This is a genomic window from Nocardioides pini (assembly GCF_026712185.1).
GTDB lineage: Bacteria > Actinomycetota > Actinomycetes > Propionibacteriales > Nocardioidaceae > Nocardioides > Nocardioides pini.
Map to the genome: position 1 here is coordinate 676081 of NZ_JAPPUX010000003.1, position 57671 is coordinate 733751.

Annotated in this window: 54 protein-coding genes and 1 other RNA gene (2 of these 55 only partly in view); 46 read left to right on the forward strand and 9 right to left on the reverse strand. The window is 70.8% G+C overall.

The annotated features are described in order from the left end of the window. Together NYO98_RS12990 and NYO98_RS12995 are read left to right on the forward strand one after the other, a co-directional pair. On the forward strand, window positions 1-1063 hold the 3' portion of the coding sequence (locus NYO98_RS12990; RefSeq protein WP_268112152.1) for a CaiB/BaiF CoA transferase family protein. It extends 125 nt beyond the left edge of the window; the window shows 1063 of its 1188 coding nt (coding positions 126-1188); its start codon lies beyond the left edge, outside the window; it ends in the stop codon at window positions 1061-1063. Beyond that, the gene (locus NYO98_RS12995; protein ID WP_268112153.1) at window positions 1060-2529 is read left to right on the forward strand and encodes a carboxyl transferase domain-containing protein; all 1470 of its coding nucleotides are present in this window, start codon (window positions 1060-1062) and stop codon (window positions 2527-2529) included. Before NYO98_RS12990 ends, NYO98_RS12995 begins: the two co-directional genes overlap by 4 nt. A 21-nt stretch (window positions 2530-2550) precedes the next feature. Here the strand turns inward: NYO98_RS12995 and ku are convergent, their stop codons facing one another. Further along, window positions 2551-3516, reverse strand: coding sequence for a non-homologous end joining protein Ku (gene ku / locus NYO98_RS13000; protein ID WP_268112154.1), 966 nt, complete (start codon window positions 3514-3516; stop codon window positions 2551-2553). An 83-nt stretch (window positions 3517-3599) separates the two neighbouring features. Between ku and ligD (NYO98_RS13005) the strand changes: the two genes are divergently transcribed. The 4 genes from ligD (NYO98_RS13005) (at window position 3600) to NYO98_RS13020 (ending at window position 6917) form a co-directional block, all read left to right on the forward strand. After that, window positions 3600-4532, forward strand: coding sequence for a non-homologous end-joining DNA ligase (gene ligD, locus NYO98_RS13005; RefSeq protein WP_268112224.1), 933 nt, complete (start codon window positions 3600-3602; stop codon window positions 4530-4532). After that, window positions 4529-5230 carry a L,D-transpeptidase family protein gene (locus NYO98_RS13010; RefSeq protein WP_268112155.1) on the forward strand — a complete coding sequence of 234 codons (702 nt, stop codon included), beginning with the start codon at window positions 4529-4531 and terminating at the stop codon, window positions 5228-5230. Before ligD (NYO98_RS13005) ends, NYO98_RS13010 begins: the two co-directional genes overlap by 4 nt. After that, complete coding sequence (gene ligD, locus NYO98_RS13015) at window positions 5227-6144, forward strand: non-homologous end-joining DNA ligase (protein WP_268112156.1); 918 nt, start codon at window positions 5227-5229, stop codon at window positions 6142-6144. The genes NYO98_RS13010 and ligD (NYO98_RS13015) overlap by 4 nt, the downstream gene beginning before the upstream one ends. Window positions 6145-6224: 80 nt before the next feature. After that, window positions 6225-6917, forward strand: coding sequence for a response regulator transcription factor (locus NYO98_RS13020; protein WP_268112157.1), 693 nt, complete (start codon window positions 6225-6227; stop codon window positions 6915-6917). On the opposite strand, the gene NYO98_RS13025 is transcribed toward NYO98_RS13020, so the two are convergent. After that, window positions 6914-8449 carry an MFS transporter gene (locus tag NYO98_RS13025; protein ID WP_268112158.1) on the reverse strand — a complete coding sequence of 512 codons (1536 nt, stop codon included), beginning with the start codon at window positions 8447-8449 and terminating at the stop codon, window positions 6914-6916. The genes NYO98_RS13020 and NYO98_RS13025 overlap by 4 nt on opposite strands. 85 nt (window positions 8450-8534) lie before the next feature. On the opposite strand from NYO98_RS13025, the gene NYO98_RS13030 reads away from it, so the two are divergent. Then, window positions 8535-9170 carry a TetR/AcrR family transcriptional regulator gene (locus tag NYO98_RS13030; protein ID WP_268112159.1) on the forward strand — a complete coding sequence of 212 codons (636 nt, stop codon included), beginning with the start codon at window positions 8535-8537 and terminating at the stop codon, window positions 9168-9170. 79 nt (window positions 9171-9249) lie between these two features. Next, entirely contained in the window at window positions 9250-10440 is a 1191-nt protein-coding gene (locus NYO98_RS13035; RefSeq protein WP_268112160.1) for an NAD(P)/FAD-dependent oxidoreductase, read from the forward strand. 4 nt (window positions 10441-10444) lie between these two features. Here the strand turns inward: NYO98_RS13035 and NYO98_RS13040 are convergent, their stop codons facing one another. Both NYO98_RS13040 and NYO98_RS13045 read right to left on the reverse strand, forming a co-directional pair. Further along, window positions 10445-10810 (reverse strand): zinc-binding dehydrogenase, encoded by a 366-nt coding sequence (locus NYO98_RS13040; RefSeq protein ID WP_268112161.1) that lies wholly within the window; start codon window positions 10808-10810, stop codon window positions 10445-10447. A 38-nt stretch (window positions 10811-10848) separates the two neighbouring features. After that, entirely contained in the window at window positions 10849-11454 is a 606-nt protein-coding gene (locus tag NYO98_RS13045) for an AraC family transcriptional regulator (protein ID WP_268112162.1), read from the reverse strand. 326 nt (window positions 11455-11780) lie between these two features. Here NYO98_RS13045 and NYO98_RS13050 point away from each other — a divergent pair, with 326 nt between their 5' ends. The 27 genes from NYO98_RS13050 (at window position 11781) to ssrA (ending at window position 40480) form a co-directional block, all read left to right on the forward strand. Continuing rightward, window positions 11781-12374, forward strand: coding sequence for a dihydrofolate reductase family protein (locus NYO98_RS13050; RefSeq protein ID WP_268112163.1), 594 nt, complete (start codon window positions 11781-11783; stop codon window positions 12372-12374). Window positions 12375-12483: 109 nt separating this feature from the next. After that, on the forward strand, window positions 12484-13752 hold the full coding sequence (locus tag NYO98_RS13055; protein WP_268112164.1) for a CpaF family protein: 1269 nt from the start codon (window positions 12484-12486) through the stop codon (window positions 13750-13752). Then, window positions 13752-14606 carry a type II secretion system F family protein gene (locus tag NYO98_RS13060; RefSeq protein WP_268112165.1) on the forward strand — a complete coding sequence of 285 codons (855 nt, stop codon included), beginning with the start codon at window positions 13752-13754 and terminating at the stop codon, window positions 14604-14606. Before NYO98_RS13055 ends, NYO98_RS13060 begins: the two co-directional genes overlap by 1 nt. After that, window positions 14603-15544 carry a type II secretion system F family protein gene (locus tag NYO98_RS13065; protein ID WP_268112166.1) on the forward strand — a complete coding sequence of 314 codons (942 nt, stop codon included), beginning with the start codon at window positions 14603-14605 and terminating at the stop codon, window positions 15542-15544. The genes NYO98_RS13060 and NYO98_RS13065 overlap by 4 nt, the downstream gene beginning before the upstream one ends. A gap of 34 nt (window positions 15545-15578) precedes the next feature. After that, a complete protein-coding gene (locus tag NYO98_RS13070) occupies window positions 15579-15767 on the forward strand; it encodes a hypothetical protein (RefSeq protein ID WP_268112167.1) in 189 nt (62 codons plus the stop codon). Between the two features lie 6 nt (window positions 15768-15773). Then, the gene (locus tag NYO98_RS13075; protein WP_268112168.1) at window positions 15774-16169 is read left to right on the forward strand and encodes a TadE/TadG family type IV pilus assembly protein; all 396 of its coding nucleotides are present in this window, start codon (window positions 15774-15776) and stop codon (window positions 16167-16169) included. Beyond that, window positions 16166-16645, forward strand: a complete 480-nt coding sequence (locus NYO98_RS13080) for a hypothetical protein (protein ID WP_268112169.1) — start codon at window positions 16166-16168, stop codon at window positions 16643-16645. The genes NYO98_RS13075 and NYO98_RS13080 overlap by 4 nt, the downstream gene beginning before the upstream one ends. Further along, complete coding sequence (locus NYO98_RS13085) at window positions 16642-17085, forward strand: Tad domain-containing protein (protein WP_268112170.1); 444 nt, start codon at window positions 16642-16644, stop codon at window positions 17083-17085. The genes NYO98_RS13080 and NYO98_RS13085 overlap by 4 nt, the downstream gene beginning before the upstream one ends. 338 nt (window positions 17086-17423) lie before the next feature. Then, window positions 17424-19604 (forward strand): glycogen debranching protein GlgX, encoded by a 2181-nt coding sequence (gene glgX, locus NYO98_RS13090; protein ID WP_268112171.1) that lies wholly within the window; start codon window positions 17424-17426, stop codon window positions 19602-19604. Then, window positions 19601-21922 carry a malto-oligosyltrehalose synthase gene (treY, locus tag NYO98_RS13095; protein ID WP_268112172.1) on the forward strand — a complete coding sequence of 774 codons (2322 nt, stop codon included), beginning with the start codon at window positions 19601-19603 and terminating at the stop codon, window positions 21920-21922. The genes glgX and treY overlap by 4 nt, the downstream gene beginning before the upstream one ends. 1 nt (window position 21923) lies before the next feature. Further along, window positions 21924-23684: a malto-oligosyltrehalose trehalohydrolase gene (treZ, locus tag NYO98_RS13100; RefSeq protein WP_268112173.1), complete on the forward strand. Its 1761-nt coding sequence runs from the start codon at window positions 21924-21926 to the stop codon at window positions 23682-23684. A gap of 130 nt (window positions 23685-23814) precedes the next feature. Next, the gene (locus tag NYO98_RS13105) at window positions 23815-24630 is read left to right on the forward strand and encodes a hypothetical protein (RefSeq protein WP_268112174.1); all 816 of its coding nucleotides are present in this window, start codon (window positions 23815-23817) and stop codon (window positions 24628-24630) included. Between the two features lie 114 nt (window positions 24631-24744). Beyond that, complete coding sequence (locus NYO98_RS13110; RefSeq protein ID WP_268112175.1) at window positions 24745-25527, forward strand: hypothetical protein; 783 nt, start codon at window positions 24745-24747, stop codon at window positions 25525-25527. A 123-nt stretch (window positions 25528-25650) separates the two neighbouring features. Beyond that, window positions 25651-26766 (forward strand): peptide chain release factor 2, encoded by a 1116-nt coding sequence (gene prfB / locus NYO98_RS13115; RefSeq protein WP_268112176.1) that lies wholly within the window; start codon window positions 25651-25653, stop codon window positions 26764-26766. Window positions 26767-26813: 47 nt separating this feature from the next. Then, complete coding sequence (ftsE, locus tag NYO98_RS13120) at window positions 26814-27503, forward strand: cell division ATP-binding protein FtsE (protein WP_268112177.1); 690 nt, start codon at window positions 26814-26816, stop codon at window positions 27501-27503. A 69-nt stretch (window positions 27504-27572) separates the two neighbouring features. After that, complete coding sequence (gene ftsX, locus NYO98_RS13125) at window positions 27573-28481, forward strand: permease-like cell division protein FtsX (RefSeq protein WP_268112178.1); 909 nt, start codon at window positions 27573-27575, stop codon at window positions 28479-28481. Window positions 28482-28625: 144 nt separating this feature from the next. After that, the gene (locus NYO98_RS13130; RefSeq protein WP_268112179.1) at window positions 28626-29843 is read left to right on the forward strand and encodes a M23 family metallopeptidase; all 1218 of its coding nucleotides are present in this window, start codon (window positions 28626-28628) and stop codon (window positions 29841-29843) included. Window positions 29844-29894: 51 nt separating this feature from the next. After that, the gene (gene smpB / locus NYO98_RS13135) at window positions 29895-30374 is read left to right on the forward strand and encodes an SsrA-binding protein SmpB (RefSeq protein ID WP_268112180.1); all 480 of its coding nucleotides are present in this window, start codon (window positions 29895-29897) and stop codon (window positions 30372-30374) included. Window positions 30375-30393: 19 nt separating this feature from the next. Beyond that, complete coding sequence (locus NYO98_RS13140; protein WP_268112181.1) at window positions 30394-31266, forward strand: amidohydrolase family protein; 873 nt, start codon at window positions 30394-30396, stop codon at window positions 31264-31266. Window positions 31267-31482: 216 nt separating this feature from the next. Then, on the forward strand, window positions 31483-32616 hold the full coding sequence (locus NYO98_RS13145; protein WP_268112182.1) for an ROK family transcriptional regulator: 1134 nt from the start codon (window positions 31483-31485) through the stop codon (window positions 32614-32616). 50 nt (window positions 32617-32666) lie between these two features. After that, the gene (locus tag NYO98_RS13150; RefSeq protein WP_268112183.1) at window positions 32667-33959 is read left to right on the forward strand and encodes an extracellular solute-binding protein; all 1293 of its coding nucleotides are present in this window, start codon (window positions 32667-32669) and stop codon (window positions 33957-33959) included. 93 nt (window positions 33960-34052) lie between these two features. Further along, entirely contained in the window at window positions 34053-35012 is a 960-nt protein-coding gene (locus NYO98_RS13155; RefSeq protein ID WP_268112184.1) for a carbohydrate ABC transporter permease, read from the forward strand. Further along, complete coding sequence (locus NYO98_RS13160; RefSeq protein ID WP_268112185.1) at window positions 35009-35848, forward strand: carbohydrate ABC transporter permease; 840 nt, start codon at window positions 35009-35011, stop codon at window positions 35846-35848. Before NYO98_RS13155 ends, NYO98_RS13160 begins: the two co-directional genes overlap by 4 nt. A 68-nt stretch (window positions 35849-35916) precedes the next feature. Continuing rightward, entirely contained in the window at window positions 35917-37347 is a 1431-nt protein-coding gene (locus NYO98_RS13165; protein ID WP_268112186.1) for a glycoside hydrolase family 3 N-terminal domain-containing protein, read from the forward strand. Next, complete coding sequence (locus NYO98_RS13170) at window positions 37344-38261, forward strand: ROK family protein (RefSeq protein WP_268112187.1); 918 nt, start codon at window positions 37344-37346, stop codon at window positions 38259-38261. Before NYO98_RS13165 ends, NYO98_RS13170 begins: the two co-directional genes overlap by 4 nt. A gap of 9 nt (window positions 38262-38270) precedes the next feature. Then, entirely contained in the window at window positions 38271-40040 is a 1770-nt protein-coding gene (locus tag NYO98_RS13175; protein ID WP_268112188.1) for a hemolysin family protein, read from the forward strand. A gap of 69 nt (window positions 40041-40109) precedes the next feature. Further along, window positions 40110-40480, forward strand: a transfer-messenger RNA (tmRNA) gene (gene ssrA, locus NYO98_RS13180). Between the two features lie 140 nt (window positions 40481-40620). On the opposite strand, the gene NYO98_RS13185 is transcribed toward ssrA, so the two are convergent. Continuing rightward, window positions 40621-41049, reverse strand: a complete 429-nt coding sequence (locus NYO98_RS13185; protein ID WP_268112189.1) for a hypothetical protein — start codon at window positions 41047-41049, stop codon at window positions 40621-40623. Window positions 41050-41148: 99 nt separating this feature from the next. Between NYO98_RS13185 and NYO98_RS13190 the strand changes: the two genes are divergently transcribed. The 9 genes from NYO98_RS13190 to NYO98_RS13230 all read left to right on the forward strand — a co-directional run bounded on the left by NYO98_RS13190 (window position 41149) and on the right by NYO98_RS13230 (window position 53467). Beyond that, on the forward strand, window positions 41149-42894 hold the full coding sequence (locus NYO98_RS13190) for an HsdM family class I SAM-dependent methyltransferase (RefSeq protein WP_268112190.1): 1746 nt from the start codon (window positions 41149-41151) through the stop codon (window positions 42892-42894). Then, a complete protein-coding gene (locus NYO98_RS13195) occupies window positions 42891-44072 on the forward strand; it encodes a restriction endonuclease subunit S (RefSeq protein WP_268112191.1) in 1182 nt (393 codons plus the stop codon). The genes NYO98_RS13190 and NYO98_RS13195 overlap by 4 nt, the downstream gene beginning before the upstream one ends. Further along, complete coding sequence (locus NYO98_RS13200; protein ID WP_268112192.1) at window positions 44072-47200, forward strand: type I restriction endonuclease subunit R; 3129 nt, start codon at window positions 44072-44074, stop codon at window positions 47198-47200. The genes NYO98_RS13195 and NYO98_RS13200 overlap by 1 nt, the downstream gene beginning before the upstream one ends. Window positions 47201-47471: 271 nt before the next feature. Next, the gene (locus NYO98_RS13205) at window positions 47472-48635 is read left to right on the forward strand and encodes a DUF262 domain-containing protein (protein ID WP_268112193.1); all 1164 of its coding nucleotides are present in this window, start codon (window positions 47472-47474) and stop codon (window positions 48633-48635) included. A 5-nt stretch (window positions 48636-48640) separates the two neighbouring features. Further along, window positions 48641-49711: a DUF3696 domain-containing protein gene (locus tag NYO98_RS13210; protein WP_268112225.1), complete on the forward strand. Its 1071-nt coding sequence runs from the start codon at window positions 48641-48643 to the stop codon at window positions 49709-49711. Further along, window positions 49708-50640 (forward strand): hypothetical protein, encoded by a 933-nt coding sequence (locus NYO98_RS13215; RefSeq protein ID WP_268112194.1) that lies wholly within the window; start codon window positions 49708-49710, stop codon window positions 50638-50640. Before NYO98_RS13210 ends, NYO98_RS13215 begins: the two co-directional genes overlap by 4 nt. 643 nt (window positions 50641-51283) lie before the next feature. Next, entirely contained in the window at window positions 51284-51982 is a 699-nt protein-coding gene (locus NYO98_RS13220; RefSeq protein ID WP_268112195.1) for a type 1 glutamine amidotransferase domain-containing protein, read from the forward strand. Between the two features lie 229 nt (window positions 51983-52211). Then, window positions 52212-52943, forward strand: coding sequence for a hypothetical protein (locus NYO98_RS13225; RefSeq protein ID WP_268112196.1), 732 nt, complete (start codon window positions 52212-52214; stop codon window positions 52941-52943). Between the two features lie 11 nt (window positions 52944-52954). Beyond that, window positions 52955-53467: an RDD family protein gene (locus NYO98_RS13230; protein WP_268112197.1), complete on the forward strand. Its 513-nt coding sequence runs from the start codon at window positions 52955-52957 to the stop codon at window positions 53465-53467. Here NYO98_RS13230 and NYO98_RS13235 read toward each other — a convergent pair. After that, window positions 53418-53987 (reverse strand): TerD family protein, encoded by a 570-nt coding sequence (locus NYO98_RS13235; protein WP_268112198.1) that lies wholly within the window; start codon window positions 53985-53987, stop codon window positions 53418-53420. The two genes, NYO98_RS13230 and NYO98_RS13235, sit on opposite strands and share 50 nt — an antisense overlap. A 104-nt stretch (window positions 53988-54091) precedes the next feature. Between NYO98_RS13235 and NYO98_RS13240 the strand changes: the two genes are divergently transcribed. Beyond that, the gene (locus tag NYO98_RS13240) at window positions 54092-54565 is read left to right on the forward strand and encodes a GNAT family N-acetyltransferase (RefSeq protein ID WP_268112199.1); all 474 of its coding nucleotides are present in this window, start codon (window positions 54092-54094) and stop codon (window positions 54563-54565) included. Window positions 54566-54575: 10 nt separating this feature from the next. On the opposite strand, the gene NYO98_RS13245 is transcribed toward NYO98_RS13240, so the two are convergent. Next, the gene (locus tag NYO98_RS13245) at window positions 54576-55448 is read right to left on the reverse strand and encodes a cobalamin-binding protein (RefSeq protein WP_268112200.1); all 873 of its coding nucleotides are present in this window, start codon (window positions 55446-55448) and stop codon (window positions 54576-54578) included. Between the two features lie 145 nt (window positions 55449-55593). Here NYO98_RS13245 and NYO98_RS13250 point away from each other — a divergent pair, with 145 nt between their 5' ends. Further along, window positions 55594-56238 carry a fasciclin domain-containing protein gene (locus tag NYO98_RS13250; protein ID WP_268112201.1) on the forward strand — a complete coding sequence of 215 codons (645 nt, stop codon included), beginning with the start codon at window positions 55594-55596 and terminating at the stop codon, window positions 56236-56238. 66 nt (window positions 56239-56304) lie between these two features. On the opposite strand, the gene NYO98_RS13255 is transcribed toward NYO98_RS13250, so the two are convergent. Both NYO98_RS13255 and NYO98_RS13260 read right to left on the reverse strand, forming a co-directional pair. Beyond that, entirely contained in the window at window positions 56305-57012 is a 708-nt protein-coding gene (locus NYO98_RS13255; RefSeq protein WP_268112202.1) for an excalibur calcium-binding domain-containing protein, read from the reverse strand. A gap of 227 nt (window positions 57013-57239) precedes the next feature. Then, window positions 57240-57671, reverse strand: the 3' portion of a protein-coding gene (locus NYO98_RS13260; protein ID WP_268112203.1) for an MSMEG_6728 family protein. 192 nt of this gene lie beyond the right edge of the window; only the last 432 of its 624 coding nucleotides appear in the window; the start codon falls outside the window, past its right edge; its stop codon occupies window positions 57240-57242.

Genomic DNA, 57671 nt, shown 5'->3' on the forward strand with positions numbered 1-57671 from the left:
GCCGGGCAGCGGCGACGACACCCGGGGCTGGGGGCCGCCGTTCGTCGGCGAGCCCGACGCCCGCCAGTCGACGTACTTCCTCTGCACCAACCGCAACAAGGAGTCGATCGCCCTCGACCTCAAGGACGAGGCCGACAAGGACGTCCTGCTGGGGCTCCTCGAGCGTGCCGACGTGCTCGTCGAGAACTTCCGCACCGGCGTCCTGGAGCGGCTCGGGCTCGGCATCGAGGAGCTGATGCGTCGCAACCCGCGGCTCGTCGTCCTCTCGATCACCGGGTTCGGCCACGACGGCCCCGAGGGCGGTCGCGCCGGCTACGACCAGATCGCCCAGGGCGAGGCCGGCCTGATGTCCCTCACGGGCTCGGGACCCGACGACCCGCAGCGTGTCGGCGTACCCATCGCGGACCTGCTGTCCGGCATGTACGGCGCGTACGGCGTGCTCGCCGCGCTCCACGAGCGCGCGCGCACCGGGAAGGGCACCGTCGTGCGGACCTCGCTGCTCGCCTCCGTCGTCGGCGTGCACGCCTTCCAGGGCACGCGGTGGACCGTGGCCGGCGAGGTCGGGCGTGCGCAGGGCAACCACCATCCCTCGATCGCGCCCTACGGCCTGTTCCACTGCCGCGACGGCGCCGTGCAGATCGCGCTCGGCAGCGAGGGCCTGTGGAGGAAGTTCTGCGCCGGCTTCGGGCTCGACCCCGACGCCGAGGGCATGGCCACCAACGGCGAGCGCGTCGCCAGCCGCGAGCGGGTCATCGAGGTCGTCGAGCAGGCCTTCGCCGACTGGGACGCCGAGCCGCTCCTGGCCCGCCTCGCCGAGGTCGGCGTGCCGGCCGGCAAGGTGCGCACCCTCGACGAGGTCTACGAGTGGGACCAGGTCGCCAGCCAGGGACTGCTGGTCGACGTGGAGCATCCGACGCTGGGCGGGCTGACCCTCCCCGGCCCGCCGCTGCGGTTCTTCGACGCCGACGGCGCCGAGGTCACCCGCCGCGACCACGTCGCACCGCCGCTGCTCGACCAGCACGCCGACGAGATCCGCGCCTGGGTCGGCGGTGGCGGGGCGTGAGCACACCGCGCGACGGCGGAGCCAGGCGCTGGACCGCCCACGAGCTGCTCGACCTGGTGCTCGACGAGGGCACGTTCACCTCGTGGGACGTGCCGATCGACCTGTCCTACGCCGACGACGGCTACCGCGCCGAGCTCGAGGCGGCCGCGGCGAAGGCCGGCACCGACGAGTCGGTGCTGACCGGTCGTGGTGAGGTCCGCGGCCGGCCGGTCGCGGTCGTGGTCAACGAGTTCCGCTTCCTCGCCGGCTCCATCGGCCGCGCCGCGGCGGACCGCATCACCGCCGCCGTCCGCCGCGCCACCGCGGAAGGGCTGCCCCTGCTGGCCAGCACGGCGTCGGGCGGCACCCGCATGCAGGAGGGCACGCCCGCCTTCGTGCGCATGGTGGAGATCTCCCGCGCGCTGATGGACCACCGCGCCGCCGGCCTGCCCTACCTCGTGCACCTGCGCCACCCCACGACCGGCGGCGTGTACGCCTCGTGGGGGTCGCTGGGCCACGTGACCGTCGCTGAGCCCGGCGCCCTCGTCGGCTTCCTCGGCCCCAAGGTCTACGAAGGCCTCAACGGACGGCCGTTCCGCCCCGGTGTGCAGGTCGCGGAGAACCTCGCGGCCGCCGGGGTCATCGACGGCGTCGTCGCCGCCGAGCAGCTGCCCGCCATGGTCGACAGCGCCTTGGCGGTGCTGGTCGACGGGCCCGGGTCGGGCCGGCTGCCGCTGCGCGCCGCGCGCCCGGTCGGCGACCACACCGCGTGGGACAGCGTCGAGCGGACCCGTCGTACGGACCGGGTGGGCGTGCGCGACCTCCTCGCCCACGGCGCCGTCGGGACGCTGCAGCTGCGCGGCACCGACGAGGGCGAGCGCGACTCGACCGTCCTCGTCGCGCTGACGCGGCTCGACGACCAGCCCTGCGTCGTCATCGGGCAGGACCGCTCGCGGCAGGTGCCCGGGCACGCGATGGGACCCGGCGCGCTCCGCGAGGCCCGCCGCGGGATGCGGCTCGCCGAGGAGCTCGGCCTCCCACTGGTCAGCGTGATCGACACCCCGGGCGCCGAGCTGTCGCCCGAGGCCGAGGAGCGCGCCATCGCGGGCGAGATCGCCCGCTGCATCGCGACCCTGACGACGATGTCGGTGCCGACGGTCTCGGTGATCCTCGGCCAGGGCTGCGGGGGAGGGGCACTCGCCTTCCTGCCCGCGCGGTCCGTCATCGCCACCGAGCACGCCTGGCTCTCGCCGCTGCCTCCGGAGGGCGCGAGTCTGATCGTGCACGGCGACACCGCCCACGCCGCCGAGATGGCCGCACGCCAGCGGGTGCGCGCCGCCGACCTCCTCGCCGACGGCGTGGTCCAGCACGTGGTGCCCGAGGTCGACGGCGAGTCTCCGCGCGACCTGGCCGTCGCCGTGGCCGCCGAGGTCGGGGCGCGGCTGCGCGAGCTCGCCGGTCGTACACCCGTCGCCCACGCGTCCTGAGGCGCTGGGCGACGGGGAGCGCTAGCTCGCCTTCTTGGCCTGCTTCTTCGCAGCGGTCTTCTTGGTCGCGGTCTTCTTGGCCGTCGACTTCTTCGCGGTCGCCTTCTTCGCGGGGGCCTTCTTGGCCGATGACTTCTTGGCGGCGGTCTTCCTCGCCGGCTTCTCCGCGTCGGACGCGTCGTCGGAGTCGTCGTCGGCCTCGCCGCGCGCGGACTTGGCGGCCGCCACCGACTTCTGCAGGGCGGCGAGCAGGTCGACGACCTCGCCGGAGGTCTTGGTCGAGGTCTCGGTGCGCTTGATCTCGCCGCCCTCGATCTTGGACTTCACGAGTGCGTCGACCGCGCCGGCGTAGTCGTCCTCGAACTCGCTCGCGTCGAAGTCGCCCGCCAGCGTCTCGACGAGCATGTGGGCCATCTTGACCTCTTGCGGCTTGGCGTCGTCGACCTCGACCTTGAAGTCGGGCACACGGACCTCGTCGGGCCACATCATCGTCTGGAGCACGATGACCTCGCCGGCCTCGGTCTCGCGCACGCGCAGCACCGCGATCGTGGTCCGCTGTCGCAGCGCGACGGTGACGACGGCCATCCGGTCGGCGTCCTTCAGCGCCTGGCGCAGCAGGGCGTAGGGCTTGGCGCCGGCGCCCTCGGGCTCGAGGTAGTAGGACTTCTCGAACAGCAGCGGGTCGATCTGCTCGCGGGGCACGAACTTCTCCACCGCGATCTCGCGCGACGACGTCGACGGCAGCTGGGCCATGTCGTCGTCGGTGAGGATGACCATCTCGCCGTCCTCGGTCTCGTAGCCCTTCGCGATGTCGGCGTAGGCCACCTCCTCGCCGTCGAGCGAGCAGACGCGCTGGTACTTGATGCGGCCGCCGTCCTTGGCGTGCACCTGGCGGAACGACACGTCGTGGCTCTCCGTCGCGGCATAGAGCTTGACCGGGACACTGACCAGGCCGAAGGAGACGGCACCCTTCCAGATCGCGCGCATGCGACGACGATAGCCGTCACATCAGACACACGTCTCCCTCCAGATGGGGGACGCAGGGATGCCAGACTGCACGCGTGCGCCCGATGCTCGCCAGCAAGACCGACCGCGTCCCGACCGGCGCGCAGTGGCTGCACGAGGTGAAGTGGGACGGCGTGCGCGTGCTCGTCGACGTCCACGACGGCGTCGTACGCATGACCAGCCGCAACGACAACGACGTCACCCCCGCCTGGCCCGAGCTCGCCGCGCCGCCGCTGGGCGATCGCGACCTGATGGTCGACGGCGAGGTGATCGCCCTCAACGAGCGCGGCGTCCCCGACTTCAGGGTGCTCCAGCACCGCATGCACGTCCGCAACGCCCGAGAGGTCGCGCGCCTGGTGACGACGGTCCCCGCCACCTTGATGGTCTTCGACCTGCTCCGCCTCGACGGGGAGGACCTGACCGCCCGGCCGCTGGAGGAGCGACGCGCGCTGCTCGAGGGCCTGCCGCTCGGCGACTCGAAGTGGCAGGTCCCGGCGGCGTACGACGACGGCGACATGTTGTTCGAGGCCACCCGGCAGCAGGGGCTGGAGGGCGTGGTGAGCAAGCGTCGCGGCTCGCGCTACCGCTTCGACGCCCGCAGCGAGGACTGGCGCAAGCTCGCCCACCGCCACCGCGGGTCGTTCGTGGTCGGCGGCTGGCGCCCGCAGACCGGTACGACGGACCGGCTGGCGTCGCTGCTCGTCGGCGAGCAGACCCCCGACGGCCTTCTCTACCGCGGGCGGGTGGGCAGCGGCATCGCCGGAGCGACCAGCTCCCGGCTGGCCGCGCTCATGGCGCCGTTGGCGGCCACGGCGTCGCCGTTCGCGGACGAGGTGCCCCGCATCGACGCCGCCGGCACGTTCTGGGTCGAGCCGCGGGTCGTGGTCGACATCGACACCCACGGCCTGGGCTACCAGCGCCTGCGCCAGCCGTCGTTCCAGGGCGTGCGTGACGACCTTTCGCCCGAGGACCTTCTCTCCACAGGGGACCTCGCGTGAGGCGGCTGCTGCTGGCGACGCTCGTGGCGGCGGGGCTGCTCGCGCCGACGGGCGCAGGAGCCGAGGCCCAGCGGGCCGACGTCGTCCGCCTCGACGGCGTACGCGTCGAGCTCCGCCCCGGCACCACGCAGGTCGTCACCGTCGACCACGCCCGCGGCGTGCGCGCCCGCGTCTCGTTGTGGCGGCTCACCGCCGAGGGGTGGACGCGGCAGCTGACCACGGCCGACGGCCGCACCGGCTACGGCGGGCTCGTCGACGGCGACCGGCGGCGCCAGGGATCGGGGACGACGCCGCTGGGCACCTACGGACTGATCTCCACCTTCGGCACCCACGCCGCCGACCGGCGCGCCCGGTTGCCGCACCACCGGATCCGCAAGGGGGACCACTGGGTGCAGGACAACGCCTCCGACTTCTACAACCAGCTGCGCAACCAGCGCGACGGTGGCTTCCGCTGGTGGCTGCCGTCGTCCGACCCCGACTCGTCGGAGCGGCTGACCGACTACCCGCGGCAGTACGAGTGGTCGATCGTCACCGACTTCAACGTCGAGCAGGTGCGACACCGCGGCGCCGGCATCTTCCTCCACGTCAACGGGCGCGGCGCGACGGCCGGGTGCGTGAGCGCCCCGCGGCGGTTCATCCGCTCGCTCGTGCGTCTCCTCGACCCCGCCCGCGTGCCCGTGATCGGCATCGGCAGATGAGCCCCCGGGACGGCACGGAGGTCCAGGTCGACGTCGACGGCCGCACCCTCACCATCAGCAACCTCGACAAGGTGCTCTACCCGCGCACCGGCACGACCAAGGGCGAGGTGCTCAACTACTACGCCCAGGTCTCGCCGGTCCTGCTCCCGCACCTGAAGGACCGCGCGGTCACCAGGATCCGCTGGCCGCACGGGGTGGAGAAGGGGAGCTTCTTCGAGAAGAACGCACCGGCGGGCACCCCGTCGTGGGTGCGTACGCACGAGGTGTCCACCACCGGCTCGCGGTCGGGCAAGGGGGACGGCACGATCCGCTTCCCGATCTGCGACGACCTCGCCACCCTCACGTGGCTGGCCAACCTCGCCGCGCTCGAGCTGCACGTGCACCAGTGGACGGTCGACGCGAAGGGACGGCCCCGCAACCCCAACCGCCTCGTCATCGACCTCGACCCCGGCGAGCCGGCCGGGCTCCATGAGTGCGCCCGGGTCGCGTTGATGGTGCGCGAGGCGCTGGCGGAGCGCGACCTGGGGTGCACGCCCGTGCTGAGCGGCAGCAAGGGCCTGCACCTCTACGCCCCTCTCTCCGACGGGCGCGGCAGCCTGGACAGCGACGGTACGACGGCGCTGGCGAAGGAGGTCGCCGAGGAGCTCATGAAGGAGCATCCCGACCTGGTCACGAGCGTGATGACCAAGGCCAAGCGGCCCGGCAAGGTGTTCCTGGACTGGTCGCAGAACTCCGGCTCCAAGACCACCATCTCGCCCTACTCGCTGCGCGGGCGCGAGCGACCCACCGTCGCCGCGCCGCTGACGTGGGACGAGGTCGAGGAGGGCGCGGAGGACGACCTCGCGCTCGAGCAGCTCACGATGGACCAGGTGCTGGAGCGGGTGGCCCGCCTGAGTGACGTCTTCGAGGCCTGACACCCTCCGTGCGGGTGGACCGCACAGATGTCCCCCGGATTCGGGCCATGCGCGTCGGGACCTGCATCTATGCTCTCGCCATGGCTCACGACGTGCTGGTGGTTGAGGACGAAGAGGACATCGCCGTCCCCCTCATGCGCACCCTCGAGCGCGAGGGCTACGAGGTCAACCGCGTGTCCGTGGGAGCCGAGGCCGTCGCCTTCGCCGTGGGCGAGGGCCCGGCGGTCGTGATCCTCGACCTCGGCCTGCCCGACATGGACGGCATCGACGTGTGCCGCCAGATGCGCTCGGGCGGCTACCTCGGCGGCATCATCATGGTGACCGCCCGCGCCGGCGAGCTCGACCGCGTGGTCGGCCTCGACGTCGGCGCCGACGACTACCTCGCCAAGCCGTTCGGCCTCGCCGAGCTCCTCGCCCGCGTGCGCGCGCTCCTGCGCCGCAGCGGCAGCACCCCCGCCCCCGACGACACGACCGTCACCACCTCGTCCGGCCTCAAGATCGACGCCGCGTCGCGCCGGGTCCACCTCGGCGACCGCGAGATCGCGCTGACCGCCAAGGAGTTCGACGTCCTGGCCGTCCTCGCCACCAACCACGACAAGGTCGTGCCGCGCGAGACGCTGATGAACGAGGTCTGGGACCAGAACTGGTACGGCTCGACGAAGACCCTCGACGTGACCATCGGCCGTCTCCGCAGCAAGCTCGAGGCCGCCGCGGCGGGGGAGAAGGTCGTCGCGATCCGCGGCGTCGGCTTCCGGCTCGAGACCGGCGTCTAGGCCGAGCCGCGTTCCTCCGGTCCGGTCAGCGCGAGCTCGCCCTCCGCCAGGGGGTCGTAGCGGTTGGCCGGCAGCGCCACCCACGCGGCCGCCGAGCCCGCCAGGCACAGCAGGCCGACCACGAGGCTCCCGCGCGAGAGACCGTCGACGAAGGCCGTCTCCATCGCCCGGGTCACGCCGGGCACCTGGGCAGCGAGGGCGTCGGTGAAGCCCACGGAGTCGCGCGCCGCGTCGAGCGTCGCCGGGTCCAGTCGACCCTCGAGCAGCTCGACCAGCCGTGCGCCGTACAGCGAGGAGAAGAGCGAGCCCACCACGGCGACGCCCAGGGTGCCGCCCAGCTCGCGGGTGGCGTCGTTGACCGCTGACCCCACGCCGGCGCGGGCGGGAGGGAGCACCTGCATGATCGACTCGGTCGCGGGCGTGGTGATCAGGCCGAGGCCGAGTCCCATGAGGACCATCTGGGGCACCACGGTCGTGGCGTAGTCGACGTCCACGTCGATCGTCGACACCCACAGGAACGACGACCCGAGCAGGAGCATCCCGGTGCCCACGACCGCCTTGGTGCCCAGTCGCGGGGCCAGCTGGCCACCCGCGACGGAGGCGACCGCGATGGCGATCGCGACCGGCAGGATGCGGACGCCGGTGCCGAGTGCGGAGTAGTCGCGCAGGAACTGGAAGAACTGCGTGATGAGGAAGATGAACCCGAAGAGCGCGAAGAACGCGATGGTCACCGACGCGCACGCCGCGCTGAACCGGCGGTCGGCGAACAGCGTGACGTCGAGCATCGGGTGCTCGGCGGCGCGCTCGATCGCCACGAAGGCGAGCGAGAGGGCGCCGGCGACGGCGAAGCCCGACAGCGTCACCGTCGAGGTCCAGCCGTGCTCGGGCGCCTCGATGATGGTCCAGGTCAGGGTGCCGAGGGCGGCGACGGAGACCGCCAGGCCGGGCAGGTCGAGGGGTGGCACGCCCGGGTCGCGCGACTCCGGGACGAAGGCCAACGTCATCACGATCGCGACGAGGCCCACCGGGACGAGGGCCCAGAAGACGCTGTGCCACGAGAAGTGCTCGAGCAGCAGGCCGCCCGACACCGGGCCCAGCGCGACGCCCATGCCCACGGCGGCACCCCAGGTGCCGAGCGCGGTGGCACGCTCGCGGCGCTCGGTGAAGGCGTTGGCGATGATCGACAGCGTGGTGGGGAAGATCAGGGCGGCACTCGCTCCCATGACGACCCGCAGCGCGACCAGCGCCTCGACGCTGTGCACGAGGGCAGCCGCGCCGCTGGCGGTCGAGAAGGCGGCGAGGCCGAAGACCAGCGAGGGCCGCCTGCCGAAGCGGTCGCTCAGGCTGCCCATCGCGAGGACCAGCGAGGCGAAGGCGAGGTTGTAGCCGTCGACGACCCACAGCAGCTCGCGCGTGTCGGCGTCGAGCTCGCGGGCGAGGCTGGGGAGCGCCACGTTGACGATCGTGGTGTCGAGGTTGATGGTCAGCGCGGCCAGGCACGTGGTCGCGAGGAGGGCTGCTCGGCGGTTCATGGCGACTCCGGAAGACGATGTTGACGGCGGTAACATCAGAGTGCGGCAGAATGTGACCGCTGTCAACATCGTCTAGTCTGGAGCTGTGACCCGCGCGCCCTACCACCACGGCAACCTCCGCGAGGCGCTCGTGGAGGCCGGCGTCGAGGTGGTCCGCGACGGGGGGCCGGAGGCCCTCTCGCTGCGGGAGCTGGCCCGCCGGGTCGGGGTGTCGCACGCCGCGGCCTACCGCCACTTCGCCGACCGCGAGGCCTTGGTCGACGCGGTCGCCGAGCGGGCGATGCACGCGCTGCTAGCGGTCGTGCACGACCGCCTCGCCCAGGTCGACGAGGTGGACCCGGTCATCCGCGCCCGCCGCCGCCTCGTGCAGATCGGGGTCGGCTACGTCGACTTCGCCCTCACCGAGCCGGGCCTGTTCCGGCTGCTCTTCACCGCCTACCCGGAGCCGCCCGAAGGCAAGGACCCCGACGGCGAGGATCCCTACAGCATGCTCAACGCCGCCCTCGACGAGCTGGTCGCGGTGGGCTACCTCGACCCGCGCGACCGTCCGGGCGCCGACGTGACCTGCTGGTCGGCGGTCCACGGCTTCTCGGTCCTCAACGTCGAGGGTCCCCTCCGCGGCATGGCCGAGCCCGACCGGGACGCCGCCCTGACCGGCTTGCTGCTCGGGATCGACCGCGGGCTCGGGCGCCGGGGGGAGTGGCCGGCACTCAGCCGCTGACGGGTCCTCGGCGGGTGGGACCCGCGCGCTACGGTCGGCACAGGTGCCCGACGGGGCCCGACGGAGACCGGAGGACCCTGTGGCCGACGCCCCGCAGCACCACGACGTCCTGATCGTGGGTGGAGGGAACGCGGGCACCTCGCTCGCGGCCCGGCTGCTGCGTGACGGTGCTCCCGACGTCGCGGTGGTCGAGTCGCGTCCGGTGCACCGCTACCGGCCGCTGCTGAGCTATGTCGGCGGCGGCGAGGCCACGATGTCGTCCCTCTCGCGCCCGGCCGACAGCGTGGTCCCCGACGGGGGCACGACGCTGCGCGACGAGGTCGTGGCGGTCGATCCGGCCGCCATGTCCGTCGAGACCCGGTCCGGACGCCGCTTCACGTGCCGGACGCTCGTCGTGTGCCCCGGTCTCGACGAGGACTGGGACGCCACGCCCGGCCTGCGGGAGGCGTACGACGCCGGGTGGGCCGCGTCGACCTTCGACGACGACACCGCCGCGCGGGTCTGGCCGGCGCTGCGCGGCCTGCGGTCCGGTCGGGTGGTCTTCACCGTCCCTCCCGAGCCGGCGCCGTGCGGCGCCACGGCGCTCAAGCCGCTGTTCATGGTCTGCGACCACTGGCGCCGCGCCGGCGTGCTGGACGACGTCGACGTGCACCTGGTGCTCCCCGGCGCGTCGCCGCTCGGTCTCGACGGCCCGGACGCGCGGCTCGAGGAGGCGCTGGCGTCGTACGACGTCCGCGTCCACCGCGAGGCGGCGGTGTCCCGGCTGGCCGGCCGCAGCGTCACCCTGGCCACGCCGACGGGGGAGGAGGTGGTCGAGGACGTCGCCTTCGCCCACGTCGTCCCGCACTACCGGGCTCCCCGCTGGGTCGCCGACGCCGGGCTGGCGGGCGAGCACCCGGCCGGGCTCGTCGACGTCGACCCCCTCACGATGCGGCACCGCCGCTTCCCGGACGTGTGGTCGCTCGGCGACGTCGCCGACCTGCGGACCCGGCCGTCCGGTGGAGCGCTGCGCAAGCAGGTGGCGATCCTCGCGCCGAACATCCTGGCCGCCCGCCTCGACCGCCCGCTGGGGCACTACGACGGCTACACCGTCATGCCGATCACCACCGCCCGCCACCGGCTGATGCTCGTCGAGGTCGACCGCGACGGCCGGTCGCAGCCCACGGTGCCGTGGCCCGACCTGACGAGGCCGCGGGCGGTGACGTGGTGGGTGGATCGCCACGTGCTGCCGCAGGTCTACTGGCGGCGGATCCTCCGCGGTCGGGTCTGAGGCCTCACTCGCTGTCGACGACCACGACGACCTTGCCGGTCAGCGTGCCGGCGGCCGCGCGGGAGTGGACGTCGGTCACCTCGTCCAGGGACACCCGCTCGCCGACGTCGACGCGGAGGTCGCCCGCATCGACGCGGGAGACGAGCTCGGCGAGCTGGTCGGCATCGCTGCGGACGTAGAGGTCGATCCCGCGGACCTCGCGTTCGTCGTCGGAGGGCGCCGGCATCCAGACGGTGGTGCTGACCACGACGCCGCCGTCTCGCACGAGGCCGGCCAGCCGGGTGAAGTCCTCGGGTGAGATCGGCGCGAGGTTGAGCAGCACGTCGACCGGCTCGGCGACCGCGTCCACCGGGTCGGTCGCGAGCCCCACGGCGCCGCCGGCACCGGTGACCAGGGGCCACCGTGGTCCTAGGGAGGCGGCTCGGCGCCGAGGGCGGTGTGGGCCGTGGGCCGTCTCGCCGCACGCAGCTGTGCGGGCGTGTCACCGCTGAAACGCACGACCTCGCGCGTCAGGTGGCTCTGGTCGGCGTACCCGTACCTCACCGCGACATCGGCGATCGAGTCGTGGTGGTGCAGTGCTGCCGCTGCTCGTTCGAAGCGCACCACGGCGGCGGCAACCTTCGGAGTAGTGCCGATGACGTGCGAGAACCTCGTCGTCACGTGGCGGTGACTCATCCCCGTCTCGCTCACCAGGTCAGCGATGCGGGTCGATCCGTGGCTCGTGTGGATCTGGCGCCACATCCAGGCGACCATCGGGTCGGGCTCGTGCGAGCGCGCAGCGAGTCCGAGGAGTGCCTCGTCGAGCAGCGCGAAGCGTCGGTCCCAACGACCGGCCGACCACACCCGGTCACGGAACCCCTCGTCGAAGTCCGGGATCACATCGGTGAGGTCGACCACCTGGTTCGCGATCGCGGAAGCCGGAGCGCTGAAGAGCCGCGAGGCGCCGAGCGGGGTCACGTAGACCTGGAGACAGTGCTGGCTGGACTCGAAGGACGTCGTGGCGTGTCCGGGCATCGGGCCGGCGACGAACGAGTCCTTCGCCCCCGATGCCCACGCCGTGCGAGAGGTGCAGGATCTCCAACCCCGGCCCGAACGACAGGACGACCGGCAGCAAGGTGCCCGCAGGTTGGCGGCGCAGCACCGGCTCGTGGGAGTGCTCCCGGTAGCCGACCATGCCCGCGACCAGCCCACGGAGCCCGGGATGCACCGCGTGCCTGACCAAGACGGGGCCAGTCGGCCCGCCGGCCACCGCGCGCACGTCGGCTCTCGCGTGAGGGTCGATTTCGTCCAAGGCACATCACCTTGCCGCGCAGCAGTCTGGGGTCAGAAAGGAGTACATCATGCGCGAGCTGGTAGCGATCGAGTTCCTGTCGGTCGACGGAGTGATGCAAGGACTGGGATCCCCGGACGAGGATCGAGAGGGCGGCTTCAGGCACGGCGGATGGGGAGCCCCGTACGCCGAGGCCATCCACACCTCGACGAGCGAGGACGGGCTGAGCGGCACCAGCGCCTACCTCTTCGGCCGCAAGACCTACGAGAAGATGGCGGCGTTCTGGCCCCACCAGCCACCGAGCGACGTCATGGCCTCACACCTCACCTCCACCTCCAAGCACGTCGCCAGCACCACCCTGGGTGATGCCGACGCGACCTGGGACAACACGACGGTCATGTCCGGCGACCTCGCCACCGAGGTCGCGCGCCTGAAGGCCACCGGGACCGGCGACATAGCCGTCCTCGGCAGTGGTGTCCTGGTGCGTGCACTCATGCAGCATGGCCTCGTCGACAGCCTCCGGCTGTTCGTGCACCCCCTCGTGCTCGGCTCCGGGAAGCGCCTGTTCCCCGAACTCGACGAGCCCTTGTCCCTCACCCTCACGAGCTGCGGGACCACCTCGTCGGGCAGCCTGGTGGTCTCCTACGACCTCGCGCGCGGGTGACGACTGTCGATGGAGCAGTTCTCCACAACCTTTGCCTCGAGGCTGTTTTCCGGGGCCGTCTGCTGGGTAGCGTCCCTCGTGCAGGACTTCTCGGGGAAGCAGGCACCACATGGCCGTTGATCGCGTCACGCGACCGCACGTCGACGACCTCGTCGAGCGGCTCGACCTCCAGGTGCGCGAGCGGGTGCGGCGCGAGGGCGTCGACCCGCAGCGCGAGGCCCTCGTCGTACGCCGCATCGCGGAGGACGTCGTCCGCGACCACGACAACCTCAGCCTCACGGGCGCGGTCGCCCCGGTCGCCGACGACAGCGCGATGGTGGGCGAGCTCGTCGCGCGCGTGTCGGGCTTCGGGCCGCTGCAGCCCTTCCTCGACGACCCGGAGGTCGAGGAGATCTGGATCAACGACCCGAGCCGGGTGTTCATCGCCCGCCGCGGGCGCCACGAGCTGACCAACCTCCGGCTCGATGCCGCCCAGGTCAGCGAGCTCGTGGAGCGGATGCTGAAGTCGAGCGGGCGCCGGCTCGACATCTCCACCCCCTTCGTCGACGCGATGCTGCCGGAAGGACACCGCCTCCACGTCGTCCTCGAGGGGATCACGCGGGGCTTCACCGCCGTCAACATCCGCAAGTTCCTCCTCCGGGCGCACCGGCTGTCCGACCTCGTCGCCCTCGGGAGCCTGACGCCCCAGGCGGCGCGCTTCCTCGAGGCATCGGTCCGCGCCGGCCTCAACGTCCTTGTCGCGGGAGGCACGCAGGCCGGCAAGACGACGATGCTGAACTGCCTCGCCGCCGCGGTGCCCGGGGGCGAGCGGGTGGTGAGCGCCGAGGAGGTCTTCGAGCTGCGCTTCGCCCATCCCGACTGGGTCGCGATGCAGACTCGGCAGGCCGGGCTGGAGCAGACGGGCGAGATCGTGCTGCGCGACCTCGTGAAGGAGGCGCTCCGGATGCGCCCGAGCCGCATCCTGGTCGGCGAGGTCCGCGCGGCCGAGTGCCTCGACCTGCTGCTCGCTCTCAACTCCGGCCTGCCCGGCATGTGCACGCTCCACGCCAACAGTGCGCGCGAGGCGCTGGTCAAGATGTGCACGCTGCCGCTGCTGGCCGGCGACAACATCTCGGCGCGCTTCGTGGTGCCGACGGTTGCCACCAGCGTCGACCTGGTCGTGCACCTCGGCCTCGGCGCCGACGGCGTACGCTGCGTCAACGAGATCGTGTCCGTGCCGGGGCGCGTGGAGGCCGACGTCATCGAGGTCGAGCCGATCTTCGTGCGCCACGGCCCCGAGCTGCGTCGCACCGGCGGCGTGCCCGCTCGCGTCGAGCGCTACGAGCGGGTCGGCATCGACGTCCACCAGCTGCTCTCCGCCGAGGAGGTCGCTCGCTGATGGGTGCGCTCGTCGGTCTCGGGGTGGGCATCGGCCTGCTGCTGATCTGGTCGGCCTTCGCCCTGCCGCGCCGGCCACGCCCGACGACGCCGGGCTCCTCGGCGCTGGGCCGCCTCCTCGGCCGGGCGGGCCTCGCGGACGTCACGCCGACGAGCGTGCTCTCGCTGTGCGCGGTGCTGTTCGCCGTGGCGTTCGCGCTCGTCCAGACGGTGTCGCGGACCGTCCCGGTGGCGGTCGTCTTCGCGGCCATGGCCGCCTACCTCCCGGTCGCGGTGCTGCGCCAGCGGGCGGCCCGACGGCTGCGCGACTTCGCCGAGGTGTGGCCGGAGGCGGTCGACAACCTCGCAAGCGCGGTCCGAGCCGGGCTCTCGCTGCCGGACGCCGTTGCGGCGCTCGGCACCAACGGGCCCGAGGCCCTGCGCGCCGACTTCGCCCGGTTCGCCCTCGACTACCAGGTCACCGGCCGGTTCGGGGAGTGCCTCGACCGGCTCAAGGACCGGCTCGCCGACCCCGTCGGCGACCGGGTCATCGAGGGGCTCCGGCTCGCCCGCGAGGTCGGCGGCGGCGACCTCGGGCGGCTGCTGCGCAACCTGTCCGGCTTCCTGCGCGACGACGCGCGCACCCGGTCCGAGCTGGAGGCGCGGCAGGCGTGGACCGTCAACGGTGCCCGCCTGGCGGTCGCCGCGCCGTGGATCGTGCTGCTCCTGATGTCGTTCCAGACCACGGCGATCCGGCAGTACGCCTCGCCGGGTGGCGTCCTCGTGCTGGGCATCGGCTTCGGCGTCTGCGTGCTCGCCTACTGGGCGATGATGCGCATCGGCCGTCTGCCGACCGAGAAGCGGATCCTGTCGTGAGCACCGCCGTGTGGGGAGCCCTCCTCGGTGCCGTGGCCGGAGCCGGCCTGCTCCTGGTCGGGACGCGGATCGCCGTGCTGCGCCGGCCGCAGCTGTCGGACCGCGTGCTGCCCTACCTGCGCGACGTGCCCAGGCTCGACCAGTCCGTCGTGCTCCGACCGGCCACCTCCGCGCCGACCTCGGCCGCCGCGGGGATCTTCGGGCCTCTCCTGCGCCAGGCCGCCGACCTGGTCGAGCGGGTGCTCGGCGGGAGCACCTCCGTCCGCCGTCGGCTCCAGCGCGCCGGCCTCGACCGGACGGTCCAGGACTTCCGCACCGAGCAGGTCGTCTGGGGTCTGGTCGGCTTCGCCGCCGCGGCCGCCGTCGTGCTCCTGCGCGCGCTCGGCGGGGTCGGCGGGATCGGGTCGGGCGCGGTCTTCTGCGTGCTCGGCTTCGTGGGCGGCGTCCTCCTCCGCGACAACCGGCTCAGCGCGCAGGTGAAGGACCGCGAGCGGCAGGTCCTCGTCGAGTTCCCGACGGTCGCCGAGCTGCTGGCGCTGTCCGTCGCCGCCGGAGAGAGCCCGGTCGCCGCGCTCGACCGCGTCGTCCGCCGCAGCCACGGCGCCCTCTCCGACGACCTCGCCCAGGTGCTCGCCCGGATCCGCACGGGCGAGCCCGTCGGTGCTGCTTTCGAGTCGCTCGCCCGCTCCACGGGACTTCCGATCGTGGCCCGCTTCGCCACCGGGATCACCGTCGCGATGGAGCGCGGCACCCCGCTCGCCGACGTGCTGCACGCCCAGGCCGCCGACGTACGAGAAGCGGGCCGCCGCCTGCTGATCGAGACCGCCGCCCGCAAGGAGATCGCGATGATGGCGCCCGTCGTCTTCTTCGTGCTGCCGGTGACGATCCTGTTCGCCTTCTATCCGGGGGTCCTGGGCCTGCGGCTCACCACCCCCTGACGCCTTCCCTCGCACCTCAACGAAAGGACAACCCATGCACCCGTCCGTCTCGGGACTCCTCCTCCACCTGACAGCGGCACGGCCTCGCGACGATCGCGGTGACGTGCCCGGCTGGGTGATGGTCACCTTGATGACCGCCATCGTGGTCGCCGCGCTCACGCCCTTCGTCAGCGACGAGCTGCGCGCACTGCTGGCGCGGGCCTTCGCCATGGTCAGCGGCTAGGCCGGCGTGCCTCGCCGCGTTCGCACCAGCGAGCGCGGGGCTGCGGTCGTCGACTTCGTCCTCGTCCTGCTCGTCCTCCTGCCGCTGGTCATCGGCATCCTCCAGCTCGCGCTGGTGCTCCACGTGCGCAACACCCTGGCCTCCGCTGCGGCGGAGGGCGCCCGGCACGCGGCGGTCGCCGGCTCGTCGGCGCCGGCCGGCCGCGCGAAGGTGCAGGAGCTGGTCAGCGGCGCCCTGTCGGCCGACTTCGTCCGCTCGGTGAGCGTACGACCGGCCCTCGTGGGCGGCGCCCCCGGCTACGAGGCGGTCGTCACCGCCGACGTGGGCCTGCTCGGCTTCGGGGGCGCAGGCGTCCCCATCCGCGTGTCCGGGCACGCCGTCGCCGAGGTGGCGCCACCGTGAGCCGGCCGCGACAGGCCCCGCGGCGCGACGAGCAGGGCTCTGCGCTCGTCGAGCTCAGCTGGCTCGCGATCATCCTGCTGGTCCCGCTCGTCTGGATCGTCATCTCGGTCTTCGAGGTGCAGCAGGGCGCGTTCGCCACCAGCGCCGCTGCCCGCGCGGCCGGACGCGCCTACGCCCTGGCGCCGGACGACGCCACGGGAGCGGCCCGCGCCGACGCTGTCGTACGACAGGTCCTCGCCGACCAGGGCACCCCCGGCCAGCGCGCCCGGGTCACCGTCACCTGCGACGCTCCCGCGGGGAACTGCCACGTCGGCACGTCGGTCATCACCGTCCGCGTCGACTCCGGCGTCGACCTGCCGTTCTTCCCGGCGATCCTCGGGAAGGGCGCCGCGAGCTTCTCGCTCGACGCCACCCACACGGTCCCGATCGGGCAGTACGTCGAGAGCGGGGCCGACGACCGCGAGGGTGACCGATGAGGCGGCGCGACGAGCACGGGCAGGTGACGCTCCTGATCATCGGGTTCGCCAGCATCCTGCTCATGGCGGTCGTCGTCGTCATCGACGCGTCGTCGGCGTACCTCCAACGGCAGGGCCTCGACAACCTCGCGGACGGCGCCGCCCTCTACGGCGCCGACCTCGGGTCTGCCGGCATCTACGAGCAGGGCCTGGACGGCGAGCGCCTCACCCAGCAGGAGGCAGCGGTCGAGGCCGCCGTGCGCGACTACCTCGCTCGCGCAGACGCAGTCCTGAGGTACCCCGGCATCGACGTCGGCGTGCGCGTCGACCCCGTCGGTCGTTCCGTCACCGTCCGGCTGAGCGCGCCTCTCGACCTGCCGCTCACCATCCCCGGCTCGCCGGGCAACCCGGTCGTCGGCGCCAGCAGCACCGCCGCCGTGACGGTGGTCCCCGGTGGCTGAGGGTGGGGATCAGGCACCGGAGGTCCGGGGTGGATCGTCCGGTGGCGCGTGGTGCTGCGTCATGCGAAGGCGTACCCATAGCGCCCGGTTCGTATGACGCTGGGGTGGGGGAGCGTGCTGCGTCATGCGAAGGCGTACCCATAGCGCCCGGTTCGTATGACGCTGGGGTGGGGGAGCGTGCTGCGTCATGCGAAGGCGCACCCATAGCCCCCGGTTCGTATGACGCAGCGAGCGGGACTCGAGGCTGACGAGCGGCGGTCGGTGACGGTCGTCACCGCCCCACCCCATCAGATGGTCCGAAAGCAAGCCCGGGGCCACGCCGCCGGTAGTTTCAAGCCATGACCGAGACCTGGCCCGGCACTGCCTACCCCCTGGGTGCCACCTTCGACGGCACCGGCACGAACTTCGCCCTGTTCAGCGAGGTCGCCGAGCGCGTCGAGCTGTGCCTGTTCGACCCCGACCCCGACAACGCGGGCTCCTTCACCGAGACCCGCATCGAGGTCACCGAGGTCGACGCCTACGTCTGGCACTGCTACATCCCGACGGTGCAGCCCGGCCAGCGCTACGGCTACCGCGTCCACGGTCCCTGGGACCCGACCCAGGGCCTGCGCTGCAACCCGAACAAGCTGCTCCTCGACCCCTACGCCAAGGCCACGGCCGGCGAGATCGACTGGGACCAGTCGCTGTTCTCCTACAACTTCGGCGACGAGGACTCGCGCAACGACGAGGACTCCGCCGCGCACATGACCCACGGCGTGGTCATCAACCCGTTCTTCGACTGGGAGGGCGACCGCCGCCTCTCCATCCCCTACAACGAGTCCTTCATCTACGAGGCGCACGTCAAGGGCCTCACCCAGCTGCACCCCGACGTGCCCGAGGAGCAGCGGGGGACGTACGCCGGTCTGGCGCACCCCTCGGTCACCGCCCACCTCAAGAAGCTCGGCGTCACCGCGATCGAGCTGATGCCGGTGCACCAGTTCGTGCAGGACTCGACCCTGCTGGACCAGGGGCTGCGCAACTACTGGGGTTACAACACCCTCGCCTTCCTCGCCCCGCACGCCGACTACGCCTCCAGCCAGCAGGGCCAGCAGGTCCAGGAGTTCAAGGCGATGGTCAAGGCGATGCACGCCGCCGGCATCGAGGTCATCCTCGACGTGGTCTACAACCACACCGCCGAGGGCAACCACCTCGGCCCCACGCTGAGCTTCAAGGGCATCGACAACGCGGCCTACTACCGCCTCGTCGAGGACGACCAGCGCTACTACATGGACTACACCGGCACCGGCAACACCCTCAACGTGCGCCACCCGCACTCGGTGCAGCTGATCATGGACTCGCTGCGCTACTGGGTCACCGAGATGCACGTCGACGGCTTCCGCTTCGACCTCGCCGCCACGCTGGCCCGCGAGTTCTACGACGTCGACAAGCTCTCGACCTTCTTCGAGATGGTGCAGCAGGACCCGGTCGTCAGCCAGGTGAAGCTGATCGCCGAGCCGTGGGACATCGGCCCCGGCGGCTACCAGGTCGGCGGCTTCCCCCCGCAGTGGACCGAGTGGAACGGCGCCTACCGCGACACCGTGCGCGACTTCTGGCGCGGCGAGCCGTCGCTGGGCGAGTTCGCCTCGCGGCTGTCCGGCTCCTCCGACCTCTACGAGCACTCCGGGCGGCGGCCGTTCGCCAGCATCAACTTCGTCACCGCCCACGACGGCTTCACGCTGCGCGACCTCGTGTCCTACAACGAGAAGCACAACGAGGCCAACGGCGAGGACAACAACGACGGGGAGAGCCACAACCGCTCGTGGAACCACGGCGTGGAGGGCCCAACCGACGACCCCGAGATCCTCGAGGCGCGTGCGCGCGAGCAGCGCAACTTCATCGCGACCCTGCTGCTCAGCCAGGGCGTGCCGATGCTGCTGCACGGCGACGAGCTGAGCCGCACCCAGGACGGCAACAACAACACCTACGCCCAGGACAGCGAGATCAGCTGGGTGCACTGGGACGACGCCGACAAGCCGCTCATCGAGTTCACCGCGGCCGTGGCCAAGCTGCGTGCCGACCACCCGACCTTCCACCGCAAGCGCTTCTTCACCGGCACCACCGTGCGCACCGGTGACGGCGAGCGCCTCAACGACATCGTCTGGCTCGGCCTCGACGGCGAGCCGATGGAGGACGGCGACTGGGAGGGCGGCAAGGCGATCGGGATGTACCTCAACGGCAACGGCATCGCCGGCAAGGACGCTCGCGGCGCCACGATCACCGACGACCACTTCCTGCTCTACTTCAACGCCGACGGCCCGGCGCAGGTGACGCTGCCGCCGGAGGAGTACGCCGCCGCGTGGGACGTCGTCATCGACACCGGCGGCGACGCCGACGCCGGCCCGACGTTCGAGGCCGGCGGGACCTTCGACCTCGGCACGCACAGCCTCGTCGTGCTCCGCGAGCACTCCGAGCCCGAGGTCAGCCCCGACCACTCGGTCGCTGCATCGCTGGCCGCGCGCTCGGGTACGGACGTCACGTGACCGACGCACACCGAGACGACGCCGCCCAGCGTCGTACGCCGCACAGCACCTACCGGCTGCAGGTCAGCCCCGACTTCACGCTCCACGACGCGGCGCGGGTGCTGCCCTACCTGCACGACCTCGGGGTCGACTGGGTCTACCTCTCGCCGCTGCTGGCCTCCGAGCCGGGCAGCACGCACGGCTACGACGTCGTCGCCTTCGACCACGTCGACCCCGAGCGGGGCGGCGAGGAGGGCCTGGCCGCGCTCTCGGCCGAGGCGCGTCGACTCGGGATGGGCGTGCTGGTCGACATCGTGCCCAACCACGTCGGCGTCGCCACGCCGTCGGAGGACCCGTGGTGGTGGGACGTGCTCAAGCTCGGGCGGGAGTCCGAGCACGCGAGCGCGTTCGACGTCGACTGGGCGGCCGGCGACGGCCGCATCGTGATCCCGGTCATCGGTGACCACGACGAGGGCGCGATCCGCATCGCCCGGTCGAAGAACGGGGAGGGCGAGGTCCGCTACCACGACCAGCGCTTCCCGATGGCGCCCGGCACCACGACGCTGGAGGAGCAGCACTACGAGCTGGTCAACTGGCGCGCGGCCGACGAGGACCTCAACTACCGGCGCTTCTTCGCCGTCAACACGCTCGCCGCGGTGCGCGTGGAGGACCCCGAGGTCTTCGCCGAGACCCACGTCGAGGTCAAGCGGTGGTTCGACGAGGGGCTCGTCGACGGGCTCCGCGTCGACCACCCCGACGGCCTGCGCGACCCCAAGCGCTACCTCGACGACCTCGCCGCCCTGACCGGCGGCGCCTACGTGCTCGTCGAGAAGATCCTCGAGCCCGGCGAGCACCTGCCCGCCGACTGGGCGACCGCCGGCACCACCGGCTACGACGCGCTCGCGCTCATCGACCGGCTGCTCACCGACCCCGCCGGCGAGGCGCCGCTGACCGCGCTCGAGGACCGGCTCCGCGGCACGAGCGTGGACTGGGAGCAGATGGTCCACGACAACAAGCGCGCCGTGGCCGACGGCATCCTGCACTCCGAGGTCCTGCGCATCACCCGCGAGGTCGAGCGCGTGCTGGAGTCGCGGGAGGAGAGCGCCGACGAGGATGCCGTGGCCGACGCGGTCAGCGAGCTGCTCGCCTGCTTCCCGGTCTACCGCTCCTACCTGCCCGGGGGCCGCGACCACCTCGACCAGGCGTTCGCCCGCGCGCGGGAGCAGCGCGCCGACCTCGCGACGACGTACGACGTCCTCGAGCCGATCCTCCACGACGAGTGGGGCCAGCCGGCCCGGCGCTTCCAGCAGACCTCCGGGATGGTCATGGCCAAGGGTGTCGAGGACTGCTCGTTCTACCGCTGGTCCCGGCTGACCTCGCTCAACGAGGTCGGCGGAGACCCCTCGATCTTCGCGATCGGCGTCGACGACTGGCACGAGGCCATGGCGGCGCGGCAGCGCGACTGGCCCGACGCGATGGTCACCCTCTCGACCCACGACACCAAGCGCGGCGAGGACGTCCGCGCCCGCATCACCGTGCTGGCCGAGGAGCCGGGGCACTGGGAGCGCGCGCTCGACGAGCTGCTCCGCCTCGCGCCCGTCCCCGACGAGGGGTTCGGCTCGCTGCTGTGGCAGGCCGTGCTGGGCGCGTGGACGCCCGACCACCTGCCCGACCTCCGCGACCGGCTGCACGGCTACGCCGAGAAGGCGATGCGGGAGGCGGGCGACCGGACGACGTGGACCGAGCCCGACGAGGCGTACGAGTCGCAGGTGCACGCCGCGGTCGACGCTGTCTTCGACTCCGAGGAGGTGCGGGCCGTGCTGGTCGACCTCGCCGCCCGCATCGACGCGCCCGCCCAGGCGAACTCGCTCGCGGCCAAGCTCCTCGCGATCACGATGCCGGGCGTGCCCGACGTCTACCAGGGCAGCGAGCTCTACGAGACCTCGCTCGTCGACCCCGACAACCGGCGGCCGGTCGACTTCGAGCACCGGGCCGCGGTGCTCGCCGGCACCGCCGAGGACGACGCCGCGACCAAGCTGCACGTCACCTGCACCGCCCTCACCCTCCGTCGCGAGAGGCCCGAGCTGTTCACCGGCTACACCCCGGTCACCGCCTCGGGGTCCGCCGCACCGCACGCGGTCGCCTTCGACCGCGGCGGCGCCATCGCGGTGGCCACCCGCCTGCCCGTGGGGCTGGCCGCGGCCGGTGGCTGGGGCGACACCGCGCTCGACCTGCCCGAGGGCCGCTGGCACGACGTGCTGACCGGGCTCGACACCGACGGCCGGCTGGACGCGCTGCTCGCCGTCCACCCGGTCGCCCTCCTGGTGCGGAAGGACTGACATGACCACCTCTCGGGGCTCTCGGGGTCCCTTCGACGTCTGGGCACCGCGCCCGCAGCGGGTGCGGCTGGTCGTCGACGGCGACGGCGGTGGTGCCGTCGAGATGCAGCGCGGCGACGACGGGTGGTGGACGCCGGCCGAGGGCCTGCCGACCTGGGCCTCGGCGGACACCGTCGACTACGGCTACCTCCTCGACGACGCCCCCGACCCGCGCCCGGACCCGCGCTCGCGCCGCCAGCCCGGCGGCGTGCACGAGCTCTCCCGGCGCGAGCGGACGACGTACGAGTGGCAGGACGCCGCGTGGACCGGGCGCCAGCTGCCGGGGTCGGTGATCTACGAGCTGCACGTCGGCACGTTCACGCCGGCGGGCACGCTCGACTCCGCGACCGAGCGGCTCGAGCACCTCGTCGACCTCGGTGTCGACCTCGTCGAGCTGCTGCCGGTCAACGCCTTCAACGGCACCCACAACTGGGGCTACGACGGTGTCGGCTGGTTCGCCGTGCACGAGCAGTACGGCGGCCCGGACGCCTACCGCCGCTTCGTCGACGCCTGCCACGCCGCGGGACTCGGGGTCGTGCAGGACGTCGTCCACAACCACCTCGGCCCGTCGGGCAACTACCTCCCGCTGTTCGGGCCCTATCTCAAGGCCGGCCGCAACACGTGGGGCGACCTGGTCAACCTCGACGGCGAGGGGTCGGCGGAGGTGCGCCGCTACATCCTCGACAACGTCCGGATGTGGTTCGAGGACTACCACGTCGACGCGCTGCGGCTCGACGCCGTGCACGCGCTGCAGGACACCTCGCCGGTCCACCTCCTCGAGGAGATGGCGGTCGAGACGGCCGCGCTGTCCGCGCACCTCCGCCGACCGCTCACCCTGATCGCCGAGTCCGACCTCAACGACACCCTCCTCGTCCGCCCGCGCGAGGCAGGCGGCCACGGTCTCGACGCCCAGTGGAGCGACGACTTCCACCACGCCGTCCACGTCGCGCTGAGCGGCGAGACCACGGGCTACTACGCCGACTTCGAGCCGCTCGAGGCGCTGGCGAAGGTGTGCGAGAAGGGCTTCTTCCACGACGGCACGTTCTCGTCGTTCCGCGAGCGCGACCACGGTGCGCCGGTCGACACCGAGCACATGCCCACCTGGCGGCTCGTCGTCGCCAACCAGAACCACGACCAGGTCGGCAACCGCGCCCGCGGCGACCGGCTCGCCGAGCACCTCGACGACGACCAGCTCGCGTGCGCCGCGCTGCTGACGCTCGCCGGGCCGTTCACCCCGATGCTGTTCATGGGGGAGGAGTGGGCCGCCTCGACGCCGTTCGCGTTCTTCACCTCCCACCCCGAGCCCGAGCTCGGGACGGCGACCGCCGAGGGCCGGATCGCGGAGTTCGAGCGGATGGGCTGGGACCCCGACGAGGTCCTCGACCCCCAGGACCCCGAGACGTTCCGCCGGTCGAAGCTGGACTGGGCCGAGCTGGGGACGGGGCGCCACGCGGTGGTGCTCGACTGCTACCGGCGGCTCGGCCGGCTGCGCCGCGAGCTGCCCCAGCTGACCGACCCGGCCTTCGGGTCGGTCTCGTGCAGCGTCGACGGCCGCCTGTTCACCATGCGGCGCGGCGACCTGCTCGTCCTCGTCAACGCCGGCGAGACCGAGGTGTCGGTGCCGGTCGACGCCCGCGAGGTCCTCTTCGAGACGCCCTCCGGCGTCGACCTCGACGACAGCGCGGTCGTCCTCCCGCCGCACGCCGGCGCGCTCCTGCGCTGACGCACGACGAGGGTCCCGCGAGGTCGGGCCCAACGCCTCATGACGTACGACGGCGGGCGCACGAGGCTGGAGATGCCAACCCACGCGCGTCGTGGAACCCGCCATGGCGCGCACCAGAAGGGAGCTCGTCATGAATCGCATCGCCCGCGTCGCTTGCGTCGCGGCCGCCGCACTGGCACTGGTGTCACCGACGCCGATCGCGTCTGCCTCACCGGCTGCTGACCCCGGCACCCGCCAGGTCGCCCACGCCGCCCAGACCTACAAGGTCGTGGCCAGCATCAACACGTCCGAGGCGGCCGCCGGCGAGGACACCGTCCGCATCACGGGCAAGGTGAAGCCCAGGGCCGCGGGCCAGAAGGTCGTCCTCCAGCAGCGTCCCGAGGGGTCGAACCGCTGGCGGAAGTCCGGCACGGCGAAGGTCACGTCGTCCGGCAGGTTCGTGCTGACGGACGAGCCCAGTCGGCCCGGCGTGCGGTTCTACCGCGTGCTCAAGCCCGGGGGTGACGGCGTCAAGGCCGGCACCAGCCGCGAGCTCCAGCTCGACGTGTGGGGCTGGTACAGCCTGGCCATCAGGCAGGTAGGCGCCAACTCGGGGGTCCTCGTGGGCGCCTACACGCAGTTCGGCGCCGAGCCCTACTACTCCAGCCTCGTGCAGCAGACGGCAGGCACGCCCGGCTACGTCGAGTACACCCTGGGCAGGAAGGCCCGCAGCCTGCGCGGGACCTACGCGCTGACCGATGACTCCACCACCGGCGCGTCCGGCTCGGTCACGGTCTCGGTGGACGGCACCGCCGTGGTGACGCACCCGCTGGCCACGGGGACCATCGTCGAGGACTACGTCATCGACGTGCGCAACGCCTTCCGCGTGCGGTTCGACCTCGTCGGCTCGGCGACCCCGGCCGGCCGGTCCGCCGTGGGTGACCCGGAGGTTCTCCTCCTGCCGTGACGCCCGGCGACGCTGTCGGCGGATCCTCGGGGATCCGCCGACAACTTTCTGGTGGGGGCTCGCGTCTCCCTCGTGAACGGCCCGCTCCCGGGCCCACACGACGGGGAAAGAACCATGAACCGCTTGACCGCACTGGCCGCCACCGTGGCCCTCGCCGCCGGCTCGCTGGCGCTCACCACGCCGACGCAGGCGGCGCCCGCGAAGGCGCAGGCCTACAAGGTCACCGCCAAGGCCAACATCGAGGTCGCCGTCGCCAAGGAGGACACCGTCAAGGTCAAGGGTCGCGTCACGCCCAAGGCCGCCGGCGAGAAGGTCGTCCTGCAGCAGCGCGTGGGCAACAAGAAGTCGTGGAAGTCCACGGGCAACGCCAAGATCAAGAAGAACGGCACCTACGTCCTCAAGGACAAGCCCTCCACCCAGGGCCCGCGCGAGTACCGCGTGCTCAAGCCGGCCTCGAAGGGCCTGCAGAAGGGCTACAGCAAGGCCCTTCCCGTCGAGGTCTACAAGTGGGAGAAGCTGGTCTACCGCCTCAGCGGCCCCCGCGTGAACGTCGAGCCTGCGGGCGTCCTCATCGGCGCCGAGTACTTCGGCCAGAGCCTGGCGACCACGACCTCGGGCACGCCGTCGTCGGTGGAGTACACCCTCGGGCGCAAGTGCACCGACCTGCGCGCGACGTACGCCCTCACCGACAGCTCCGCCACCGGCTCCAGCGGCGCCGTGACGGTCACCGCCGACGGTGCCGTGCTCGCCACGCACCCGCTGGCCGTCGGCACCGTGATCGCCGACGAGGTCCTCGACGTCTCCGACGTCTTCCGCCTCAAGGTCGACCTGACCACCTCCGCGACCCCGGCCGCCGTCGCCGCCGTCGCGACGCCCGAGGTGCTCTGCACGCGCTGACGCGCACCCGTTCCGCAGCGGCGGGCACGACCGGATTCACAGGCCCGGGCGTGCTCGCCGCTGCCGTTCGTCCGAACCTCTGCTTTCGACACCCTTCCCGCGTGAGCCGTACTGTTGCTCCTTGTGGCAGGCATCGACTTCGACGTAGAGATCAAGCAGCTCAAGGCGACCATGAAGACCATCGGTCAGGTCCTCGACCTCGACAAGATGCGCGGTGAGATCGCCGACCTGGGCGAGCAGGTCGCCGCGCCGGACCTGTGGGACGACCAGGCCAACGCCACCCGCGTGACCGGGCGCCTCTCCGCCCTGCAAGGCGAGCTCGACCGCTACACCGGTCTCGAGACCCGCATCGAGGACCTCGGCCTCATGGTCGAGATGGCCCGGGAGGAGGGCGACGCCGACACGCTCGCCGACTCCGAGGCCGAGCTCGGCCGCATCAAGAAGGCCGTCGAGTCGCTCGAGATCCGCACCCTGCTGTCGGGGGAGTACGACGAGCGCGAGGCGATCGTGACGATCCGCTCGGGCGCCGGAGGTGTGGACGCCGCCGACTTCGCCGAGATGCTCATGCGGATGTACACGCGCTGGGCCGAGCAGCACAAGTACGGCGTCGAGGTCTACGACGTGTCCTACGCCGAGGAGGCGGGCATCAAGTCCGCCGAGTTCGCCATCCACGCCCCCTACGCCTACGGCACCCTCTCGGTCGAGGCCGGCACCCACCGCCTCGTGCGGATCAGCCCGTTCGACAACCAGGGCCGCCGCCAGACCTCCTTCGCCGCCGTGGAGGTCGTGCCCGTCCTCGAGCAGACCGACGAGATCGAGGTCGACGAGAACGACATCCGCACCGACGTCTTCCGCTCCGGCGGCCCCGGCGGCCAGTCGGTCAACACCACCGACTCCGCGGTCCGCCTCACCCACATCCCCACCGGCATCGTGGTCTCCTGCCAGAACGAGAAGTCGCAGCTGCAGAACAAGGCGTCGGCCATGGTCGTGCTCAAGGCCAAGCTGCTGGCGAAGAAGAAGGAAGAGGAAGCCGCCCTCAAGAAGGACCTCAAGGGCGACGTCGCGGCCAGCTGGGGCGACCAGATGCGCAACTACGTCCTCAACCCCTACCAGATCGTCAAGGACCTCCGGACCGGCCACGAGTCCGGCAACCCGAGCGCGGTCTTCGACGGCGACCTCGACGACTTCATGGAGGCCGGGATCCGCTGGCGCCGCGGGGCGGAGAAGGTCGACGCCTGAGGCGGCGATTCGCCGATCGCGTCCACCCCTCACGTAGCCTCGACGCCGTGATTCGCTTCGAGAAGGTCACCAAGACCTATCCCGGCCACCCCCACCCCGCGCTCGACAACGTGTCCGTCGACGTCGAGAAGGGGGAGTTCGTCTTCCTCGTGGGCTCCTCGGGCTCGGGCAAGTCGACCTTCCTGCGCCTGGTGCTCCGCGAGTACCGCCCGACCACCGGCCGCGTCTACGTCGCCGGGAAGGAGATCAACCGGCTGGCCGGCTGGAAGGTGCCGCGGCTGCGCCGCGACATCGGCACGGTCTTCCAGGACTTCCGCCTGCTGCCCAACAAGACCGTGACGGAGAACGTCGCGTTCGCGCTCCAGGTGATCGGCAAGTCCCGCAAGGAGATCAAGGACGTCGTCCCCGAGACGCTCGAGCTGGTGGGCCTGAGCGGCAAGGGCGACCGGATGCCCGACGAGCTCTCCGGTGGCGAGCAGCAGCGCGTCGCCGTGGCGCGGGCGTTCGTCAACCGGCCGATGATCCTCATCGCCGACGAGCCCACCGGAAACCTCGACCCCACGACCTCGGTCGGGATCATGAAGCTCCTCGACCGGATCAACCGCACCGGCACCACCGTCGTGATGGCCACGCACGACGCCGGCATCGTCGACCAGATGCGCAAGCGCGTCATCGAGCTCGACAACGGCCACGTCGTGCGCGACCAGGCGCAGGGCGTCTACGGCCACCAGAACTGACGCAGAACTGACGCGGGCCGCCGGCCCGGACCCGATCCGCCTCCCCGAACGAATCGAGACCCCCACTCCATGCAGCTGCGCTACGTCTACTCCGAGCTCGGCCAGGGCCTGCGACGCAACCTGACGATGCACCTCGCGGTGATCCTCACCCTGGTCGTCTCGCTGACCCTCGTGGGCATCGGCCTGCTCTTCCAGCAGCAGGCGACGCGTGCGGCCGAGCACTTCGGCAACCAGCTCCAGATCACGGTCTACCTGTGCCGGCTCAACGACTCCAACCCGGTCTGCCCCAACCCGGTGACCGAGGCGCAGAAGGCGGAGATCGAGGCCGTGGTCGAGGACAACCCGGAGGTGGCGAGCTACCGCTTCGAGTCCGGCGAGGTCGCCCTGGAGAAGGCGAAGGAGCTCTACGGCGAGGAGCTGTTCTCCGGCGACAACCCCGCGCTGACGGCGGAGGACATGCCGCAGACGATCTGGATCACGCTCGAGGACCCCGAGCAGTACGAAGGCATCAGCAGTGCGGTGCAGGGCCTCGACGGCGTCTCCCGGGTGCGTGACCTGCGCGAGCAGGTCGGACCCATCCTCACGACCATCACCAAGATGCGGACGTACGCCCTGGGCACGGCCGCGCTGCTGGTGCTGGCGGCCCTGCTGCTCGTCGCCAACACGATCCGACTCGCCGCCTTCGCGCGGCGCAAGGAGATCGGCATCATGCGGCTCGTGGGCGCCTCCACCCTCTACATCGCGCTGCCGTTCCTCCTCGAGGCACTGGTCACGGCGTTGATCAGCGTGGCCCTCGCCATCGGGGCGCTCGCGGCGTTCCTGAGGTTCGCGATCGGTGACCTCCAGCAGAACCTGAGGTTCGTCCCGTGGATCGGCTGGGACGAGTTCTGGCTGGCCGCCGGAGCGGTCGCGATCCTCGGTCCGGTGCTGACGTTGCTCCCGACACTCGTGTTGACGCGGAAATACCTCAAAGTCTGATCGGCGGAGGTTAGCGTCTAGGCGTCCCGCCCGGCCGTGCGTCGGGAGGACACCCTTCCCCGCTTCCCCGACGCAAAGGCTTCCCCGGTGCGTACCTTCCCCCGTGCCGCTCACCGCCCTGTGGCCGCAGCTCTCGTTGCGGTCATGGCGCTGGGTGTGTCCGCTGCTCACGCCGACGACCTCAAGGACAAGAAGAACAAGGTCGAGCGCGAGCTCAAGGGCGCTCACCAGGACCTCGACGAGTCCAGTGCGCAGCTGCGCAAGGCCGCGGCCCGCCTCGACGCTGCGCAGCAGCAGCTCGACGTCGCCAAGACGCGGCTCGCCACCGCGCGGGGCAAGGTGGAGGTCGCCGCCGAGCGCGACGCGCAGATGCAGGCGGAGCTGGCGGCCGCCGAGGCCGAGCTCGCCGCCGCAGAGGCGGCGCTGGCCCAGGGCAAGGTCGACCGCGACGCCCAGCGGGAGAAGGTCGCCCGCACCGTCGCCGACATGTACTCCGAGGGCGACCCCGAGCTGATCGCGTTCTCCTCCCTCCTCGACGCCGAGTCCACCGAGGAGCTCACCCGGCGCGACGGCGTGCGCGACGTCGTGGTCGGCCAGGAGGCGCGCGAGTACGACGAGCTCAAGGCCTCGGAGGTGCTCCTCCAGGTCCGCGAGGACCAGGTCGCCGACGCCCGCGACGTGGTGGCCGCCAAGCGCGAGGCCGCCGCCGAGCACCTCGAGCTGATGCAGGCCCTCGAGGCCGAGGAGCAGGCGGCCAAGGACTCCGTCGTCTCCCTGGTCATCGAGCGCCGCGACGCCCGCGAGGGCGCAAGCGCGGCTCGCGCCAAGGACCTCGCGAAGCTGCGCAAGCTCGAGAACGAGCAGCAGAAGATCGAGGAGATGCTGCGCAAGCGGGCCCTCGCCGCGCTGCGGCGCCAGCGCGCGCAGGCCCGGTCGCAGGCCCGGTCGCAGGCCTCCACGCCGAGCCCCGGCCTGCTCGCCTATCCCGTCGACGGCTACGTCACCTCGCCGTTCGGCTACCGGACCCACCCGATCTACCACTACTGGGGCCTGCACGACGGGGTCGACTTCGGTGGGGGCTGCGGCACCCCGCTGCGCGCCGCCGCGCCCGGCCGGGTCGTGTCGTCCTACTTCAGCGGCGTCTACGGCAACCGGCTGGTCATCGACCACGGCGTGCTCGGCGGCAAGGGCATCGCCACGATCTACAACCACGCGAGCGGCTACAACGTGGGCGTCGGTGACCAGGTCGCCGAGGGGCAGGTCATCGGCTTCGAGGGCAGCACCGGTTGGTCCACGGGCTGCCACCTGCACTTCACCGTGATGGCCAACGGCGTGGCCGTGGACCCGATGAACTGGCTCTGACCGACCACGACCGGGCACAACCGGCTGGACACGCTCTGGGACAATGGACCCATGGCGAAGGAGCAGGGCCAGAAGATGGTCGCGCAGAACAAGAAGGCGCGCCACGACTACCACATCGAGGACACCTGGGAGGCCGGGCTCGTCCTGATGGGGACCGAGGTGAAGTCGCTGCGCCAGGGGCGCGCCTCGCTCGTCGACGGCTTCGCCGAGATCGACAACGGCGAGGCGTGGCTGCTCGGCGTGCACATCCCGGAGTACAGCCAGGGTAGCTGGACCAACCACTCCGCCCGCCGCCGTCGCAAGCTCCTGCTCAACCGGTCCGAGATCGACAAGATCGAGCGCAAGATCACCGACAAGGGCTACACGATCGTGCCGCTCGCGCTCTACTTCAAGGACGGCCGCGCCAAGGTCGAGATCGCCCTCGCCAAGGGCAAGAAGGCCTACGACAAGCGCCACACCCTCGCCGAGCGCCAGGCCAACCGGGAGAAGGTCGAGGCCGTCCAGCGGCGGCTCAAGGGCCACCGAGATTGAGACCGGGACTGAGGGCGGGTTGACCCCCATCGCGTTCGCGCAGGCCCTCGGCCTGCCCGGCCTGATCGACCTGCACACCCACTTCCTGCCGCCGCGGGTGATGGCGAAGGTCCGAGCGCAGTTCGACGCCGCCGGCCCGCTGATCGGCCGGCCGTGGCCGCTGCACTACCGCGACGAGGACGACGCGCTCGTCGAGGTGCTGCGCTCCTTCGGCGTACGCCGCTTCACCGCCCTGCCGTACGCGCACAAGCCCGGCATGGCCGAGTTCCTCAACGACTGGGCGGCCGGTTTCGCGGAGCGGGTGCCCGAGGCCGCGGTGTGCGGCACGTTCTTCCCCGAGCCCGGCGTGACGGCGTACGTCACCTCCCGCACGGCGTCGGACCGGCCGGTCGAGGTGTGGAAGGTGCACGTGCAGGTCGGGGCGTTCGACGTCACCGACCCGCTGCTCGACGAGGCCTGGGGCGTCGTCGCGGACGCCGGCACGCCCGTCGTGCTGCACGCCGGCAGCGGACCCGTGCCGACCGAGCACACCGGCCCGGAGCCGGTGCGGGAGCTGCTGGCCCGCCACCCGCGGCTGCGGCTCGTCATCGCCCACGCGGGAGCGCCGGAGTACGCCGAGTTCCTCGAGCTGGCCGAGTCCCACGAGCGGGTGGCGCTCGACACCACGATGGCCTTCACGCCGTTCTTCGAGGAGATGGGCGGCGCCTACCCACCCGACCTGCTGCCCCGGCTGCGCGACCTCGGCCTGGCCGGGAGGGTCCACCTCGGCAGCGACTTCCCGAACATCCCCTACCCCTACGTCGTCCAGCTCGAGGCTCTGGCCGCGCTGGGACTGGGGGAGGAGTGGCTCCGCGCCGTGTGCTGGGAGAGCTCGGCCGCCCTCCTCGGCTGACCCCGGGCGGTGCGCCACCCACATCTCCGGCCAATGGAATGTGGCTGGGCCACCGCCCGGGGGCGTGTCGTACGACGACGCGCCGGCGGGCGGTGCGCCACCCACATCTCCGGCCGCTGGAATAGGGCTGGGCCACCGCTCCCGGCAGGCACGCCAGCGCAAAATGTGGGCGCGGGTGCTTGACGGGGGATATGTAAGTGCGCTGAACTAACTAATGTGACAGCGCACACACCGGTCGGCCGCCCGCTCCGTCCCCGAGGCAAGCTGCTCCAGGAGGACGCCCGCCGCCACCACCGCTCGCTGCTGCTCCAGCAGCTCTTCCGCGAGGGTCCGGCGAGCCGCGCGGACCTGGCGCGCTCGAGCGGGCTGACGCGGGTCACGGTGTCCGACCTGGTGGGGGAGATGCTCGCCGAGGGCTTCCTGGCCGAGCTGGGCGCACCCGCCGAGTCGCGGGTCGGCAAGCCGCCGACGCTCGTCGGGCTCGCCCCCGACTCCCACCACATCATCGGCCTCGACCTCTCCGAGACCGACCGGATGTCCGGCGCGGTCGTCAACCTCGCCGGCACGGTCCAGGCGCGGCACGAGGTGCACGTCGACGGCGCCGAGGGCGAGCAGGCGGTGGAGCTCGTCCTGGGCCTCGCCTCCCACCTGATGACGATGACGGACCGCCCGGTGCTCGGCGTCGGTGTCGGCAGCCCGGGCGTCGTCGACGCGGCGGGCACGGTGGTCGACGCGCCCAACCTCGCGTGGACCGACACCCCGCTGTCGGCCCGGCTGGCCGAGACGCTCGACGTGCCGGTGTTCGTCGCCAACGACGCCAACACCGCCGTCCTCGGCGAGCACACGTTCGGCGAGTCCGGCGACGGCGGGCTGATGGTGCTGCGGGTCGGCACCGGTGTCGGCGCCGGCCTGGTCCTTGGCGGGTCGCTGCTCCACGGCCACCTCGGCGCCGCTGGCGAGATCGGCCACGTCGTGGTCGACCCCGACGGTGAGCGGTGCGCCTGCTCGCGGACCGGCTGCCTGGAGACGCTGCTCGCCGCGCCGCGGCTGCGGCGCCGCGTCGGCGAGCCCGGCGTGGACGGCCCGGCCGTGCTCGCCGAGGTCGGGACCCGGCTGGGCGAGGTGCTGGCGCCCGTCGTCGCCGCGCTCAACCTCCACGAGATCGTGCTGAGCGGCCCCGCGGAGCTGCTCGACGGGCCGTTGCTCGACGCGACGGACCGGACCATCCGCGAGCGGACCATGCCGATCAGCTCCACGGGGCTGGCCGTCCGCACCTCGAAGCTCGGAGAGGACGTGGTGGTCGTGGGAGCGGCCGTGCTCGTGCTCGCCGGAGAGCTGGGCGTCTCGTGAGCGCCTCACGCTTCACACCCCACTGGAAGATCGATGGAAGGAACACTGTGGTGCGCATCAGGAAGTCACTGACCGGGGTGGCGGTCGCCGCGCTCGCGCTGACGACGCTCGCCGCGTGCGGCAGCGATGACGACGGGTCGTCCACCGACGACGACGGCGGCGCCGAGTCCGCCGACATCCGCGTCTGGCTCAACGGCACGGACACTCCGCAGGAGGCCCGTGACTGGTTGAAGAAGACCTTCGAGGAGGACAACCCGGGGTCCACGCTGACCATCGAGCAGCAGGAGTGGGACGGTCTGGTGGAGAAGCTCACCACCGCGCTGTCCAGCGAGTCCGAGACCCCCGACGTGGTCGAGATCGGCAACACCCAGGCCCCGACGTTCACCGCGGCCGGCGCGTTCTCGCCGCTCACCGACCAGCTGGACGACCTCGGCGGCGACGACCTGCTGCCCGGGTTCGTCGAGGGCGCGACGGTCGACGGCGAGACGTACGCCGTTCCCTACTACGCGGGCTCGAAGTACATCTTCTACCGCAAGGACCTCTTCGAGAAGTCCGGCCTCGAGGTGCCCACGACGCTCGACGAGTTCGTGCAGGCCGCCACCACCCTGAAGAAGGACAACCCCAAGCCGGGCAACTTCTCCGGCTTCTGGTTCCCCGGGCAGGACTGGCGCAACGGCGCGACCTTCGTGTGGTCCGCCGGCGGCGACCTGGCCGTCGAGGACGGTGGCGAGTGGACCGGCTCGCTGTCGTCCCCCGAGTCCGTGGCGGGCCTGGAGATGGCACAGCAGCTGTTCACCGAGGCATCAGGCGCGCCCAAGGACGGCAACGAGGCCGACCCGTGGACCCCGTTCTGCGCGGGCGAGGTCGGCATGATGTCGACTCCCGGCTGGGTGAAGGGACTCCTCGACGACCCCGAGACCGGCTGCCCCGACGGCCACGCCAAGCAGGTCGGCGTCTTCGCGCTCCCCGGCCCGGACGGCGAGCCGGCCCCCGTGCTGCTCGGGGGGTCCGACATCGCCATCGCGGCCAAGTCCGCCCACCAGGACCTGGCCCAGGAGGCCGTCGAGCTCATGCTCAGCGAGGAGTACCAGACGCTCATGGCCGACGCCGGCCTGACGCCTGCCCTCACGTCGCTGGCCCCGCTGCTGGGTGACGACGAGTACGCCGAGGCCACCGTGGCCGCGGCGTCCAACGCCAAGCTCACGCCGGCCGCCCCGGGCTGGGCGACGGTCGAGGGATCGCGTGCCCTCGAGGACCTCTTCAGCGCCATCGCTCAGGGCGGCGACGTGGAGGAGCTCGCCGCCAAGGCCGACGAGCAGATGGACAGCCAGCTCAACGGCTGACCATCGACGACCACCAGTGGGGGCGGCGCGAGCCGCTGCCCCCACTGGGGCGCGCCCGCGCGACAATCACACCGCCACCGGAGAGGAGGACCGATGACCGACATGCTGAGCCACACGGCCCGTGACACCTCCCGTGGGCCCGTTCCCGGCACGGCCCCCCGCCCGCGCCGCGGCACCCCGCTGCCGTACGCCCTCCTCGTCCCCGCCGTGCTGGCGCTGGCGGTGGCTCTCGGCTACCCGCTCGTGCGCCAGGTCGTGCTCTCCATGCAGGACTTCGGCCTCGCCCAGCAGTTCGGCCGCCCGCCCGAGTTCGTCGGCGCCGAGAACTACCGGCAGCTCGTCGCCGACGGCTACCTGTGGCGGGTCACCCTCCGCTCCATCGCCTTCTGCCTCGTCAACGCGGTGCTCACGATGGCGATCGGCGTGGGCCTCGCGCTGCTGATGCGGCACATGTCGCGCGGCGTGCGGCTCCTCGTGCAGACCGGGCTGCTGCTCGCGTGGGCGATGCCGGTGGTCGCCTCGCTGACCGTGTGGCAGTGGCTCTTCGACACGCAGTACGGCGTCGTGAACTACGTCCTCACCGGCCTCGGCCTCGACTACGAGGGCCACGGCTGGCTGCTGCGGCCGCTGTCGTTCTTCTTCGTCGCGACCGTGATCGTCGTGTGGATGAGCGTGCCGTTCGTCGCCTTCACCGTGTACGCCGCCCTGACGCAGCTGCCGGAGGAGCTCGTCGAGGCCGCCGAGATCGACGGCGCCGGCGCGACCTCGCGCTTCCGCCACGTGGTGCTGCCCACCATCCGGCCGGTGCTGCTCGTCGTGGGCCTGCTGCAGGTCATCTGGGACCTGCGCGTCTTCACCCAGATCTACATCCTCCAGGAGGCCGGCGGCAGCGCCCGCGACACCAACCTGCTGGGCACCTACATCTACCGGCTCGGCATCGGCGGCGGGGAGTTCGGCATGTCGGCGGCGGTGGCGATCTTCATGCTCGCGCTCACCGTGGTCCTGACCGCGCCCTACGTCCGCGCCATGCTCCGCCAGGAGGGTGAGACATGAGCCGGCCGACCCGACCAGCCCTGCGCGCCACCGCCAACACCCTGGGTGTCCTGGCGTTCCTGCTCTCGGTGTTCCCCGTCTACTGGATGGTCAACAGCTCGTTCCTCGCGCGCAACGAGATCCGGAGCCCGACCCCGACCTGGGTGCCGTTCGGGGGCGACCTCGACAACTACCGCACGGTCTTCGCCACGGACCAGTTCCTCGACGCGCTGCAGGTGAGCCTGATGGTCACCGGCCTGACGATCGTCGTGGCGCTGCTCTTCGCCTTCGTGGCGGCCGTGGCGGTGAGCCGGTTCCGCTTCCGCGGCCGGCTGACCTTCATCGTCACGCTGCTGGTGATCCAGATGATCCCGGTGGAGGGCCTGTTCATCAGCCAGTACAAGATGCTCAAGGCGATGGACCTGCTCAACACCGTCGTCGGGCTCACGCTGGTGTACGTCGCCGGCGTGCTGCCCTTCACGATCTGGACCCTGCGCGGCTTCGTCGCCGGGGTGCCCTACGAGCTGGAGGAGGCGGCGATGATGGACGGGTGCTCGCGCGTGCAGGCCTTCTTCCGCGTCACGCTGCCGCTCCTCGCCCCCGGCCTGGTGGCGACCGGGGTCTTCGGCTTCATCCAGGCGTGGAACGAGTTCACGCTGGCGCTCGTGGTGATGACGCGTGAGGACCAGCGGACGCTCCCGCTGTGGCTGTCGACCTTCACCGACGTCAACCGCGGCACCGACTGGGGCGGGATCATGGCCGGCTCCACCCTCATCGCGATCCCCGTCATCGTCTTCTTCCTCGTCGTGCAGGGCCGGATGGTCAGCGGCCTCACCTCCGGGGCGGTGAAGGGATGAAGCCCATCCCACGACGTCCTTCTCCTCCGCTGCGCTCCCCTGAACAACGCCGCGGGGACCCCGACACCGTGGATGATCTCCAGGTCATGGCGCTGCGGGTGCTGCTCCCCGGCTTCACCGGCACGACGCTGCCAGACGGCCACCGCGCGCTCCTCGAGCAGGGCCTCGGCGGCATCTGCTACTTCGGCAGCAACACCGCCGACGGCCCCGCCGCGCTCGCCGCCCTCAGCGCCCAGATCCGCGCCGCCAACCCCACCGCGGTGATAGCGGTCGACGAGGAGGGCGGCGACGTCAGCCGGCTGCACACCCGCCACCCGAGCCCCGTGCTCGGCGCCGCGGCCCTCGGAGGAGCGGGGGACCTGGCGCTCACCGAGGCCGTCGGTCGCTGGGTGGGCCACGAGCTGGCCTCCGTGGGCGTCACCCTCGACCTGGCGCCCGACGCCGACATCAACAGCGACCCCGACAACCCCGTCATCGGCACCCGCAGCTTCGGCGTCGACCCCGAGCAGGTCGCCGCCCACGTGGCCGCGTGGACCCGGGGGCTCCAGTCGACCGGTGTCGCGGCGTGCGCCAAGCACTTCCCCGGTCACGGCGACACCGCCACCGACAGCCACCTCGCCCTGCCCCGCATCGACGTCGACGCGGACACCCTCGCCATCCGCGAGCTGGTGCCCTTCGACGCTGCCGTCGAGGCGGGCACCAAGGCGGTCATGACCTCGCACATCGTCGTGCCCGCGATCGACCCCGACCGCCCGGCCACCCTGAGCCCGCTGGTCCTCAGCATGCTGCGCGAGGTGCTCGACTTCGACGGCGTGGTCGTCAGCGACGCGCTCGACATGGCCGGGGCGTCCGCCACGCTGGGCATCCCCGAGGCGGCCGTCCAGGCCCTCGCCGCCGGGTGCGACCTGCTCTGCCTCGGCCCCGACACGCCGGCCCCGCTGGTCCTGGAGGTCCGCGACGCGGTCGTCGCGGCCGTGGCGGACGGCCGGCTCGCGCACGACCGGCTCGCCGATGCCGCTCGACGCACTGCCGCGCTGGGCGTGCCGACGGCCACGACCGCCAGCGGTGCCGAGTCGCCCGACGCGGCGCGGCAGGCCGGTGCGGCCGCGTCCGCGATGCGGGTCGACGGCGACCTGCCCGATCTGACCGGCGCCGCCGTCGTCAGCGTCGAGACCGTGGCCAACATCGCGGTCGGTGACGTGGCGTGGGGCCTCCCGCCCGAGCACCGCGTCGACCCGGGGTCGCTGGCGGGCGGGCTGCCCGACGTGGTCCCCGACGGCGTACCCCTCGTGGTGCAGGTGCGCGACGCGGGCCGGCGCCCCGAGGTGCTGGCCTTCCTGCGCACGCTCGCGGCGAGCGGCCGACCGGCGGTCGTCGTCGAGTGGGGCTGGCCGTCGACCCACGGCGCCGGCCTCACGACCATCAGCACGCGCGGCTCGTCCGCACCCGGCGTCGCGGCGGTCACCCAGCTGCTGCGAGGGGCCGGGTGGTCGGGATGAGGGCCGCGCTGACAGGCACCCGAGGCGTCGGCCTCGACATCGGCGGCACCAAGACGCACGGCGTCGTGCTCGGGGAGGACGGCGCCATCCTGGCCCAGGTCAGGGAGTCCACCCGGCCCGGCGCCGACGGTGTGGTCGCGACCGCCGAGCGGGTCTTCGAGGCCCTCGCCCGAGAGAGCGGCGGGAGCCTGGGGTGTCGCGTCGGCGTGGGCGTCCCCGGGCTCGTCGACAGCGAGCGCGGGATGCTGCGGCACGCGGTCAACCTGGGGGTCAACGGCGACGACCTGCCGCTGCGCGACCTCCTCGCCGAGCGGCTCGGCGTGCCCGTGGTCGTGGAGAACGACGTCAACGCCGCGGCCCTCGCCGCCTGCGCGCTGGTCGAGGCCGACGACGTCGTGTACCTCAGCGTCGGCACCGGGCTGGCCGCAGGGCTCGTCGTCGACGGCCGGCTGCGCCGCGGCGAGCACGGCGCGGCGGGTGAGATCGGGCACCTCCCGGTCGACCCGGCCGGCGATCCCTGCGGCTGCGGCCAGGTGGGTTGTCTGGAGACCATCGCGTCGGGCCGTGCCCTCGCCCGTGCCTGGCCCACTCCCGACGGGCCGCCCGCAGCGGCGCTCTTCGCGGCGGCCGCCGCGGGCGACCCCGCGGCCATCGCCGTGCGCGACCGCTTCTGCTGGGGGGTGGCCAGCGCGGTCCGTGCCCTCGGCCTCACCATCGACCCCGAGCGGATCGTGCTGGGTGGTGGCGTCGCGGAGGTGGGCGAGCCGCTGCGCGAGCAGGTGGTCCGGCAGCTGCGCACGCTGGGGGAGGGGTCACCCTTCCTCGCCTCGCTCGGCCTCGCCGACCGGCTCAGCATGGTCCCCCTCCACTACCCCGTCGCCGCCGTCGGCGCCGCCTTGGTGGCCGCTCGGTAGGTTGTGGCCGTGGAAGCCGGTACGTGGATCGACGTCCTGCTCGTGCTCGCGTTCATCCTGGTGGGCGGTGTGTTCGCCGCGACCGAGATCGCCCTGGTCTCGCTGCGCTCGGGCCAGGTCGAGCGCCTCGAGAGCCAGGGCGGACGCGGGCACGCGGTCGCCTCGCTCGCCCGCGACCCCAACCGGTTCCTCTCCGCGGTGCAGATCGGTGTCACCGTGGCGGGCTTCTTCTCCGCCGCCTTCGGTGCCTCGACCCTCGCGCCGTCGTTCGCCCCCGCCTTCGAGGGCCTCGGCGTCCCAGCCCCCGACACGGTGTCGCTGGTCGTGACGACGCTCGTCGTGTCGTACCTCTCCCTCGTGCTCGGCGAGCTCGTGCCCAAACGGCTCGCGCTGCAGCGGTCGGTGGGGGTCTCCAAGCTCTTCGCGCCGCCGCTCGGCAGGTTCGCCACCGTGATGACGCCGGTCATCTGGCTGCTGTCGCTCTCGACCAACCTGCTCGTCCGCCTCCTCGGCGGCAACCCCGACGCCGCCGGCGACGAGGTCGACGAGGAGGAGCTCAGGATGATGATCTCCGGCCACGAGGACATCCCCGAGGGCGAGCGCAAGCTCGTCGACGACGTCTTCGAGGCCGGTGACCGCTCGCTGAGCGAGGTGATGAAGCCGCGCGGTGACGTCGTCTTCCTGCGCGGCGACATGAGCCTCGCCGACGCCGTGGCCGTCATCGTCGACCAGCCCTACACCCGCTACCCGGTCACCGGCACGTCGTTCGACGAGGTGCTCGGCTACCTCCACCTGCGCGACGTGCTCGGGCGCGCGGACGATCGCTCGACGACCGTCGCCGCAATCGCACGCGAGCTGCCGGTGCTGCCGCGGACCAACCGCGTGCTGCCCTCCATCGACCAGCTCCGCAGCCTGGGCGCGCACATCGCGCTGGTGGTCGACGAGTACGGCGGCACCGACGGCATCGTCACCCTCGAGGACCTCATGGAGGAGCTCGTCGGCGAGATCCACGACGAGTACGACACCGACGCCGAGGTCGCCGCGTCCGCGGACCCGACGACCGTGGACGCCGGCCTGACGATCGAGGAGTTCGCGGAGCGGACCGGCGTCGAGCTCGAGGACGGCCCCTACGAGACCGTCGCCGGCTACGTCCTCCACCGACTGGCGCGGATGGGCGAGGTCGGTGACTCCGTGGTCGTCGGGGACCGCCCGCTCGAGGTCGTCGAGGTCGACGGCCACCGCATCACGCGCGTACGCCTGCAGGCCGCGCCCGTCCCGCCGGGGGAGCCCGGCGGTGAAGAGTGGCGGCGCCCGGCCGGGCCGACGCCCCAGCAGCAGGCGTTCGCCGACGACTTCGCCACCTGGGGGCTCTTCCTGCCCGACGACGCCGTCGCCACCCACCGCGACGGGCACCTCAAGGGCCAGGGGTGGTCGGTCCGGTTCCGCTGGCGCGACGACGGGACGCTCCTGGTGCGGGCGGACCACCGGATGACCGACGAGCGGCTCTACGGGATCGCTCCCGACGGCACCCGAGCCGAGGTGGGGCTCGAGGCGCCGCACGGCGGCGTGTTCACCCCGACCGGAGCGACCGACGCGGAGAAGGCCGACGCGAGGGCGCGGCACGCCGCGACGTGGACCCGGCACCACCAGGCCGTCCACGAGGCCGGGCTCGACTTCGACCACGAGGTCCCCCAGGACCTGGTGGGCAGCACCGACCGCCAGCTGTGGCGCCTCGACGACGACGTCTGGCACTCCGAACCGCTCCGCCCGGCGGAATAGCGTTCGCGGTCCGTCGGTTGGGACCAGTAGGCTGGAGCCGTGGGCTCGGGCCTGCTTGACAACACAAGAGGGGCTGATCGGTTTCGACTTGGGACGTTAGTTCCAGGGGAAGCGGGTCGAGAAGCCAGCGTCATCTCGTAAACGATCGCTGGAAATCCATAGTTGCCAACACCAATCGCAACGACTTCGCTCTCGCTGCCTGAGCAGTGATCGAAGGGTCTGACCGGGCACCCGTCTCCGTCCCGGACCCAGGCCTCATCTAGGAGACTTGCTGGTCACTCTCTGTCAGGAGGGGTGACCGGGACTTGATCCTGACTGGGCCTGTCGGCGACGTGTCTGTGCGAGCGCCGGGGCCGAGAAAAGCGACATCACTGACTGCACCCGGAGAAGACCTGGATCGACGCTCGAGGACCGGGGTTCGATTCCCCGCAGCTCCACCAAGAGGGCTTTCCCGAAATGGGCCCGAACAGTTTCCCGAATTGGGGACTGTTCGGGAGACCTCCAACAGCCCCAGCAGAACAACGAGAGGGCCCCAACCACCGTCGTGGTTGGGGCCCTCTCGTTGTTGGGCCAAGAGTCCTCAGGCGGCCGTCTGCTCGAGTCGCTCGACGTGCTCGAAGACCTCGTCGCCGCGGAGGATCAGGCTCTCGATGACCTCTCCGTCGAGGGGGTGGTTCATCAGCGGGCTGTCGATCCGTTCGCCGGACTCGCGGCTGTGCTTCTCGAGGATGCGAATGTTGTAGCAGGCGGCGGCCGCGGCGACGGCCAGCGTGACGAGTGGCAGTCCGACGACCTGGACGAACCCGCGCCGTACGTCCTCCGTGCCACGGTTCTTGATGTTGCCGAAGACTGCCTCGACGGCCGAGCGCAGGGCGTAGGCGAGCTCCCACTGCTCGCTGCCCGCCGCCTCGTGGAGGCGCGCGAGCGAGCCGGGCAGGCGACCAGAAAAAGGTGATACGCCCTCGCATGCCCGGCTCCGTTCGGCTTCACCTGCCAGCACCGCGGGCATGGGCCAAGATGAACCCATGCCGATTCGGGGACACATCAGCGCAACGCGGTCAGATAGACACCACCAGACACTCAGCGACACCCGTAGCGAGGCAGCCCGGTGAGCACGCTCGGAAGCTTCATCTGGTCCATCGCCGATCAGCTCCGCGGCCCCTACCGCCCCAACCAGTACGGCACCGTGATCCTCCCGTTCACGATCCTGCGACGCCTCGACTGCATTCTGGAACCCGACCGCGACACCGTGCGGGAGCTGGCTGCGAAGTTCGACAACCAGAACCGGCTCAAGGTCGAGGTCACCAAGGCCACCGGGCGGCCGTTCTACAACACCTCGAATTACGGGTTCGCCAATCTGCTGGCCGACGCCGATGGACTGGCGGACAACCTCACCGACTACGTCGACCGGTTCTCCGCCGACGTCGACGTGTTCGAGTACTTCGACTTCAAGAAGGAGATCCTCGCCCTCGAGAAGGCGGGGCTCCTGCGCGAGATCGTCAAGTCGTTCGGTGCCGTGGACCTGCACCCGGACAAGGTGTCCAACTCCGACATGGGGGACGCCTTCGAGTACATCATCCGCAAGTTCAACGAAGCCGCGAACGAGACTTCCGGCGACCACTACACACCGCGCGACGCGATCAAGCTGCTCGTCGACCTGCTGTTCGCGGAGAAGGACGCCGACCTGACCGAGGCCGGCATCGTCCGCACGCTCTACGACCCCACCGCCGGCACCGGCGGAATGCTCTCGCTGGCAGAGGAGCACCTGCTGGCGCAGAACCCCGACGCGCGGCTGACGCTGTTCGGACAGGAGTACAACCCGCAGTCGTACGCGATCTGCAAGTCCGACCTGCTCGCCAAGGGCCACGACGCCACCAACATCGCGTTCGGGAACACCCTGACTGACGACGCGTTCCCCGGTCGCCGCTTCGACTTCTCCATGTCCAACCCGCCCTACGGCGTGGACTGGAAGCAGTACGCCAAGGCCATCACCAAGGAACGCGACGAAGCCGGCCCCTACGGCCGCTTCGCCCCCGGCCTGCCGGCCACCTCCGACGGTCAGATGCTCTTCCTGCTCCACCTCGCCCACAAAATGCGGGCACCCGAGGACGGCGGCGGCCGGGTCGGCATCGTCATGAACGGCTCCCCCCTGTTCAACGGAGGCGCCGGATCCGGGCCCTCCAACATCCGCCAGTGGCTGCTGGAGAAGGATCTCGTCGAGGCCATCGTCGCGTTGCCGACCAACATGTTCTTCAACACCGGTATCGCCACCTACATCTGGATCCTCGACAACAGCAAGCACCCCGACCGCAAGGGTCTGGTGCAGCTCATCGACGGCACCTCGTTCTGGACCAAGATGCGCAAGAACCTGGGCTCCAAGGGCCGCGAGATCAGCGACACCGACCGCGCCCAGGTGCTCCGCCTGTACGCCGACTTCACCGACGCTGACCCCGACTACTCCAAGGTCTTTTCCAACGACGAGTTCGGCTACTGGACCATCACCGTGGAACGGCCCCTCCTCGACGAGGACGGCAAGCCGGTCGTCGACCGCAAGGGCAAGCCCAAGCCCGACTCCAAGAAGCGCGACACCGAGAACGTGCCCTTCACCTACGGCGGCTCCACCGCCGGCGCCGCGGGGAGGGCCGAGGTCATCCAGGCCTACTTCGATACCGAAGTGAAGCCCCACGTCCCCGACGCCTGGATCGACTGGGCCAAGACCAAGACCGGCTATGAGATCCCCTTTACCCGTCACTTCTACAAGTACGTCCCACCCCGCCCCCTCGCCGAGATCGACGCCGACCTGGAGAAGCAGGTCGCCAAGATCCTTGACCTGTTGCGGGAGGTGGAGGGATGACGTGGCGTGAGCGGCGGGTGCGGGAGATGGCCGATCTGATCAACGGCTTTCCGTTCGACTCCACCGACTTCGCAGACGATGGTGATCTCCCATTGGTGAGAATCCGTGACATCCTCGGCACCTCGTTCGAGACGTTCCTCCCAGCCGAAATCGTTCCTGAACCGGTCTTGGTTTCGGACGGCGACGTCGTGATCGGTATGGACGGTGACTTCAACGTCGTTGCCTGGTCCCGCGGCCCGGCAGCCTTGAATCAGCGCCTCTGCCTACTCCGGGCCAACGGCTGCGCCGACATGCGATTCCTCGCCTATGCGCTCCCCGCGCATCTGCAGGTCATCAACGACCTCACGTACGCGACGACCGTCAAGCACCTCTCTTCAAGCCAGGTACGTGGTATCCGGATGACCGCTCCCGATCTTCCGGAGCAGCGCGCCATCGCTGACTACCTCGACCGCGAGACCTCCCGCATCGACACCCTCATCGAGGAACAGCAACGCCTGATCGAGATGCTTCGAGAGTTGCGTGCGGCGCTCATCTCTACGGAGACCGGCTGGGGTTCAACGCGCCCAGACGAATGGCCGATGATGCGGCTTTCTTGGCTCTTTCAGGCGACCGGCAGCGGAACCACGCCTTCCAACGAGGACATCACCTACGACGAAGATGCGGACGTGCCATGGGTGACGACTGGCGAGCTTCGAGAGTCCGTCGTTTTCGGGACTGCGCGTGGTGTCACTTCCGAAGTGGTGAATCGCTACTCCGCCCTCAAGATCCACCCCGCTGGCTCGCTTCTCATCGCGATGTACGGAGCCACGATTGGCCGAATGGCGTTACTTGGCGTGGACGCAGCGTCGAATCAGGCGTGCTGTGCGCTCATTGGTCCCACCGGGGCTATTCCTGAGTTCGTGCAGTACAGCCTGATGGCCGCAAAGGGCTGGCTGCTTCTGGAGGCTGCTGGAGGAGGGCAGCCGAACATCAACCAGGACAAGATCAGGTCTTTCAGAATCCCCGTGCCGCCCCTACGAGAGCAGCGGCGGATCGCGGCGCGCCTCAATGATCAGACAGCGAAGATCGATGCGCTCGTCGCTGAGACCGAGCGCTTCATTGAGCTCGCTCGCGAACGACGCTCAGCGCTGATCACCGCAGCGGTGACTGGGCAGATTGACGTGCGAGAGGTGGCGTGATGGCTGGCTACAACGAGGTCGTGTTCGAGACAGAAATTTGCGGGCACCTGTCCCACAACGGATGGCTGTACTCGGCGAACGATGTTGGTTACGACAGGGAGCGGGCGCTCTTTCCCGAGGACCTGTTTGCCTGGCTGGAGGAGACGCAGCCGGCGGCGTACGAGAAGGCGCTGAAGGCGGCCGGGTCGCCGGCGAAGTTCATCGACGTGCTCACCACGGCGCTAGACAAGCCCCTGGAGCACGGCGGCGGGACGCTGAACATCCTGCGCAACGGGGTGCAGTACATCGGAGGCGGCCGGCTGAAGATGGCGCAGTTCCGTCCCGAGACAGCGTTGAACGAAACGACCAACGCCCACTACGCAGCGATGCGGGTCCGGGTGATGCGGCAGGTGCACTTCTCCACGGCTGACCAGCGCAGCATCGACCTGGTGTTCTTCGTCAACGGTCTCCCGGTGGCGACGGTGGAGCTGAAGACCCACTTCACCCAGTCGTTGGACGAGGCGATCCAGCAGTACCGCAGGGATCGCAACCCGGTGACCAACGGCCGACTTGAGCCGCTGTTGTCGTTCGGGCACCGGGCGCTGGTGCACTTCGCGGTCTCCAACGACCTGGCGGCGATGACGACCAGGCTGGAGGGGGAGAAGACCCACTTCCTGCCGTTCAACACCGGCTACGACGCCGGGGCCGGCAACCCGCCTGGCGGGGACGGCAAGTCGGCGACGGCGTACTTGTGGGAGCGAGTGTGGGAGAAGGACGCCTGGCTCACGATCATCGGACGTCTGATGCTCGTGGAGACCAAGGAGGAGTGGGACGTCGCCACCGGCACCTCGGTGCGTCGCACCAGCATGCTGTTCCCCCGGTTCCACCAGTGGGAGGCTGTCACGGACATCGTGGCCGCGGTCGCCGAGGAGGGTGTGGGGCAGAGGTACCTGATCGAGCACTCCGCCGGGTCGGGGAAGACCAACACGATCGCCTGGACCGCGCACCGGCTGGCCCGGCTGCACGTGGACAACAAGAAGGTCTTCGACTCCGTCATCGTGGTCGTCGATCGCACCGTGCTCGACGGGCAGCTCCAGGAGGCCATCCGTCAGCTCGATGGAAACAAGATCGTGGCCACCATCAGCCCCGAGGATGTCCGCAAGGCGGGCGCGAAGTCGAAGTCGAGCCTGCTCGCGACTGCGTTGAAGAACGGTGAGCTGATCATCGCGGTGACGGTGCAGACGTTCCCGTACGCGCTGGAGGAGATCCGGGCCGACGCTGGGCTGAAGGGCAAGAAGTTCGCCGTCATTGCCGATGAGGCGCACTCCTCGCAGTCCGGGCAGATCTCCTCCAAGCTGAAGCAGGTCCTGACCGCGGAGGAGCTCCAGGAGATCGAGGACGGTGGCGAGATCGACGTCGAGGCGATCCTCGCCTCGGAAATGAGCGAACGCGCGGAATCGCCCAACATCTCCTACCTAGCCTTTACCGCCACCCCGAAGAACAAGACACTCGAGCTGTTCGGCCGCAAGGGCCCCGACGGGAAGCCCCGCGAGTTCCACCTGTACTCGATGAAGCAGGCCATCGAGGAGGGCTACATTCTCGACGTCCTCAAGGGCTACCAGGCCTACGAGACCGCCCTGAAGATCGCCGGCAACGCCAACAGCGAAGGCGAGGTCGAAGAGGGTGCCGCACGCAAGGGCCTGATGCGGTGGGTGCGGCTGCATCCCACCAATATCAGCCAGAAGGTGCAGATCATCGTCGAGCACTTCCACACCAACGTCGCCCACCTGCTGGAAGGCAAGGCCAAGGCGATGGTGGTGACGGACTCCCGTAAGGCTGCGGTGAAGTACAAGATGGCCATCGACGCCTACATCGCCAAGCGCGCCGCCGAGGACGCCTCCTACAACTACCGGACCCTGGTCGCGTTCTCCGGTGGGGTGCGGATGGACGAGGACGAGGTCTGGGCATCCGACTGGGGTCCGGTGCCGGACAAGGACGACGAGTTCACCGAGGCCAACATGAATCCCGGCGCTGGTGCAGATCTCGCGGCGGCGTTCAAGGGCGAGACCTACAAGATCATGCTGGTCGCCAACAAGTTCCAGACTGGGTTCGACCAGCCGCTGCTCTCGGCGATGTACGTCGACAAGAAACTCTCCGGCGTGACGGCGGTGCAGACGCTATCCCGGCTCAACCGCACCCACCGCACGGCATCGGGGGAGCAGAAGCGCAAGACGTTCGTCATCGACTTCGTCAACAAGCCCGAGGACATCAAGGCCGCATTCGAGCCCTACTTCAAGAACGCCACACTGGAGACCGAGACCGACCCCTACGTCGTGGTGCACCTGGCGACCAAGCTCGCTCAGGCCGGCATCTACACCGAGGACGACGTCCGCAAGGTCGCCGAGTTGTGGGTCACCCGCAAGGGCAACAACGCTCTCTCCGCAGCGATCAGCCCCGCACAGCACGACTTCGCACGCCGCTACGCCCGGGCACTGGAGGAAGACGACAAGGTCACCCTCAACACCCTCGATCTGTTCCGCAAGGACGTCTCGACCTACGTGCGGCTCTACGACTTCATGAGCCAGATCGTCGACTACGGTGACCCCTACCTGGAGATGCTCTCCATCTACCTGCGCCTCCTCGAACGGGTCATCGACGACTCCTCGTGGGCAGCGGAGGTTGATCTCTCCGATGTCGTCCTCGTCGGTGTCAAGCACACCAAAAGCACCCAGGTCGACATCTCGTTGACCGGCGACGGACAGCTCAAGGGCATCAGCGCCGCCGGCACCGGCACCAAGAAGGAACCGAAGTACGTCGCCCTACAGGTCGTCATCGACAAGATGAACGACCTCTTCGGCGCCGAAGCCTTCACCGAGTCCCAGGTGCGCGAGTTCGTCAACGGCCTCGTCCAACGACTGCTCGCCTATCCCGACTTGGTCAAGCAGACCCAGGTGAACTCGAAGAAGCAGTTTCTGGAATCCCAGGACTTCCAATCGGCGGTCACCGAGGCAGTCATCGACAACCAAGGCGCCCACAACACGATGGCCGACTACTTCTTCAGCGACGGTCCCGGGATCAACGGCGTCGTCCTTGCGCTGGCGGACGCGTTCTACGAAGCGGCGATCGACGAGTCGGCAGTCGTCCGCTGAACACGTCAGCAAGAGAAGTTGCGATCCATGGCGGCTGGCGCGGTGTGCGTCCTAGGGCGGAGGACACTACAGCTCGGCAGCGTCCAGCGAGGGCGTGCCCGGCTGTACGACACCGACCATGAATCTCACTCGCATGCGTAAGCCCGCGACGCGGGAAACCCTGGTCGGCTGCTGGTCGGGGTCTTCACCCAGGCCGAGTTGGCGACAACACTTCATGCGGATCGCACTCGCGCAAGTGAGCTGACGGCTGGACGCGGCATAGCATTCCACCATGACCGTTGAGACCTCGGATGAGCCGACCCCCTACGTCGAGGAGGTGTTCGGTGGCGAGAAGACCGGCGTCGAGATCGAGCAGATCGGCACCGCGGGGGACGGGCAGATCGCAGACCCGTGGGACCCCGAGAAGATCCGCGTCTCGACGAAGAACTTCTCCCTGCGCAATGTGCTCGACATGATCGACTCTGACGACCTCGACCTGGCGCCCGACTTCCAGCGCAACAGGGTCTGGAAGCCCCGGCAGAAGTCGCGGCTGGTCGAAAGCCTCTTGCTGCAGATCCCTCTCCCGGCGTTCTACTTCGCCGAAGACACCGACGGCATGCTGCGCGTCGTCGACGGCCTACAAAGGCTGTCGACTATCCACGGCTTCGTGCGCAACCGTGAATTCGCCCTCACCGACCTCGAGTACCTAACGAACCAGCAGGGCGACCACTTCGATGATCTCCCGCCTGCCTTGCAGCGCCGGCTCAACAATGCCCAGATCGTCGTGCACGTCATCGACCCAACGACCCCACCCGATGTCAAGTACGACATCTTCAAGCGCATCAATACCGGCGGTGAACCGCTCAACAGCATGGAGATCCGGCACTGCATGAGCAGAGCGCGCAGCCGCGCCTTCCTCAAGCGGTGCGCGCAGAACGACGCGTTCTACACGGCCACCGGTGGCGCCTTGTGGGAGCACGTGCGCATGCACGACCGCGAGTCGGTGCTCCGCTTCCTGGCGTTCCGACTCTTGGGCGACATCGAGTCCTACGACAAGTTCGGGTCGCTCGAGCGGCTGCTTGATCGCACGGTTGCCGATCTCGACGACGAGACGAGGGTCGACGACGTTCAGCTCGAGCAGTTGTACGCCGACTTCGATGCAGCCATGATCAAGTGCCACGACCTGTTTGGGCGACACACGTTCCGTAAGTGGCCCCTGGGCAGCGATTACCGATCCCCAATCAACCGTGCCCTGCTCGAGAGCTGGGCGGTCACGCTGATCGAGGTCCCGTCCTCCCACCTCGCCGCACACTCTGACCGCATCGTCCAGGACACGCGTAGGGCGATGACCTCCGACTACGCATACATCGACTCCATCAGCTCGTCGACTGGCGACCCACGTCGCGTGACTACCCGGTTCCGCACCGCAGCCACCATCGTGGGGTACGACGCGTGATCACCATGGTGCGGCTGCGGAACTTCAAGCGGTTCCTCGACCAGTCGTTCGTGCTCACCGGCCTGACCGTGCTGACTGGGCTAAATTCGAGCGGCAAAAGTACCCTCGTCCAGTCCCTCCTGCTGGCCCACCAGGCTGGGCTCTCGCCTGGCGACCGTGTGCCCCTCAACGCCAAGCCGGGTCTCAGGCTTGGTCAGCCGGTCGACCTGCTGGCACTCGACGCCACCACGACTACCGTCGAGGTTGAGATCGACGTGGATGAGAGCACAACCGCCTGGGCTTTTGAGACGCAGTTTGATGGGTTCGAGGATGCGAGCTACGTCCTGTGCGACGACGCTCGAGCGCCGACCTTCCGTCCGATCTATCTCGGCGCTGAACGCCTCGGCCCCCGAACGTCCCATGGCTCAGCCCCGGCCGTCAGTGCAACCGTCGGCGACATCGAGCTGGGCGACGACGGGCGCTTCGTCGCACACGCGCTCGCCGTCCATGCTCGGCGCGACGTCGCACCCGACCTCGTTCATCCCAATCAGCCCAGAGTCACGACTCTCGCCTCGCAGACAGAGGCATGGATGAGCGAGCTTGTCGGCGCGATCCAGTTCGAGGCACGTCTCGTGCCCCGGACCGACATAACGACGCTGCACGTCCGGTCGTCATCGCTCGGCGACTGGTTGCTGCCAACCAACGTCGGCTTCGGGATCAGCTACGCCCTTCCGGTGATCGTGGCCGGCCTAACCGCGCGACCCGGTGACCTGCTTGTGATCGACTCGCCTGAGGCTCATCTGCACCCAGCGGCCCAATCAGCGGTGGCTAGGTTCCTGGCCCGCGTGTCCTCGTGCGGGGTGCAAGTCATCGTCGAGACTCACAGCGACCACGTTCTCAACGGCATACGCCGATCGGTAGTGTCTGGGGAAGTCGCGTCGGACACGGTGACGATCCACTTCCTCGCCGGTCGAGCCGAGCCTGAGCGGATCACCATCGACCAGCGCGGCCGGCCCGATCACTGGCCCGCCGGGTTCTTCGATCAGATGGAAGTCGACCTGCGCTCGATCACCCGGCCTCGGCCGACGGATCGATGATCCCAGCGACCTTCGTCGTCGCCGAGCACGGCCTTGCCAGGCTCGGGACCTGCACCGAGGAGGCCGTCCACCAGTTCCTCGACGTCCTCGACGCCGCCGAGGCCAGCGCGCGAGTGGTGGCGTGGGAGGAGGTGTTCTCGGTCCCCACCGACCCGTTCCCGACGCTGTCAGACTTCCTCTATCGCCCCGATTCTCCGATGGACCGCGACCTTCGGCTCCTGCTCGGACGACGAATCGAGAGGATGTCGTTCTGGGGTGCTGCGGAAGGCAGTCCTGAACTCGAGTGGACCGACGGTGACGACGGTGTCGACATCGCTCCTTCCATCGGGCTCTGTGTATCCCGAGTCGGCGCGGAGCCGTGGGCCCTACTGTCTCTCGCCGCTTCTCCGTCAATCGCAGGGCTCTGCCAGATGCGACCGCTCGGTGGCACGGGTAGCGCTGCGGCTGTCTGGTGCGTCGTCGAAATCGACCACCTGACTGCCTTCTGGCGGGACAGCCTGACCCGCTACGAGGCTACGCCTACGGAAATGAGCGCCGCCAGCGCCGCTGCATTCCCTCGTACTCACTTCGCACCCGAGGTGTGGACCCAGACGAACCGGTTCGAGGGCAGTTGGCGCGACGTGCGCGAACGTCTAGTTGAGGTGCTCTCAGGACTCGACGACGGCGCGGCTGCCGTCTTTGCTGTGGAGTCGCAGAACGACATGCGGGCACGGGTCATGAGCGCCGCCTATGGCGTCGACTGCTCGCCCGAGTCGCCCAATACCCACCGCAACGCAACGGCGATGCGCCGCCGAGAGGCCGAATTCGACGGCATCGTCCACGTGTGCGAGTGGCACGCCAAACTCGAGCCTCACCAGAATCGCGTGCACTTCGCAGTCGCCGAGGGTCGGCTACTTGTCGGAATCTTTGCCAAGCACCTTCCGACGTAACCGCTCGTCGAAGTCCAGACCCAGCCACGCAGCCGTCGGATAGGGAGGGCGCTCATCCGTAGGAGGTCGCTCGCTCACGACGTCCGAGAAACCGGGGGGTGCCGAATTGAACGTCGTGGCGCCACACGTAGCGCATTGGCTCCGATGGATGCGATCCACCGGACGTGAGTGGATCCCGTATCCCGATGTGCGAGACCAGGATGCGTCGTGCTCCGTGCACAGAGCATCCCAGTGGTTGAGAGCCGCGGTTCGCGGGGCGGCACGGGGCTCCGCGTTGGGACACACAGCACCGGGGTATCTCTTAGATGCGTCCAGTGGTGCCTAAAGAGGCTGACTAGGGGACCGTGTGCAAACTTCCGGTTCGCCGTGTGCAGCGGGGCACGCATGGAGCGATGTCGGTGCGACTTCCACGCGTGGCACGCCATTTCGGGGAAGCCCTCACTCGCTCATCACCACGAGGCAGCAATCCAGCCAGCACCAGCCCTCACGTGGCACCACACGACGCCCCGGCGGGCCTCCCGCCGGGGCGTCGTGCTGCCCGGGGGAGCGGTCCGGTCACCCGTTGGGTTGCGCAGCTCCGCTGGGTAGCGTCGAGGGACGGCGTCGACCGGCGCCGCCCCCTCCGCCCCCGAGGAGTACTCCCGTGCCCAAGATCCTGACCGTCCTCACCGGTGCCGACCACTGGACCCTGTCCGACGGGACGAAGCACCCGACCGGCTTCTGGGCCGAGGAGCTGCTCGCCCCGCTCGCTGTCTTCGACGAGGCGGGCATCGACGTCGACCTCGCCAGTCCGGGCGGCCGCACGCCCGTCGTCGACGAGGGCAGCCTCGACCCGGGCGCCATCGGCGAGGAGGAGTCCGCGAAGCAGCGCGCGGCCCTCGACGCCCTCCAGGGCCGCCTCGCCTCCACGCTGGTCCTCGCCGACGTCGACCTCGACGACTACGACGCGGTCTTCGTCCCCGGCGGCCACGGCCCGATGGAGGACCTCGCGGTCGACGACGACCTCGGCCGCGTCCTGGTGACGATGCTCGACGCCGGCAAGGTCGTCTCGTCGGTGTGCCACGGTCCCGCCGGCCTGCTGCCCGCCACGCGCGAGGACGGCTCGTGGCTCTTCGAGGGGCGGGAGCTGACGGCGTTCACCGACGCCGAGGAGAAGCAGGCCGGGCTCGCCGACAAGGCGCCGTGGCTGCTCGAGTCGCGGCTGCGCGAGTCGGGCGCGTCGTTCTCCTCGGGCGAGCCGTGGGCGCCGTTCGTGGTCGTCGACGGCCGGCTCGTCACCGGCCAGAACCCGGCGTCCAGCACCCAGGCCGCGCAGGAGGTCGTGAAGCTGCTGCAGGGCTGAGGATCGGGTCGGCGCAGCGCCGAGGTCGGCACGCCCCGGGCACGCCAGCGCCTCCGCGGCGAAGCCGGCGACCCACGAGAAACGCCACGCACCCCTCGCCACCACAGGACCTCCCCGCCGCGTGTCATCCGGCGGGGAGGTCCTTGTGTTGTCGGGCCACTCATCCCGCACGGGTGAGGCGGCCTCCCTGCCGCCGACGCAGGCTGGGGGGATGACGCGCCTGGCGCAAGTGCCACGAGTGCCTGTCGAGGGCGCCGTGCACCCCGAGCCCCAGCCGGTGTTCGACGTCGCGCTGGGAGTGGCCGGCGCGGTCGTGGGGACCGGGGTGGCGGTGGGTCGAGCCCTCGTCTCCGTGCCCCTGCTCCACCAGGACCTGATCTGGCGGCCCCGTTTCGTCGCCGAACGCTGGCAGCCGGCGACGCTGATCGAGGACGCGGCCCGGCACGGCGCCGCCCGCCGCGCCGAGATGGTGCGCGTGGCCCAGGTGCTGCTCGACCACTGGGCGCCCGTCCTGGTGGAGCGGGTCGTCTCCCGCCTGGACCTGACCGGGCTGGTCGTCCGCCACGTCGACCTCGACGAGGTCGTCCGGGCGGTGGACATCGACGCGGTCGTCGACCGCCTCGACCTGGACGCGATCGTGAAGAAGGTCGACCTCGACGAGGCGGTGGCGGGCGTGGACCTCGACGCCGCGGTGGCCGGCGTCGACATCGATGCGATCGCGGCACGGCTCGACCTCGATGCCGTGATCGGCCGGATCGACCTCGTGGCGATGGTCGAGGAGGTGATCGAGGCGATCGACCTGCCCGCCATCATCCGCGACTCCAGCGGCTCCATGGCGTCGGAGACGATCCGTGGCGCCCGGATGACGGGGATCTCGGCCGACGAGGCCGTCAGCCGGGGCCTCGAGAACTACCTGTTCCGGCGTCGCCGCAAGCGCGCCACCCCTGCGGAACCGTCGTGAACGAGCCCGGGATGTGGAGCGTCCCCCTGGAGGCACGGTCCTACCAGGGGACCAGCGCCGGTGTCGTGACGAGGCTGGCGGCGAGCGCCGTCGACGCCCTCGTGGTGGCGATTGCACTTGCTGGTTCGTACGCGGCCTTGGTGGCTTTCGTGTTCGTGCTCGACCCGCGCCGCTTCAACATGCCCGACGCCTCCTTCCTGTGGTCGGTGGCGCTGTTCCTCGCCTACCTGGTGGTGTACCTGACGCTCGCGTGGTGGTTGGCGGGTCGCACCATCGGCGACCACCTCTGGGGTGTCCGGGTGACCACCCGGGGCGGCGCCCCGCTGGGGTTGGTCCGTGCGTTCGCGCGCGCAGTGACGTACGCGATGTTCCCGATCGGGCTGCTGTGGTGCGCGGTCGACCGGGACCGCAGGTCGCTGCAGGACCTGCTGCTGCGCACCGCGGTGGTCTACGACTGGCTGTCCCACCCCTCCGTCACCGGACGAACGGAACAAGAGCCTCGATCGAGTCCGTCGGCGTCTTGAGGGCGATGCCGGCCCCGATCGGGCGGAGCTTCCACACCGGGCCGTCGCGGAACAGCTTGGCCATCACCAGCCCCGTCTCGCGGACCCCGAGCGTGAGGGTGAAGCGGGCGAGCTCGGTGCCGTCGTGGTCGACGAGGCGGCAGTAGGCGTTGCGGATGAACTCCAGCGAGTGGCCCTGGTAGCTGCTGACCATGAACAGGATCGTGTCCACCTTCGGGTAGACGCGGCCAAGGTCGACGGTGATCACCTCGTCGTCGCCCTCGCCCTTGCCGGTGGTGTTGTCGCCCAGGTGCACGACCGACCCGTCCCGGGTGGCGAGGTGGTTGAAGAACGCCAGGTCGAAGAACTGCTCGCCGGCGAACTGGATCGCCGAGGCGTCGAGGTCGATCGGCGCGGCCCCGCTGCCGATGAAGCCGGCCGTAGGGGAGTGGTCCCACCCGACGGCCATCTGCACCTGGGCGAGGGACTGCCCGTCCTCGCCGGTGACGCTGAGCTCCTGGCCCTCGGTGAGCTCGATCACGGGTCACTCCTCCGCTCGATGGGACGTCTCCGAAGGTACAGGAGCGCGCCGCGCGCGATCAGGGTGCGCGGGGGCCGGGGACGACGAGGGTGCACACTGCTCGCATGCTGGGGATCCGCATCGTCCCGCTCACCAGGGCCCACGCCGAGGACCTGGCCACCTGGCGCTACGAGCCGCCCTACGACGTCTACGACCTGGCCGGTGCCGAGCCCGACGAGCTGCTCGAGCCGGAGCTGGGCTTCCACGCGGTGCTGGCCGAGGAGCGCCTCATCGGCTTCCGCTCCTACGGACCCGACGGGCAGGTGCCCGGGTGGGAGTACGACGACGCGGCCCTCGACACCGGCGGCGGCCTGCGGCCCTCGCTCACCGGGCAGGGCCTCGGTCGCGCGGTGATCCGGGCCGGCCTCGAGTTCGGCCGCGCGACGTACGCCCCGCCGGCGTTCCGGGTGACGGTGGCGTCGTTCAACACGCGTGCGCGCCGCACCGTGGAGTCCCTCGGCTTCGAACGGGTCGGGTCGTTCGCCGCGCGCCGGGACGGGCGGCCGTTCGACGTCCTGGTGCGGCCCGAGGCTCGCTGAGGGCTGCGGGTCAGACCCGGCGGGCGTGGTCCGAGGGGGCGACCGCGGCCGGGTGCAGGATCCCGGCGAGCGCCTCGACGCCGTCGACGAGGCGCGGTCCCGGGCGGGCGAAGTGGCCGTCGGCGTCGACGGCCCAGACCGGGACGCCGGGGAACCGGTCGAGCACCTCCTTCGCGAGCCTCGTGCTGCCGTAGAGGTCGAAGCCGCACGGCGCGCAGACGACGACGTCCGGCCGCGACGCGACCGCGTCGTCCCAGGTGATCCGTGTCGACCTCGTCCCGGCGACGCCGATCGTCGGCTCGCCGCCGGCCCGGGTGACCATCTCCGGGATCCAGTGCCCGGGGGCGAAGGGCGGGTCGGTCCACTCCAGGACGAGCACGCGGGGCCGCTCGAGCCCGGCGACGCGTTCGGCGACGGCAGCGAGGCGTGCCTCGAGACCGGCCACCAGCGCCGCCGCCTGCTCGCCCTGACCGGTGATGCGCCCGAGCTCGGTGATCGAGTCCAGCACGTCGTCGAGGGTGTGCGGGTCGACCGTCGCCACCTCGGCGCGGCACCCGAGGAAGCCGAGCGCCTCGTCGACCGTCCCGACGTCCACCGCGCACACGGCGCAGAGGTCCTGGGTGACGACCAGGTCGGCGTGGAGCTCGGCGAGGGCGTCGGCGTCGAGCCGGTAGAGGTCCTCGCCCGCTGCGAGCGCTGCGGCGACGAAGTCGTCGATCTCCTTCGGCCCCAGCCCCTCGGGCATCGCCGAGGTCGACACCACGAGCCGCTCGCGGGCCGCCGGCGGGTGGTCGCACTCGAACGTGACGCCCACGACGTCGTCGCCGGCGCCGACCGCGAACAGGATCTCCGTGGCGGAGGGGATGAGCGAGACGATGCGCATCCGGCGAGCCTAGACGTCGAGGAGGTCCCCGCAGGTCGATGCGACCCATCCGACCGAGGTGGGCGTCGGGTGCATCCGTCAGGCGGCGTGCGGCGGAGAAGGTAGGTGACCGCAGGGCGCGGTCATCCGACGGAAGGACATGACCATGGCACTTCTCCGCCGCACCACCACAGCGCTTGCGCTCGCCCTCACCACGGCGCTGGTCGCGCCGACCGCCGCGAGCGCCACCGGACCGGGGAGCACCGGGACGACCAGCCTCGCGTCCGTGCTCACCGGCGACGGCAACCAGTTCGACCGCGACTGGTACGACTACGACATCGTCACCGAGGCGGTGCTCGCAGTCATCGCCGCCGACACCAACGGTGACAGCCCCGTCCGCCTGCTCACCGACGGGTCGACGCCACTGACGGCCTTCATCCCGAACGACCGCGCGTTCCAGGTGCTCGTCAAGGACCTCACCGGGACGTGGGTCCGGACCGAGCAGGACGTCTTCGCGGCGGTCGCCGGCCTGGGCCTCGACACGGTGGAGGACGTGCTGCTCTACCACGTCGTCCCGGGTGCCACGATCACGGCCCGCGACGCGCTCCGGTCGAACGGCGCCGAGCTGACCACCGCCCTGGGGCCCACCATCGGGGTCAAGGTGGCACGTTGGCTGCCCATCATCGTCCTGCGCGACCAGGACTCTGACGACGTCGACCCGCTCGTGAACCCGCTCGCCCTCGACATCAACCGGGGCAACGCGCAGATCGCGCACGGCATCACGTTCGTCCTGCGGCCGAGCAACCTCTGACAGGCACGCACGCGCAGAGAGGGCGCCCGTCGTCACCGGACGGCGGGCGACCCCGCCGCGGCGTCGTCACCAGCAGCCGTGCCACGCACCCCGCGCGTGGTCGCGGGCGTGGTCGATGGCGCGCACGTACTGACGGTGTCGGACCACGGGCTTGCCGCCGAAGACGTACGGCTTGGTGAAGCCGTCCCAGGCCTGGCGGAACGACAGGTCTGCGTAGCCGCCCTGACGCTGGACGTAGCGCAGCAGCCGGCCGTAGCGGTCCTTCGCCGCCTGCGTGCGGTCGGAGACCAGGTGCACGGTGGAGCCGACCGGCGCCAGGCGCCGGAGGTTCGCGGTGGCGGCGTCGGCACCGCACCGGCCGCGCTCAGGGGTGTCGATGCCGAGCATGCGCACGGACACGTGCGCCCCGCCGCGCAGGCGGACCCGGAGGGTGTCGCCGTCGGTGACCCGGACGACGTTGCCGGTCTCCCGGTAGGTCCGCGGGCCCTGCTGGGCCTGAGGCTGGGTGTTGCCGGTGTTCGCGAGCTGCTGCGGCGCGGTGCTGCCGCGGCCGATGCACGGACACGGGTTCGACTCGCACGCGACCCCGTCGCCGTCGTCGTCGAGGCGGTGCGGGTCGCCCGCGCCGGTGTCGAGGAAGAAGTGCTGCGCGGCGGCCTGGCTCGCGAAGTCGCCGCAGTCGCGGTCGACGACGGCGGAGGCAGGCGCCGGCGCCGAGAAGCCGAGGCCGAGGGACACGAGGGCGAGCGCGAGGGCGCGGACGAGCTGGTGCATGGCGCCAGCCTCACACCGACGCGGGGACGACGTGGGCGGAACGGACCAACTCCCGCCCGCTCCGGGTGTCTGCTGTCGTGAGTCACCGGATATCCGGGGACTCACGACGGATCGTGGAGGATCCGGGCCACCTGATGACGTGGACCTTCCACGATCTGACTGGACCTCCGAGCGCCCGGCGGCGGGTGCGATGCGTCTCCAGGACGCGCGTCCGTGAGCGTCGCCCCTCAACCGCCACCCTCCGCACGAGTCCGTCGCCGGGTCTCCCAGCCCTTCTTCGCCGCCCGGCTGCGGCGTCGGCGAGCGCGCTCAGCCTCCTCGAGGAGCCGCTCGGCGGCGCGCTGCTCACGTCGTACGGCGTTCTCCGCCCGGCGCCGCTCGGCCTCGACCACGGCGGGGGAGCGGACCGGCCACACGTAGGGCAGGTCGTCGGGGTCCTCGGGGAACTGCGGGCGGTAGAAGTCCGGGTCCTTGCGGAGCAGGGCCGAGCGGTGGCTGCGGTGGAGGTCCTCGTCCCCCAGCCAGGGCGGCAGCGCGCCGGCGTCCGCGAGCTCCGCCTGGGTGCGCACGGTCGTCACGCCGGCCGCGGCGAGGTCCGTCGCGATCGTGGCGGCGCAGGTGTCCCCGAAGCCGAGCTCGAGCCACACCTCGCAGCACAC

Coding starts and splice junctions, on each gene's coding strand:
- ku (WP_268112154.1), bottom strand. CDS start 3,516: ATGCGCGCGATCTGGAAGGGTGCCGTCTCCTTCGGCCTGGTCAGTGTC.
- ligD (WP_268112224.1), top strand. CDS start 3,600: ATGCTCGCCAGCAAGACCGACCGCGTCCCGACCGGCGCGCAGTGGCTG.
- ligD (WP_268112156.1), top strand. CDS start 5,227: ATGAGCCCCCGGGACGGCACGGAGGTCCAGGTCGACGTCGACGGCCGC.
- NYO98_RS13020 (WP_268112157.1), top strand. CDS start 6,225: ATGGCTCACGACGTGCTGGTGGTTGAGGACGAAGAGGACATCGCCGTC.
- NYO98_RS13025 (WP_268112158.1), bottom strand. CDS start 8,449: ATGAACCGCCGAGCAGCCCTCCTCGCGACCACGTGCCTGGCCGCGCTG.
- NYO98_RS13045 (WP_268112162.1), bottom strand. CDS start 11,454: ATGCCCGGACACGCCACGACGTCCTTCGAGTCCAGCCAGCACTGTCTC.
- NYO98_RS13050 (WP_268112163.1), top strand. CDS start 11,781: ATGCGCGAGCTGGTAGCGATCGAGTTCCTGTCGGTCGACGGAGTGATG.
- NYO98_RS13055 (WP_268112164.1), top strand. CDS start 12,484: ATGGCCGTTGATCGCGTCACGCGACCGCACGTCGACGACCTCGTCGAG.
- NYO98_RS13060 (WP_268112165.1), top strand. CDS start 13,752: ATGGGTGCGCTCGTCGGTCTCGGGGTGGGCATCGGCCTGCTGCTGATC.
- NYO98_RS13070 (WP_268112167.1), top strand. CDS start 15,579: ATGCACCCGTCCGTCTCGGGACTCCTCCTCCACCTGACAGCGGCACGG.
- NYO98_RS13085 (WP_268112170.1), top strand. CDS start 16,642: ATGAGGCGGCGCGACGAGCACGGGCAGGTGACGCTCCTGATCATCGGG.
- glgX (WP_268112171.1), top strand. CDS start 17,424: ATGACCGAGACCTGGCCCGGCACTGCCTACCCCCTGGGTGCCACCTTC.
- treZ (WP_268112173.1), top strand. CDS start 21,924: ATGACCACCTCTCGGGGCTCTCGGGGTCCCTTCGACGTCTGGGCACCG.
- NYO98_RS13105 (WP_268112174.1), top strand. CDS start 23,815: ATGAATCGCATCGCCCGCGTCGCTTGCGTCGCGGCCGCCGCACTGGCA.
- NYO98_RS13110 (WP_268112175.1), top strand. CDS start 24,745: ATGAACCGCTTGACCGCACTGGCCGCCACCGTGGCCCTCGCCGCCGGC.
- ftsX (WP_268112178.1), top strand. CDS start 27,573: ATGCAGCTGCGCTACGTCTACTCCGAGCTCGGCCAGGGCCTGCGACGC.
- NYO98_RS13130 (WP_268112179.1), top strand. CDS start 28,626: ATGGCGCTGGGTGTGTCCGCTGCTCACGCCGACGACCTCAAGGACAAG.
- smpB (WP_268112180.1), top strand. CDS start 29,895: ATGGCGAAGGAGCAGGGCCAGAAGATGGTCGCGCAGAACAAGAAGGCG.
- NYO98_RS13155 (WP_268112184.1), top strand. CDS start 34,053: ATGACCGACATGCTGAGCCACACGGCCCGTGACACCTCCCGTGGGCCC.
- NYO98_RS13160 (WP_268112185.1), top strand. CDS start 35,009: ATGAGCCGGCCGACCCGACCAGCCCTGCGCGCCACCGCCAACACCCTG.
- NYO98_RS13170 (WP_268112187.1), top strand. CDS start 37,344: ATGAGGGCCGCGCTGACAGGCACCCGAGGCGTCGGCCTCGACATCGGC.
- NYO98_RS13185 (WP_268112189.1), bottom strand. CDS start 41,049: ATGCCCGCGGTGCTGGCAGGTGAAGCCGAACGGAGCCGGGCATGCGAG.
- NYO98_RS13195 (WP_268112191.1), top strand. CDS start 42,891: ATGACGTGGCGTGAGCGGCGGGTGCGGGAGATGGCCGATCTGATCAAC.
- NYO98_RS13200 (WP_268112192.1), top strand. CDS start 44,072: ATGGCTGGCTACAACGAGGTCGTGTTCGAGACAGAAATTTGCGGGCAC.
- NYO98_RS13205 (WP_268112193.1), top strand. CDS start 47,472: ATGACCGTTGAGACCTCGGATGAGCCGACCCCCTACGTCGAGGAGGTG.
- NYO98_RS13210 (WP_268112225.1), top strand. CDS start 48,641: ATGGTGCGGCTGCGGAACTTCAAGCGGTTCCTCGACCAGTCGTTCGTG.
- NYO98_RS13215 (WP_268112194.1), top strand. CDS start 49,708: ATGATCCCAGCGACCTTCGTCGTCGCCGAGCACGGCCTTGCCAGGCTC.
- NYO98_RS13230 (WP_268112197.1), top strand. CDS start 52,955: ATGTGGAGCGTCCCCCTGGAGGCACGGTCCTACCAGGGGACCAGCGCC.
- NYO98_RS13240 (WP_268112199.1), top strand. CDS start 54,092: ATGCTGGGGATCCGCATCGTCCCGCTCACCAGGGCCCACGCCGAGGAC.
- NYO98_RS13245 (WP_268112200.1), bottom strand. CDS start 55,448: ATGCGCATCGTCTCGCTCATCCCCTCCGCCACGGAGATCCTGTTCGCG.
- NYO98_RS13250 (WP_268112201.1), top strand. CDS start 55,594: ATGGCACTTCTCCGCCGCACCACCACAGCGCTTGCGCTCGCCCTCACC.
- NYO98_RS13255 (WP_268112202.1), bottom strand. CDS start 57,012: ATGCACCAGCTCGTCCGCGCCCTCGCGCTCGCCCTCGTGTCCCTCGGC.